Genomic DNA, 57671 nt, shown 5'->3' on the forward strand with positions numbered 1-57671 from the left:
CCAGCGGCCGTACGGGCAGGGGGCGCGCCCCGGCCGCGTCCACCGCCGCGGGCACCTCGACGACGGCGTCGTCGGGGAGGAAGGGCAGCGTGCCGTTGTTGAGCGTGTTGACCACCTGGACGGGCCCGGTGCCGGTCAGCAGCGATGACGTCAGCGCGACGGCGGCCTCCGAGTAGAACGCCCCGCCGCGCTTCGCCAGCAGCTCCGGCTTGCGGTCCAGCGCCGGGTCGGCGTACATCTCCAGCAGCGTGCGCTCCATCGCCGCGACCTCGGCCGCCCGCGAGGGCTTCGTCCGCAGCTCCTCGACGACCGCGTCGTGCTCGTAGAAGTAGCGCAGGTAGTACGAGGGGACGACGCCCAGCCGGTCCAGCAGCCGGCGCGGCATCCGCAGGTCCGCCGCGATCGCGTCGCCGTGCTCCGCGAGGAGCGTGGGCAGGACGTCCCGGCCGCCGACGCGCACCTCCCGCTCCCAGGTGAGGTGGTTCAGGCCGACGTGGTCCAGCTCGACCTCGCCGGGCGCCACCCCGAGCAGGGCGGCGAACTTCCGCTGGAAGCCGATGGCCACGTTGCACAGCCCGACCGCGCGGTGCCCGGCGGTCAGCAGGGCGCGGGTGACGATCCCGACGGGGTTGGTGAAGTCCACGATCCAGGCGGCGGGGTTGCGGCGGCGCACCCGCTCGGCGATGTCCAGCACCACCGGGACCGTCCGCAGCGCCTTGGCGAGGCCGCCCGCGCCCGTGGTCTCCTGCCCCACGCAGCCGCACTCCAGCGGCCAGGTCTCGTCCCGCTCGCGGGCCGCCTGGCCGCCCACGCGCAGCTGGAGCAGTACGGCGTCGGCGCCGTCGACGGCCGCGTCGAGGTCGTCGGTCCAGCTGACCCGGCCCGGGTGGCCCTGCGCGGCGAGGATGCGCCGCGCCAGGCCGCCGACCGGCTCCAGCCGTTCGGCCGCGGGGTCGACGAGGACGAGTTCCTCGACGGCGAGGACGTCCCACAGCCGTGCGAATCCGTCGACGAGTTCGGGGGTGTAGGTGGAGCCACCACCCACTACTGCGAGCTTCAACCCTTGACTCCTGTCAGTGTGACGCCTTCGACGAAGGCCTTCTGGGCGAAGAAGAAGACGGCGATGACCGGTGCCATGACCAGCAGGGTGGCGGCCATCGTCAGATTCCAGTTGACGCTGTGGGCGCTCTTGAAGGACTCCAGTCCGTAACTCAGCGTCCAGGCGCCCGGGTTCTGGGCGGCATAGATCTGCGGCCCGAAATAATCGTTCCAGCAGGCGAAGAACTGAAACAGCGCGACCGCCGCGATGCCCGGCTTCGCCATCGGCACGACGACGCGCAGCAACGTGCGCAGCTCGCCGCAGCCGTCGAGCCGCGCGGCCTCCAGGTACTCGCCGGGGATGGTGAGCAGGAACTGCCGCAGCAGGAAGATGGAGTACGCGTCGCCGAACGCCAGCGGCACGATCAGCGGCCACAGCGTCCCCGACAGATGCAGCTGCTGGGCCCACACCAGATACATGGGGATGACGACGACCTGCGGTGGCAGCGTCATCGTGGCGATCACGAGGCCGAGCGCGGCCCGCCGGCCCCGGAAGCGGAACCGGGCGAGCGCGTAGGCGACCGGGACGGAGGAGCACACGGTGAACAGCGTGCCGAGCCCGGCGTACAGCAACGAGTTCCGCCACCAGGTGAGGAAGCCGGGGGTGCGGAGGACCTCCGCGTAGTTGGACCAGTGCCAGGCGCGCGGCCACAGCTCGCCGCTCATGGCCTGTTCGTCGCTCATCACGGAGGTGAGGAGGACGAACACGAACGGCAGGGTGAAGAAGAGCGCCGCCGCCACGGCGGTGGTGTGCACGGCGATCCAGTGCAGGACGCGGCCTCGTCTCATGGCCGGTCCTTCGCCCCGAGCAGCCCGGCGCGGCCGCGTATCAGCAGCGAGGCGGCGGCCATGGCGATGGCGAAGAGCACCAGGGAGAGCACGCACGCGGCACCGGTGTTGAAGTTCTGGAAGCCGAGCGAGTAGACGAGCTGGGTCACGGTGAGCGTGGAGTGGTCCGGATAGCCGGGCTGGACGGTCGAGCCGGGGCCGACGCCGACTCCGGAGGCGAGCTTCCCGGCGACGAGCGCCTGCGTGTAGTACTGCATCGTCTGTACGACGCCCGTCACGACCGCGAACATCACCACCGGGGTGATCGCCGGCCAGGTGACATAGCGGAACGTCGCGAACGCACCCGCGCCGTCGAGCTTCGCGGCCTCGTACTGCTCCTTGGGCACGTCCAGCAGGGCGGCCAGGAAGACGACCATCAGGTCGCCGATGCCCCACAGCGACAGCAGCACCAGCGAGGGCTTGGCCCAGTGGGGGTCGTTGAACCAGTCGGGCGCGGGGACGCCGAGTGCCGCGAGGGCGTCGTTCACCGGGCCGGTGCCCGGGTTGAGGAGGAAGACGAAGGTGACCGTGGCGGCCACGGGCGGGGCGAGGAAGGGCAGGTAGAAGGCGGTGCGGAAGAAGCCCGCGCCCGTCTTCACCTTGGTGATCAGCAGTCCGGTGCCCAGCCCGAAGACGACGCGCAGGGTCACCATGACCACGACCAGCCACAGCGTGTTCCATAACGCCGGCCCGAACAGCGGCATCTGCGTGAACACGTAACGCCAGTTGCGCAGCCCCACGAAGGACGGGGGCCGGATCTGGTTGTAGCGCATGAACGAGAAGTAGACGGTGGCGATCAGCGGATAGCCGAAGAAGACGGTGAAGCCGATCAGCCAGGGGGAGAGGAAGCCGAGGACGCGCAGGCGTTCCCGGGTGTGCCGGCGGCGGGGGCCGGGGGCGGTGGCGAGGTGTGCCATGGCAGGGCCTTCGTCGGGTGGCGGACGGTGCGGACGTGCGGGCGGGTCAGCCGGCGGTCTGCCGGGTGTCGGCGTCGATCCGCCGGTCGAGACGGCGCAGCCCCCGGTCCAGGTCGGGGACCCGGCCCGCCTCGCTGTCGTAGGCGAAGTCCCGCAGGGCGAGGAAGTACATCCCGCCGTTGGCCGAGGGCGGCATGGAGACGCTGTGCGAGTCGGCGGCGATGTCGACGAAGGTGCGGAAGGCGGGGTCGGCGTCGAGCGCGGGCGAGGCGAGCGCGGCCTTGGTGGAGGGCAGGTTGTGGATGGCGTTCGCGAAGGCGACGACCTGATCGGTGTCGGTCGTCAGGAACCGCACCAGTTCCCAGGCCGCGTTCTGATGCCTGCTGCTGTGCGCGATGCCGACGACCGTGCCGGTGAGGAAGCCGCGCCCGTAGGCGTCGGCCTGGTCGTCGGGTACGGGCATGGGGGCCGTGCCCCAGCGGAAGCCCGCGCCGACCTCCTTGAGCATCCGGCCGCGCCACTCACCGTCGAGGTGCATGGCGACCTTTCCCGTGCGGAAGGCGTTCTGCGCGGACATCTCCGCGCCGAAGGTGGTGCGGAACCGTTCCAGCGGGGTGTAGCCGCCGAGGGCGGTGACCAGGTCCCGCTGGAAGCGGAGGAACTGTTTCGCCGCGGGCTCCCGGGCGAGCCGGGACGTCCCGTCGGCGTTGAAGTAGGTGGGAGCCCACTGGGCGAAGAGCCGGTCCGGGCTGTTCTCGTAGAACCGGAAGCCGGGCATGAAGCCCAGCTGTTCGTACGAGCCCCCGGCGGCCCGCCGGGTGAGCTTGACGGCCGCCTCCTTGAACTCCGACATCGTGCGCGGCGGCCGGGTGATGCCGGCCTCCTCGAAGGCGTCCAGGTTGTAGTAGAGCCCGTAGGCGTCGGCGAGCAGCGGGAGGGCGCACTGCCGGCCGCGGTAGGAGGTGTAGCCGAGGAGGGTCCCCGGGAAGACGGCCGTCTTGTCCAGGCCGGACTTCCGCAGGAAGGGGTCGAGGTCGGCCCACATCCCCGAGGAGCAGTACTGGCCGACGTTGTCGGTGGTGAAGGACGACACCACGTCGGGAGTGACACCGCCGCCCGCCCGCAGGGCCTGGTTGATGGCGTCGTCCGTGACGTTCCCGGTCGTCACCACCCGGATGTTGGGGTGCCGCCGCTCGAACCGGGCGATCGCGGCGTCGACGGCCGCGACCTCGTTCTTCTCCGACCAGCCGTGCCAGAACCGGAGCGTCACCGGGCGGGTCGGGTCGTCCTCGGCGCTGCCCACGGAGGGGCGGGCGCAGCCGGAGAGGAGCAATCCCGCGGTCACCAATAAGGGGACGAGCACACCGAGTGTGCGGCGGTGTCGTAAGCGCTGCATGGCGGAGCTTCCTTGGCGGCGGTGGACGGGGGGATGTCGCGCGGTGGGGGGAAGCCGGGGGAGTGGTGGAGGGGGCTCAGGCGGTGTCGAAGACGTCGTTCCGGACGTCGGCGAGGGCGGTGCGCAGGGCGCCGATGAGGATGGGCGAGCCCGCCACCTCGCTCAGCCGCAGCCGGGGCCGGGGCAGGGCGAGCCCGGTCAGCCCGGCCTCGACCACCTCGCGGAGCCGCTCGCCACCGGCCCGGCAGACCACGCCCGAGAGCACGATCAGCTCCGGGTCGACGACGGCGACGACCGCCGCGAGCCCGGTGGCGACACGCGACCCCAGCTCGGCGAGGAAGGCGTCGGCGGCCGGGCCGGGGGTGCGCGCCGCGCGCTCCAGCGCCTCGGGGCCGGTGGGGGCGTCGAAGCCGTGCTCGCGCGCCAGGGAGGCCACGGCCGGGATGCCCACGAGCATCTCGAAGCCGCCCCCGCCGTCCGGGGCCTTCCTGGCCTTCCCACGGGCGAGCGGGGCGCCGGGCAGGGGCATGTAGCCGATCTCGCCGGCGCCGCCGGTGGCCCCGCGCAACAGCCGGCCGCCGAGGACGATGGCCGCGCCGACGCCCTCGTCGATCCAGACCAGGACGTAGTCGTCGGTGTCGTGCGCGGCACCGGTGTGGCGCTCGGCGACGGCGGCGAGGTTGACGTCGTTCTCGATGACGACCGGCGTGCCGATGACCTCGGCGAGCTCGGCGCGCAGGGTGCGGGAGTGCCAGCCGGGCAGGTGGGGGGCGTAGCGCAGGGTGCCGGTGTGCGGGTCGAGGGCGCCGGGGGTGCCGATGACCGTGCGGTGGAGGGCCTCGCAGCCCAGGCCGGCGGCGGTCAGCGCGCCGTCGACCGCGGCGGCCACCAGGTGGGCGGCGCGGCCGGGCACCCCCTCGTCCGTGACGTCGGCCTCGACGCGGTGCTCGCCGAGCACGGTGCCCGCGATGTCCGCGACGGCGGCCGAGATGCCCTCCTTGTCGACGGCGAGCCCGGCCACATGGGCGACCGCCGGGTTCACCTCGTACAGCTGGGCGTTGGGTCCGGGGCGGCCGGTGACATTGCCGACGGCGCGCACCAGCCCGGCGGCCTCCAGCCGGGCGAGCAGCTGGGAGGCGGTGGGCTTGGACAGCCCGGTGAGCTCGCCGAGGCGGGTACGGGTCAGGGAACCGTGGCTGATCAGCAGGTCCAGCGCGGCGCGGTCGTTCATCGCGCGCAGGACGCGAGGCGTCCCGGGGATTCCGGTTCCGGCCATGGCGCTTGGTCCCCCGCCCTCGAGGTCGTCCCTCGACAGTCTGTAAAGAAACTTTCCTATTGGTTGCCCAGGACGTTAGGCGCAGGTCAGCCGCACCGTCAAGGAGTCCGGACCGGCGGAACCCAAAATTCCGAGGATGTTCCGAGGCAAAAATAACGCGACATCCCGCTGGTCCCGCCGGTAGGTTCCCGACGCATGGAACCACTGGGCGACAGCGAGATACGCGCCTCTTTCGTCAACTGCTCGAAGGGCGAGGCCCGCAGGATGAGCCTGCCCCGGGAGCTCGACGGGCTCCCCTGGGCCGATCTGGACTTCCTGGGCTGGCGGGACCCGGGCGCCCCGGACCGGGGCTATCTCGTGACGGAGCGCGCCGGTGAGATGGTGGGCGTCACCCTGCGGGTGCCGCAGGGTGGGCCCCGGGCCCTGACCAAGACCACCATGTGCTCGCTGTGCCTGACCGCGCACGGCGGTTCGGGCGTCTCCCTGCTGGCCGCCCGCAAGGTCGGCGCCTCCGGCCGCGACGGCAACACGGTCGGCGCCTATATGTGCGCGGACCTGGCCTGCTCGCTGTACGTACGGGGGAAGAAGACGCCGCTGATGTCCATGCGCTACAAGGAGTCCCTCTCCGTCGAGGAGCGCATGGACCGGCTGCGCGGCAACCTCGACGACTTCCTGGACAAGGTCCTCCGGGAGGGCTGACCTTCCCTGAGCAGATCAAGGGACAGACCAAGGGCCCCCTCGCCACATCGGCGGCGAGGGGGCCCTCTCATGCTCCGGGGGCTACGGCTTGCCGAGCGTCACGCCCGGCGGCACCGGCGGTATCGGCGCCGTGGCCAGTGACTGCGGGGAGGTGGGGTTGGCCATGGCGGACGGGGCGGCGACGGCCGCGGCCGGGTCCGCCCCGAGCGGCGTCGTCCGCAGCTCCGGCTCCTGCGGCTGACCGACCACGGGGATGCCCTCGGCGTCCAGGGCGCGCTTGATCCGCCAGCGAAGCTCGCGCTCCACGGAGAGCGCCTTGCCCGGCACGGTCTTGGCCGACACCCGGACGACCACCGAGTCGAGGTAGACCGCGTTCAGGCCCAGCACCTCGACGGACTCCCACAGCCGCTCGTTCCACGGCTCGGCCTTCTGCATCTCCTCGCCGGTGCGCTCGATCACCGCGCGCACCCGGTCCAGGTCCTCGTCCGAGCGCACCTGCACGTCGACGCCCGCGGTGGCCCAGCCCTGGCTGAGGTTGCCGATCCGCTTGACCTCGCCGTTGCGGACGTACCAGATCTCGCCGTCGGAGCCGCGCAGCTTGGTCACGCGCAGCCCGACCTCGATGACGGTGCCCTTGGCGACGCCCGCGTCGACCTCGTCGCCGACGCCGTACTGGTCCTCCAGGATCATGAAGACGCCCGAGAGGAAGTCGGTCACGAGATTCCGGGCGCCGAAACCGATGGCCACACCCGCGACACCGGCGCTGGCCAGCAGCGGCGCCAGGTTGATCTTGAGTACGGAGAGCACGGTCAGCGCCGCCGTACCCATGATCAGGAACGAGGCGATGCTGCGCAGCACCGAGCCGATGGCCTCCGAACGCTGGCGGCGCCGCTCGGCGTTGACCAGCAGGCTGCCCAGGGCAGTGCCGTCGACGGCCTGGGCGGTGCGGTTCATCCGCTCTATCAGCTTGGTGATGGCCCTGCGGATCAGGGAGCGCATGGCCACCGCGATCACGACGATCAGGATGATCCGCAGGCCGTTGCTCAGCCAGATGGACCAGTTCTCCTCGACCCAGCCCGCGGCGTCGCCCGCCGTGCGTTGGGCCTCGTCCAGGGACCCCGGGCGGGGCGTCGCGTCTGCGGCCAGAGCAGCGGACCGGAACACAGCAGAAATCCTTCGATAGGGGACGTGACCCGTGGCGAGGAGTGGTACGGGCCGGTCCACCACACTAACGGGGCAGACGAAATGCTCCGTTGTTGTGTTCGAGATGGGACACGTCTTGCGCGTGCGTGGCCGTGATTGTCCGGGGTGTGCCTCAAAACACCTGAGACCCGTTACCCGATGATGGTGGCGCTTGTGGCGGGGGCCAGGGGACACTTGCAGGAGATCGTCCCGGCGCGAGCCACGCGCCGCCGGCGTACAAGGAGGCACCCGTGCCGCATGTCCTGGTCCTCAACGCGTCGTACGAGCCGCTCGGCGTCGTACCGCTCCGCCGCGCGCTCATACTCGTCCTCAATGAGAAGGCGGTCAGCCTTGAGGACACCGGCGCCTTTCTGCACAGCGCGACCTGCACCATCCCCGCACCCAGCGTCGTCCGGCTGAAGCGCTTCGTGCGGGTGCCCTTTCGGGGCCCCGTCCCGCTCACCCGCCGTGCCCTCTTCGCCAGGGACGGCGGACGCTGCGCGTACTGCGGTGGCGTCGCAACCAGCGTCGACCACGTCGTCCCGCGCAGCCGCGGCGGCCAGCACAACTGGGAGAACGTGGTGGCGGCCTGCCGTCGCTGCAACCACGTCAAGGCCGACCGGCACGTGTGGGAGCTGGGCTGGCGGCTGCGCCATCAGCCCGCGCCGCCGTCCGGCCTGGCGTGGCGGATCATCGGCACGGGCCATAGGGATCCGCGCTGGTTGCCTTACCTGGAGGCATACGGCGCGGAGGACGCGATGGCCCGGATCGACGGCATTTCCGCCTGAGACGACCGGGCCTTCGTCGTTCACGGCCACGCGCGGGCGGCGCCGGGCAGGGCCCGGCGCCCCCGCTCAGGAGCCCTTGGCGGGCTCCCGCACGGCGTAGGCCTCCACCTCCCACAGCGAATACCCGAAGCGAGTGGCCCGCTTCTCGCCCTGGACGCGCACGAACCGCGCGTCCGGCGCGTCCATGCGCACCGACTCCACGCCGCCCTTGCCGTCGGTGACCAACGCCGCGTCCCGCCAGGTGCGGCCGTCCGGCGAGACCTGGACCCGGTAGCGGACGGGGTGGGCGTCCTGCCAGTGGAGCACCAGCCGGCCCAGCCGGACCGGACGGGCCAGCTCCAGCTGCCACCAGGCGGCGTCGGTGCGCGGGGACGACCAGCGGGTGCGCGGATCGCCGTCGATCGCGGCCGAGGCGGGGAAGGCGGCGGTCTCGTCGCCGGAGGACGTCGCCCGGGCGCCGCGCGCCAGGTCCGGGCCGCCGGTCGGCGGATACGCGCGGACGGTCACCGTCTTCTCCTGCCCGGCCAGCCGGACGGGCACCGTGAACGTCCGGGCGGGCGCCCCCGCCGGCACCGACAGCTCGATCCGGGCCGTGGTCACGCCCCCGCGCACGGCGGTGAGCTCGGCCGGGGCCTTGACGGTCACGCCCGCCGGCGCGGCGACGGCGAGCCGCTCCCGGATCGCCTCCGGACGCTGATTGATCATGCGGAGCTCGACGACCGCGGGCCGCCCGCCGATCTCCGCGTCCGTGTCGCCGCCGGTCAGCTCGACGTCGGCGGTGGGGCTGTCGGCGAACCACGGGGTGAGCTCGTGCACCGCGGGCGGGGTGGCACCGCCGCCCCACACCACGCGCAGCGCGTCGGCCCGTACGCCCTTGCCCGGCAGCTGGGTCCAGCCGCCGTCCGCGACCTTGCCCAGCGGCTGCCAGCCCCGGGCCGGGTCATGGGCCTCGACCACGCCGGCCGCCCCGGGCGCGGGCTGGGTGAGCAGGGTGACCACGGTCAGCGGACGCGGCCGGGGCAGCCGTACGGACAGCGGGACCCCCGGCCGGGGGGTGACGGCCGTGGCCGGGTCGCCGTCGGTGGCCGCGCCCGCCGTGCGCAGCGGCCGGTCGACGCCGGTCCAGCCGTTGGCCCGGGCCAGGGCCTGATCGAGGAACGGCAGCAGCACGCCCTTGCCCACGGTCGCCCGGCCCGTCGTGATCGCCTCGCGCAGTCGCTGGATGTCCAGCTGGGCCTGCCAGGCCGCCGCGCCGTCGCCCCGCGCCTGCGCGGTGATCATGTCCACGGCCCGCTGCCCCGCCTCGCCGTGCCGGCCCAGCTGCTCCAGCCACGGCCGCACCTCACCGCCGAGCAGCGGGGTGAGCCGGGCGGGGGCGTCGGCCATGGTGCGGAAGGCCGCCTTCAGCCGGTCGGCGGCCTCGGTTAGCCTGCCCGCGTCCGCCGTGCCCTGCGCGTCCCAGAAGGCGTCCAGCAGCGGGCGCAGATACGCCGACTCCTCACCGCCGAGTACCGAGGACGCGTCGTTCGCGGCGAGCGCCCGCAGGGCCTCCCGCGTCGCCGCGTCGCCCGACTGCCCGCCCGCGAGGTCGTCGACGGCCGCCCGCCAGGACTCGTCGGGCCGGTAGCCGCGCGGGTTCCACGCGTAGTCGGCGGCGGTGAACAGCGGGATGCGCGAAGCGATGGGCTGCGCCGCCGCGTTGGCCAGCAGCGCGACGGAGCCCGCGGCCACGGCCGGCTCGCGGCCGGTGTACGGGCCGAGGAAGATACGGTCCTGCGCGAAGTCGTTGACCGGGTAGTTGTCCATGGTCACCAGCGGATGCCCCAAGGCCGCCCGGGCGTCGGCCAGTTCACCGCCGGTGATGGTCTTCGGCACCACCCCCACCCCCGTCCAGGCCACCTCCACCCGCGGGTCCAGCGCCCCGGCCAGCGCGCGCCGGAAGGTGGTGCGCCCGTCCTGGTAGTACTCGGTCGGCAGCAGCGACAGCGGGGCCGCCTCCGGCCCCTTGGCCGCCAGATGCTTCGCCAGCTCGCCCGCGACCTTCGCCTGCGCCTTCGCCGCCGCCTCCGGCCCGGAGCCGAACGCGTCGGCGTCCGCGTCGCAGTGCCACTCGCTGTAGCTGACGTCCTGGAACTGGAGCTGGAAGGCGCGCACCCCCAGCGCCCACATCGCGTCGGCCTTGCGCTTGAGCGCCCGCATGTCCGAGGCCGACGAGAAGCACATCTCCTGCCCTGGCGCGACCGCCCAGCCCAGCGTCACATGGTTGCGGCGGGCCCGCTCGGCCAGTTCCCGGAACTCCGCGCGCCGCTCGGCCGGGTAGGGGGCGCGCCAGCGGGCCTGGCGGTAGGGGTCGTCGCCGGGCGCGTAGAGATAGCGGTTCTGCTTGGTGCGGCCCAGGAAGTCCAGCTGCGCCAGCCGCTGCTGGTGCGACCAGGGCTGTCCGTAGAAGCCCTCGGTCAGTCCGCGCACCGCCGTGCCCGGCCAGTCGCGGATCACGGCCCCCGCGAACGCGCGGCCGCCGTCGTGCGCCACGGCCAGCTGACGCAGCGTCTGTGCCGCGTGGAAGAGCCCGTCCTCGCCCACGCCCGCCAGCGCCACCACCGGCCGCCCGTCCAGTTGCCCGGCGGCCAGCCGGTAGCCGCCCGTGGGCAGGTCGTCGACCGGCTGGGCGCCCAGCGAGCGCAGCGTGTCCTCGGCGGCCTTCCCGCCCGCGTAGACGATCAGGCCGTCGGCCGGCGGGGTGCCGCCGGGCTGCGCGTCGACGACCGTCCGGGCGCCCTGGGCGCGCAGCACGTCGCGCAGCGCCTCCAGGGCGTACTGGTCGGTCCCCTGATCGGCCATCAGCGTGACCTCGTCGCCCACCCGCGCGAACGCGCCCAGGGCCCGCGCCGACTGGGGGCGCGGCCACACCGGCGGCAGGGCCCCGGCGCTCTCCCGGTCCGGCGAGCCGGCGGCGGCCGACGCGGCGTCACCCGGCAGGGGGTCGGCGACGGCGTCCCCGGCCCCGCCGAGCAGCCCGCCGAGGAGCGCGGCCGCCAGCACGGTGACCCCGGCGCGGCGCGGTCCGGGGCGTCCCAGACGTCCCGTGCCCACGGCCCGGCCGGTCCGCTTGCTTCCGTGGGGCATCGTTCTTCTCCTCCGGACGCGTTGCGGGACCAAGGTTCGGGGCGGCGCCCCGGAAAGCCGCGACGAGCCCATCACCAGCGCTGAAGCGGTGTCAACGCAGGTGACCGAACTGCCGGTAATGCCCGGCGGGATGTACGGATGTGTCGTCCGCCGCGCGGAGTGGGTAGGCAGAAGCCGTCGGCGGTGGCGACCACGGAGGCCCGGATGGACAGAGCACGCCTCGCCGAGCTGCACGGCGTCGCCACGTCCTACGAGACGGCGCCCGGCAGCGTCGTCCGGGTCCCCGAGGACACCCTCGTCGCCGTCCTCGCCGCGCTGGGCGTCGACGCCTCCACCCCCCGGACCGTCCGGGACGCCCTGGAGGCCCGCGAGCAGGCCGAGCGCGGCAGGCTGCTGCCCCCGGCCGTCGTCCTGCGGGGCCGCGTGGGCTCCCCGCCCCCGCTCCCGCTCCCCGAGGGCACGTCCCTGAGCGTCGAGACGGAGGACGGCACGACGCTCCCCTGGGGCGCGGAATCGGGCGCGGAATCGGGCGCGGGCCCCCTCCCGTACGGCGGGCACGTCCTGCGCGCCCGCACCCCCGACGGACGGTCCGCGAGCGCGCCGCTGATCGTCGCGCCCGAGCGGCTGCCCGGGCCCCCCGGGCGCGGCCACGGCTTCCTGGTCCAGCTCTACTCCCTGCTGTCCGCCCGCTCCTGGGGCATGGGCGACCTGGGCGACCTGGCCGACCTCGCCGCCTGGGCCGGCCGCTCCGCCGGCTCCGACTTCCTCCAGGTCAACCCCCTTCACGCGGCCGTCCCCGGACCGCCCACCGACCCCTCGCCCTACCGCCCCTCCTCCCGCCGCTTCCCCGACCCCGTCCATCTGCGGGTCGAGGAGATCCCCGAGTTCGCCTACCTGACCGGAGCGGCCCGCGAGGAGGCCGGGACGCTGCTCGCCCGCGCCGCCACCCTCCGTGAGGCCGTCCTGCGCCACGACGCGCTGATCGACCGCGACGCCGTCTGGGAGCTCAAGCGCCGGGCGCTGGAGCTGCTGCGGGCCGTCCCCGCGTCCCCCGGCCGCCGGGCCGCCTACGCCGCCTTCCTCGCCGAGGGCGGCCAGGCCCTCGACGACCACTCCACCTGGTGCGCCCTCGCCGAGGCCCACGGCCCCGACTGGCGGTCCTGGCCCGCCGGCCTGCGCGACCCCCGCTCGGCCCGCACCGCCCGCGCCCGCGGCGAGCTGCTGGACCGCGTCGACTTCCACTGCTGGCTCGCCTGGCTCACCGACCGGCAGCTGGCCGCCGCCCAGCGGGCCGCCCGCGACGCCGGCATGCGCGTCGGCCTCGTCCACGACCTGGCCGTCGGCGTCCACCCCTCGGGCGCGGACGCCTGGGCCCAGCAGGACGCCTTCGCCACCGGGATGTCCATCGGCGCGCCCCCCGACGCCTTCAGCCCCCACGGCCAGGACTGGGGCCTGCCGCCCTGGCGCCCCGACGCCCTCGCCGCCACCGGCTACGCCCCCTACCGCGATCTGCTGCGCGGCCTGCTGCGGCACACGGGGGCGCTGCGCATCGACCATGTGATGGGCCTGTTCCGGCTCTGGTGGGTGCCGCAGGGCTACGAGCCCCGGCGCGGCGCCTACGTGCGCTACGACGCCGAGGCGATGCTGGGCGTCCTCGCCCTGGAGGCGCACCGCGCGGGGGCCGCCGTCATCGGTGAGGACCTGGGCACCGTGGAGCCCGGCGTCCGGGAGGCCCTGGCGGAGCGCGGGGTGCTCGGTACGTCGGTGCTTTGGTTCGAGAGAGACTACGAGAACGCCGAGAACGCCGAGAACGCTGAGAACGCCGCCGGGGCCCCTGCGGAGGGCCCTGATCCGCTCCCCCCGGAGCGCTGGCGCGAGGCCTGTCTGGCCACCGCCACCACCCATGACCTGCCCAGCACCGCCGCCCGGCTCACCGGCGACCACGTGGCGCTGCGGCACCGGCTCGGGCTGCTCACCCGGCCGCTCGCCGTCGAGCAGCGCGAGGACGCGGCGGACGTCGCCCGCTGGCTGGCCGTCCTGGGACGGCTGGGCCTGCTGCCGGAGGGGCCCGGCGACGAGGAGGGGGCGGTCCTGGCCGTCCACCGCTTCCTGCTGCGCACCCCCGCCCGCCTGGTCGGCGTCTGGTTGCCGGACGCGGTCGGGGACCGCCGCCCGCAGAACCTGCCGGGCACCTGGGACCAGTACCCGAACTGGCGGCTGCCCGTGGCCGACGCCTCGGGCCGGCCGCTGTCGCTGGAGGAGCTGGTGGCCTCGCCCCGGCTCCAGGCCCTGGTGGACGAGGTGAGGGCCCTGACGGACGGGACACGGGCCCTGACGGAGGGGTACAGGCCCTGACGGGCGGGACAGGGGGCGGTCCGGGCGCCGATAGACCACCCCGGGCGCGCGGCCCCCACGCCGGTCCGATAATTTGAGGTTGTGAGCAATAAGGTCAACAAGAACGCCGTGCGCGCCGGTGCGATCTCCGCCGGCACGCTGCTGATGCTGCTGATGTCGTCCCCCGCCTTCGCGCTCACCCGCGACGACGGTGACGACCCGGGCCCCGGCCTGAGCGTGATCAACACGCTCGGCCTCTACGTGGCCGCACCGATCGTCCTCTTCCTGGTGATCGCGGGCCTGACCATGGTCCTCGCCAGGAACTCCGACAACGCCGCGACCCACACCGTCAACACCCACCACTCGCGCTGACACCAGACCGCGCGCAGCCGAAAGCCGACACCCTCCGGGTGTCGGCTTTTTTGCTGCCCGGATGACTGTAGGGGCCACCGGCTTTGGCGTTCGGGGGACGGTTAACCTACGGTGTCGTAACCTACGCCACCGTAGGTGATGATCGTTCCAGGAGATGCCCGTGACCATCGCCCCCACTTCCCACGGCCAGGCCGTCTGGAGCGACAGCCGCCTGCTGTACGCGCTCGAGGAAGTCGTCGAGACCGAGCTGAACCGCCACCTGAAGGTCGCCAAGGAATGGATGCCGCACGAGTACGTGCCGTGGAGCGACGGGCGGAATTTCGACGGCGTCATGGAGGGCGAGGCCTGGGCGCCCGAGCAGTCCAAGGTCACTGACATAGGGCGCACCGCCCTCATCGTCAACCTGCTGACCGAGGACAATCTCCCCAGCTACCACCACGAGATCGCCCAGCTCTTCGGCCGCGACGGGGCCTGGGGCACGTGGGTCCACCGCTGGACGGCGGAGGAGGGGCGGCACGGCATCGTCATGCGCGACTACCTGCTCACCTCGCGCGCCGTCGACCCGGTGGCGCTGGAGCGGTTCCGGATGCAGCACATGTCGGAGGGCTTCGAGTCCGACAACCGGCACAGCATGCTCCACTCGGTGGCCTACGTCGCCTTCCAGGAGCTGGCCACGCGGATCTCCCACCGCAACACCGGCCACCACTCCGGCGACCCGGTCTGCGACCGCATGCTCTCGCGCATCGCCACCGACGAGAACCTGCACATGGTCTTCTACCGCAACCTGCTCAAGCAGGCCTTCGTGCTGGCGCCCGACCAGACGATGAGCGCCGTGCGCGACGTCGTCACCGGCTTCCGGATGCCGGGCCACGGCATCCCGGGCTTCGAGCGGGCGGCGGCGACGATGGCGATCGGCGGGATCTACAACCTGCGGATCCACCACGACGACGTGCTCCAGCCGGTGCTGCGCTTCCTGAAGGTCCTGGAGATCGACGGCCTGGGCCCGGAGGGGCGGCAGGCCCAGGAGGAGCTGGGCCTGTTCATGGACGACCTGGACACGCAGGCCCGCAAGTTCGACGAGCGCCGCGCGGCCATCATGGCCCGCCGGGCGGCCCGCCAGGGCTAGCCAAAACGCCGGACGGGCCACTGTGCCTTGTCCGCAAACGCCGGACGGGCTGATTCCAGCCCGTCCGGCGTTTGCGGACGACGCGCGTCAGCGCGGATTACGCCGTCGCCGCCGCGTCCGCCGCCTGCGCCTTGAGCGCACGCTCGACCCCGGCACGGGACTCGGTCACCAGCCGCCGCAGGGCGGCGTTCGGCTCGGCCGAGGCCAGCCACGCGTCCGTCGCGTCCAGCGTCTCCTGGGAGACCTGGAGGGCCGGGTACAGCCCGACCGCGATCTGCTGCGCCATCTCGTGGCTGCGCTTGTCCCAGACGGCCTTGACCACCGAGAAGTACCGCTCCGCGTACGACGCGAGGAGCTCGCGCTGGTCGGCCTGCTGGAAGCCGCCGATGACCGACTCCTGGACCGCGTTGGGCAGCTTGTCGGACTCGACGACCGACGCCCAGGCCTCGGCCTTGGCCTCGGCCGTCGGGCGGGCGGCCCGGGCCCACGCGGCGTGCTCCTCGCCCGCCGACGTCCTGTCGCGCTCCAGCTCGGCGGCGATGGCCTTCTCGCCGGCGCGGCCCGTCGCGGCCAGCCGGCCGAGGAGGTCCCAGCGCAGGTCGGTGTCGACGGCCAGGCCCTCGACGGTCTCGGTGCCGTCCAGCAGCCCGGCGAGCAGGTCCAGCTGCGCGTCGGTGCGGGCGGTGGCGGCGAAGGCGCGGGCCCAGGCGAGCTGGTGGTCGCTGCCCGGCGTGGCCGCGCGCAGGTGCGTGAGCGCCGCCTCGGTCCACTTGGCCAGGCCCGTCTCGCGCCAGGCCGGGGACGCGTAGAGCTCCAGGGCGGTCTTGACCTGGCGCTGGAGGGACTGGACCACGCCGATGTCCGACTCCTTGGCGATGCCCGAGAGGACCAGGTCCAGGTAGTCGCGGGTGGCCATCTCGCCGTCGCGGGTCATGTCCCAGGCCGAGGCCCAGCACAGGGCGCGGGGGAGGGACTCGGCGAAGTCGCCCAGGTGCTGGGTGACGGTCGCCAGGGACTCGGCGTCCAGGCGCACCTTGGCGTACGACAGGTCGTCGTCGTTGAGCAGCACGACCGCCGGGCGGGCCTTGCCGACCAGCTGCGGGACGTCGGTCAGGGCGCCGTCGACGTCCAGCTCGACGCGCTCCTGACGGACGAGCTTGCCGTCCTCCAGCGCGTAGAAGCCGATCGCGATGCGGTGCGGGCGCAGCGTGGGCTCGCCCTTGGCGCCGGTGGGCAGGGCCGGGGCCTCCTGGCGGACGGCGAAGGCGGTGATGACACCGGCGGCGTCCGTGGTGATCTCGGGCCGCAGGATGTTGATGCCGGCCGTCTCCAGCCACTTCCTCGACCAGGCCGAGAGGTCGCGGCCGGAGGTCTTCTCCAGGGCGCCCAGCAGGTCGGACAGCCGGGTGTTGCCGTAGGCGTGGGCCTTGAAGTAGGCCTGCACGCCCTGGAAGAAGGCGTCCATGCCGACGTAGGCGACGAGCTGCTTGAGGACGGACGCGCCCTTGGCGTAGGTGATGCCGTCGAAGTTGACCAGGACGTCGTCCAGGTCGCGGATCTCCGCCATGATCGGGTGGGTCGAGGGCAGCTGGTCCTGCCGGTAGGCCCAGGTCTTCATGGAGTTGGCGAACGTGGTCCACGAGTGGGGCCACTTGCTGCCGGGCGCGTAGGCCTGGCAGGCGATGGAGGTGTACGTGGCGAACGACTCGTTCAGCCAGAGGTCGTTCCACCACTCCATGGTGACCAGGTCGCCGAACCACATGTGGGCCAGCTCGTGGAGGATCGTCTCGGCCCGCACCTCGTACGCGGCGTCCGTGACCTTCGAGCGGAAGACGTACTGGTCGCGGATGGTGACCGCGCCCGCGTTCTCCATGGCGCCGGCGTTGAACTCCGGCACGAAGAGCTGGTCGTACTTGGCGAAGGGGTAGGCGTAGTCGAACTTCTCCTGGAACCAGTCGAAGCCCTGCCGTGTCACCTCGAAGATCGCGTCCGCGTCCAGGAACTCGGCGAGCGAGGGGCGGCAGTAGATGCCCAGCGGGACGGTCTGGCCGTCCTTCTCGTAGGTGCTGTGCACCGAGTGGTACGGGCCGGCGATCAGCGCGGTGATGTACGTCGAGATGCGCGGGGTCGGCTCGAAGCGCCAGACGTTGTCCGCGGGGCTCTCGGGGGTGGGGGAGTTCGAGATGACCGTCCAGCCCTCGGGGGCCTTCACGGTGAACCGGAACGTCGCCTTCAGGTCGGGCTGCTCGAAGGAGGCGAAGACCCGGCGGGCGTCCGGCACCTCGAACTGGGTGTACAGATAGGCCTGCTGGTCGACCGGGTCCACGAAGCGGTGGAGGCCCTCGCCGGTGTTGGTGTACGCGCAGTCGGCGACGACCTTCAGCTCGTTGCGCCCGGCGGCGAGGCCCGGCAGTGCGATGCGGCTGTCCTTGAAGACGTCGGCCGCGGCCAGCGCGGTGCCGTTCAGGACGACCTCGTGCACCGTGGGGGCGACCAGGTCGATGAAGGACTCCGCGCCCGCCCCGGCGGAGTCGAAGCGCACGGTCGTCACGGACCGGTAGGTGCCGCCGTCCTGGGCACCGGAGAGGTCGAGCTCGACCTCGTACGAGTCCACGCTGAGCAGCCGCGCCCGCTCCTGTGCCTCTTCGCGGGTCAGATTCGTACCGGGCACCTGGACATCTCCTTCACATCGCGATTTTCCGGCCATCCTTCCACGCCGTGCCCGGGACGTCGCGGTCCGTACGCTGACGGCGGATGAACGAAGGGGCGGGCCGTGACGGCCCGCCCCTTCGTCCCGCGTACGCCCGGCGTCAGCCGCGCAGCTCCTCGGCGACCAGCTCCGCGATCTGGACGGCGTTCAGCGCGGCGCCCTTGCGGAGGTTGTCGTTGGAGAGGAACAGCGCCAGGCCGTGCTCGACGGTCTCGTCGACGCGGATGCGGCCGACGTAGGAGGCGTCCTTGCCGGCCGCCTGGAGCGGGGTCGGGATCTCGGACAGCTCGACGCCCGGGGCGGCCCCCAGCAGCTCGTAGGCGCGCTCGACGCCGATCGGCCGCTCGAAGCGGGCGTTGACCTGGAGGGAGTGGCCGGAGAAGACCGGGACGCGGACGCAGGTGCCGGACACCTTGAGCTCCGGGATGCCCAGGATCTTGCGGGACTCGTGACGGAGCTTCTGCTCCTCGTCGGTCTCGAAGCTGCCGTCGTCGACGATCGCGCCGGCCAGGGGCAGCACGTTGAAGGCGATGGTGCGCTTGTAGACGCCCGGGGCGGGGAAGTCCACGGCCTCGCCGTCGTGGGCTAGCTCGGTCGCCTTGCCGGCGGCCGCGCGCACCTGCCCGTCGAGCTCGGCCACACCGGCCACGCCGGAGCCGGAGACCGCCTGGTAGGTGGTGGCGATCAGGGCGGTCAGCCCCGCCTCCTCGTGCAGCGGCTTGAGGACCGGCATGGCGGCCATCGTGGTGCAGTTCGGGTTGGCGATGATGCCCTTGGGGCGGTTCGCGATCGCCTCCGGGTTGACCTCGGAGACGACCAGCGGCACCTCGGGGTCACGACGCCACGCGGAGGAGTTGTCGATCACGACGGCGCCCTGCGCGGCGACCTTCTCGGCCAGCGCCCTGGAGGTGGCGCCACCGGCGGAGAAGAGCACGATGTCCAGACCGGAGTAGTCGGCCGTGGCCGCGTCCTCGACGGTGATCTCCGTGCCCTCCCAGGGCAGGGTCGTACCGGCGGAGCGGGCCGAGGCGAACAGCCGCAGCGTGTGGACCGGGAATTTACGATCGGCGAGGATCTTGCGCATGACTCCGCCGACCTGGCCGGTCGCTCCGACGATTCCGATCCTCACGAGGACTCCCTACTCGCATTCAGCACGTGCGTTCTACGACGGCTGGCGTGGTTCGTACGGTTCCCATCATGCGGTGCCACCCGCCCCATAAGTCCAATCGATTGTCCGAGGGGCGGGATGATCAGGTGGACCGTGTGATGTGGGACTCGGCCATGACCTCGGTCATGGCCGAGTCCAAAAGGCCCGCGATCTCCAAAGCGGCGGCGCGTGCTTCTTCGTACGTGGCCGCACGGGCGGAATCTCTCTCGAGTTCATCGAGGCGGGCGGCTCGGTCCGGGCAGCGTCGCAACGCCGCCCGGACCGCCGCGCGGAACTCGTCAGGGCACACCGGTGGCCGCCTTCCCATCCTCTGGCCGATCAGAGCTCCAGGACGGATCGCACCATGCGCTCGACGCGCGCCAGTGCGTCCGGGGGAACCTCGCCCAGCAGCTTGCCGGTCTCGAACCGGTGCGCGGCGAACTGGCTGAGGTTCACCGGCACAGCCACCGCCTCCACGGGGTCGGAGATGGGGACGGACATGAGGGTGTCGGGATAGATGCCTGCCGGATGGAGGAGCAGGCACACCGCCGCCTGATAGGTGGCATTGGCCTCATCGATCGAGAGCACCAGGACGGTACACGTGCGGTTGGCCCGTGAGAGTTCCCAGACGGATCCGCGCTTCAAAGGATGTCCTCCGCAGGGTCGGCGTCCTCATCGATGTCAACGAGGAGAACGCCGCCGATGGCCATCTGGGCCTCTGCCGCTTCCTTGATCATCTGACGCTGGAGAGTGCGCACCATGTAGGCGTTGAGGGACAGCCCTGAGTCGGCTGCGGCCTTGCGCACTTCGACGTCGAGCTCATCTGGTATACGCACCGTGAATACGCTCATGCCATCACGATAGTCGTCGGGTCTGGCGATGCACGGGCTTGCGGTCCACGTCACTCGAACGGGGCGGGCGCCCCCGTGGACGCCCGCCCCGTCTGCCATGGATCCCCGAAGGGTATGGATCCCCGAAGGGTTACGGCAGAACCTTCTCGATCTTCACGCTGCCGGTCCCCGCGACCGACCCGGCCGCGTTGACCAGCTGGACGTCGCCGAAGAAGGAGCGGCCCTCGGGAGCCGCGCCGGCGACCACGACCTGGGCCGTGAGCTGGGCGGACCGGCCCGCGTCGAGCTTGACCGGGTCCGCGGTGGTCTTGATCTCGCCCAGGGACGGGGCGAAGTAGACGTCGCGGTAGTCGTAGGCGGTGCTGCCCGCCGGGACGGAGTAGCCGCTGACCTCGACCGTGTACTCGCCGGCGGCGGGCTTGGCCAGGGTGACCAGCTCGTTCGAGCCGCCGCTGGTGGAGGAGCCGACGACCTTGCCGTCCTTGAGGACGGTCAGGTCCAGGTCGGCCTTGGGGTCGGCGGTGCCGCCGATCGCGGCCTCGAAGCGGGTGACGCCCTCGCCGAGGGTGACCGTGGTGGTCTGCTTCTCACCCTGCTTGATCACCGGACGGGTGATCTTCGAGGAGCCCAGCCGGCCGCCCTTGAGGCTGCCGTCCAGGGCCGCGAAGCCGTTGGTGGCCTTCCAGGAGACGGTGACCGGCGTGCCGACCTTGGCCTCGGGGACGGTCTGGACCGCCGGCTCGAAGGTGGTGCCGAGCGCCGAGGCAGTCAGGGTGTAGGGGTTGTCCAGCAGCGGGGAGGTGCGGCGGGACTCGACCTCGATCTCCCAGACGCCGGGCAGCGGGTTGGCGTAGGTCCGCAGGTCCGGGCGGCAGGTGTTGGCCGGGTTCTTGTAGTTCGGGTAGCAGTTGACCGTGGAGGAGGGGTCGACCGGTACGCCGGAGGAGTCGATCGCGATGAACCGGGTCTGGCTGCCGGCGGCCAGGCCGCCCATCGCCACCTCAAGGGTCTTGGCGCCCTTGGGCACGGTCACGAAGTACGACGTGGACGCGTTGCGCGTGGCGGTGGCCGTCTTCTTCACCACGTACGACGGCCGGTCGAGCGGCTCGGCGACCACGACGGTCGTCATGATCTGCTTGTCGACGCCCTCGGTGCGGTCGTCGTTCACGTTGAGGATCGCGCTGTGGATGCCCGCGGTCTTCGCCTTGGCCCGGACCTTGACGGTGACCGGCTTGTTCAGCGGCAGCTTGACCTCGTCGTCACCGACCAGCGAGAACGTGCCGTCGTTGGTCTTCCACTCCAGCTCGTGCCACACGGGCTTGTCCGGGCCGGAGGTACGGGTGACGGTGATGTCGTACGTGCGGCTCTCGCCGGCCTTGAGGCCGCCCTCGCGGTCGTAGAGGCCGGTGCCGAAGCCGGGGGTCTTCAGCGCGCCGGAGAGCACGGTGGAGACGGGGGCCTTGACCGTGTAGTCATGGGCGGTCGCGCCCTCGCGGATCGCCTCCCACGCCTCGACGATGTCGATGAGGCCGGAGCCCTGCTCATAGGCCTGGGCGCCCTTGATCTTCTTCGCGGTGCTGGTGAGCGCCGTGCGCAGATCGGCCGGGGTGAGCTTCGTCTTCTTCTGCTTAGCGGCGGAGATCAGCAGCGCCGAGGCACCCGCGGCCTGCGGGGAGGCCATCGAGGTGCCCTGGAGCATGCCGTAGCCGGGCGGCAGGTCGTAGCCGGACTCGGCGACGGGGGCGCCGGGCTCCCAGGTCGGGGTGGTGTTGATGGAGGCGCCCGGGGCGGTGATCGTCGGGGTGAAGCCGCCGTCCTCGCGCGGGCCGCGCGAGGAGAAGGGCATCATCGCGTACGGGGTCTTCACCTCGGAGCCGTAGTTGGCGGCCCAGGTCTCCTTGGAGACGGACGCGCCGACGCTGATGACCTTGTCGGCCAGACCGGGGTCGCCGATGGTGTTGGCGCCGGGGCCGCTGTTGCCCGCGGAGATCACCAGCTGGACGCCATAGGTGTCGATGAGCCGGGTGTAGAGCTCGGAGCGGGCGTTGTTGCCGTCGTTGAGCGCCGGCAGACCGCCGATCGACATGTTGACGATGTCCACGCCGCGGTTGACGACGAGGTCGATCATGCCCTCGGTGAGCGCCACGTTGGTGCAGCCGCCCGACCAGGTGCAGGCCCGGGAGGAGACGAGCTTGGCGCCGGGCGCCGCGCCGTTCATCTTCCCGCCGAAGAGGCCGTTGGCGGCCGTGATGCCCGCGACGTGGGTGCCGTGCTCGGACTCGATGAGGCCGATGCTGACGAAGTCGGCCTTCTTGCCGGCCCAGTCGCCGCCCTTCGGGTCCATCGGCACGTCCTTGCGGATCTGCACGACGAAGGGGATGCGCTCGGCGATCGGGGTGGCGGGGTCGTCCTTGCCGAAGTACCCGACCTGGAAGCCGTCCTTGTACGGCTTCATCTCCTCGTCGTTCCCGAAGTTGCCGTCGTCGTCGAGGTCGACCCGGACGGTGCCCTTGTCCTTGTCGTAGAGGACCGCCCAGGAGTCGGTGGTGTCGCCGTCCCGGTTGAGGTCGCCCTTCATGTCGCCGCCGGCGGTGACGCTCTCCTTGAAGAGGGCCACCTGGTACGTGCCCGTGCCGGGCGCGGTGTAGGTGCGGCCGCCTACGGAGAAGCTCGGGCCCGAGACGTCCTGGGTCATCGGCAGCCAGGTGCCGTCGGCGTCCGTCAGGGGGTCGGTCGAGGTGACCCAGTCGACGATCTTGCGCTCGCCGGTGCTGGTCCGCTGGAGCGCCGGGTGCCCGAGGTCGATGCCGGAGTCCAGGATGCCGATGGTCACGCCCCGGCCGTCGGCCTTGGGGTGGTCCTTGACGAAGTCGACGGCACCGGTCTCGAAGGCAGGCTGGTACGGGTTCTTCGCCGGGGTGTCCTTGCCGGGGGCCGGGTACTTCTTGCCCCCGGCGAGCTTCGGCGCCCCCTGCGCGACATCGCCGCGCGGGGTGGGGTCCGGGAGGGGGATCTCCTGCTTGAGGTCGATGCCGTGCACCGAGGCCAGCTTCTTGGCCTCGTCGATGGCGGCGTCGGCCTTGGCGGTGGGGACGGTCGCCCGGACGTAGCCGAGCTTGTCGTACGCCTGGCCCACCGAGGCGCCCTTGATCGCGTCCAGCTTCGCGGCGACCTGCCCGGTCTGGCCGGGCGCCGTGGCGATCATCATGGTGACGGTCTTGTCGCCCTCGGCCTTGGCCTTGGCGAGCAGGCCCGCGTCGTGCGAACCGAGCTTGTCCGAAGCGGACTTCGCCGGGCCCGGGGCCGGCTTCGGGTCGTCCGCGAAGGCGGGCGCGGCACCCGCGGCGGTGAGGGCGGCCACGAGGGAGGCCGCGAGGGCTATTCGGGCCGCGCGTCTCGCGCCGCCCGGCGCGATCGGGGCGTCGGGGGTGGGGGTGGTCATGGGCATCCCTGGAATGGAAGTGATGAGGCGACAGCAAAATGAACGGAGAGTGCACAACGCTGGGCACCACGACGCGGCGTCCGAAAATCGGAGCCGGATGAGCGATCACTTTTATGGAAGTGATGCGGGTTTGGGGAGAGTTGCCAGGGCAGGAATATAAAGATGGCGTAAACCCGCCACATGCCATGTGGGATGAAGCGGGACGGAGGGCCATGAAGCGGTCGGCGCCCTTCCTCGACTCGGCGCCTGTAGGACAAACGGACTAAAAGACTGCGGCCAAGGGCGGCTCAAGGGTTCCCACGCGGGTGAACGCTGAGTGAGCGTCAGTACGCCAGGGGACGAGTGGTGTATGTCAGTTCGCAGTAGCCAAGATCCATGCGATGTGACCGGCGGCGACCGTTGCGGCCCTGTTCACGCCCAGGTCATCCGGGCTGCCAACGATCCTTGACGACGGGGACCGCAGCCCGCACGCCAGACCGCTCGCCTTCGCGTTCGCACCCGGGGAGACCGCCATGCACCGCAGATCCCGCAGAACCGCAGAGTCGCAGTTCGACCGCCGTGCCTTCCTGGCCGCCGCGGGCGCCGTCACCACGGCCGCCGGACTGGGGCTGGGGACGGGCGACAGTCACGCGGCGGCCGATCCCCCACCCGAACCGGCCGCCCGGGCGACCGCCACCGCGAGTGCGACCGCCCAGGCCGGCACCCCCACGACGGAGCCCGCCGCCGCCCCCACCGGGGCCGGCACCACGCTGGTCACCGTCGCCGCGCCACGCGGCACCGGCGGCTACCGGCGCCTGGGCGACGGGCCCGGCTGGCCCCGGCAGGTACGGGCCGAGCTGGCCGCACCGCAGGGCGGCCGCGAGGACCGGCGCACCACCCTCGCCTCCTTCGTGCAGTTCACCGACCTGCATCTGACGGACGTACAGCACCCGCTGCGCTACGAGTTCTTCCGCTCCGGCGAGCCCGGCGCCTGGCGTCCGCACGAGGCGCTCACCCTGCCGGGCGTGGTCTCCCTCGTCGAGCGGGTCAACAAGGTGCGCCGGGGCCCGGTGACCGGCACCCCGTTCGCGTTCGTGATCACCACGGGGGACAACGGGGACGAGAACGCCAGGATCGAGGCGGAGTGGTTCCTCACCGCCCTCAGCGGCGGCCGGCTGGACCCCAACACCGGCGACCCCCGGCACTACGAGGGCGTCCAGAACAGCGGCCTCAAGCTCTACTGGCACCCCGAGGGCGACCTGCGCGACCAGGACAAACAGGCCGGCTACCCGAGGATCGACGGCTACCTCGACGCCGTCACCCGACGGGTCACGAGCCCCGGGCTGAACGTCCCCTGGTACTCCACCTTCGGCAACCACGACCTGCTCTCCGGCGGCTGCTACCCGGCGGCTGGCTCCTTCATCGCCGACGTCTGCGTCGGCGACCGCAAGCTCCAGTACGTCCCGCCCGACGAGGCCAAATACCTGATGCAGGGCGAGGCGGGCGGCTCCGACCCCAAGGGCAAGCGCATAGAGGCCATGCTCAAGGCGCACCGGAAGGAGATGCGCAGGATCACCCCCGACCCGCGCCGGGCGCCGCTCACCCCCCGGCAGTACATCGCGGCGCACCTCGACCCCCAGCACGCCGGCCGGGGGCCCGTCGGCCACGGCTACACCAAGGCCAACCTCGACGCCGGCACCCTCTACTACTCCTTCAAGATCTCCGAGAAGGTCATCGGTGTCAGCGTCGACTCCACCGACCCCGGCGGCCACTACCAGGGCTCCCTGGGCACCGACCAACTGAACTGGCTCGACCGGACCCTGACGGAACATCGGGACCAGTACGCGCTGATCTTCAGCCATCACCCGAGCTGGAGCATGACCAACACCGTCCCCGACCCCGGCCGGCCCCGCGACAAACGGCACGGCGGCGACGAGGTGATCGCCCTGCTCCAGCGCCACAACAACGTCCTGGCCTGGATCAACGGCCACAGCCACCGCAATCGCATCCGCCCCCGGGGCACCTTCTGGGAGATCGCGACGGCCTCCCACGTCGACTACCCCCAGCTCGCCCGCATCGTCGAGATCACCGACAACCACGACGGGACGATCTCCCTGTTCACCACGCTCATCGAGTCGGACGCCCCCTACCGCACCGACTTCCAGGACCTCTCGCAATCGGGCCTGGCCTCCCTCTACCGCGAGCTGGCCTTCAACGCCCCCGGCTCGGACACCTCCCTCGCCGGGACGCCCACCGACCGCAACACCGAGCTGGTCCTCTCCACCCGGTGAGCCGCCGCCCCGCCGACCCCGCGGTGACGCGCCGGCCACCGGCCCGGCACGTCACCGCGGCAGCACCACCACGTACGCGGTGGGCCCGTGGTCGGCCGACGCCACCAGGGCGGTGCGCACGACCGCGGCCTGCTGCTCCAGCGCAGCGTCGTCGCGCAGCTTCCTCGGCGTCAGCCGGATCAGCGTGATGCCCAGCCGGTCCAGGTGCTCGCGCTTGCGGGACGGCTCCGACCACGGCACCTCGCCCTCCTGCCGCGGGGCCCGTACGTCGATCTCCAGCGCCACCCCGTGGTCCGGCCAGTAGGCGTCCACGCCCCCCAGGCACGGCCCGCCGGGCAGCCGCAGGTCGACGTTCCACAGCGGGGCCGGCAGCGCGTGCTCGCGCACCATCTCGTACAGCCGGCCCTCCGCGAACGACCGGCCCTCGGCCAGCAGCGCGTCGACGGCGTCCACCACGTGCGGCCGGCTCAGCAGCCGCGCCCGCGACAGCTCCCGGACGAGCGCCGAGGGCTCGCAGTGCCCGCCGCGCACCGCCTCCGCCAGCAGCCGCCGGACGGCCTGCGGGTCGGTCAGCCGCGCCACGGTGTCGGCCACCGCCCGGGCGGCCGGGGCGACGGGCACGCCCGTCAGCAGCTTCGGCCGGGGCACGGTGTGCGCCCGGACCAGCCGGACGAAGCCCGTCGCCCGCAGCCGGCGGGTGCGCGGCACGAGGACGTCGATGTGCTCCAGGGAGAGCAGCGAGGGCACGGAGGTGAAGCGGTGGAGCGCCAGCGCGGCCGGTCCGGTGATCATGGCCTGGCCGTAGGGGGCGGGCGCGGCGTCGCGGTCCGTGGCCGGGCCGGGCTGCCGGGGCACCCGGTCGCGCGGCACGGTGTACATCAGGGCGGCGTGCAGCCGCTCCTCGCTGGTGGCGGGGCCCGTGTGGAGCAGGAAGACCCCCGGCAGCAGCTGCTGCCAGGGGCCGCCGGGGCGGCACCGCTCGGCGGTGACGGACCCGGTGACGCCGTGCTCCCGCAGCTGACGTGTGCTCAGGACGCGGTGGCGGACGTCGGAGAGGTGGTGGAGGGGGCGCGGGGAGAGGGGGGTGTTGGGGTTCATGACCCGGCCATTCCCGCTCCCCGGCCGCCCCCTAACCGCTGTTACCGGCCCGTCGTCACTTCATGACAACGTGCCCGGCGGGCCGGTGGTGTTGGGTCGAAACTGCGTCGGATCAGGCCGTAACCGCGTTCGCGTCGCACTCCTGGGCGCGCAGGGCCCGCGCCAGGTCGTCCCGCGCCTCCAGCACCAGCCGCCGCAGCGCCGGGGCCGCGTCCGGGTGCGCCGTCAGCCAGGCGTCGGTGGCGGCCAGGGTCTCCGGGCGGTCCTGGAGCGCCGGGAACAGCCCGCGCACCACGGCCATGGCGATCTCGATGGACCGCTCCCGCCACACGCGCTCGATCACCTCGAAGTAGCGCGGCGCGAACGGCGCCAGCAGTTCCCGCTGCCCCGGCCGGTCGAAGCCCGAGATGGTGGCCTCGGCCAGGGCGTTGGAGAGCGTGTCGGAGTCCACGACCGCCCGCCACGCCGCCTCCTTGACCTCCGCGGACGGCCGGGAGGCCAGCGCCCGCACCTGGTGGCGCTTGCCGGAGGCGGTGTTGTCCCGGGCCAGCTCGGCCGCGAGCGCGGACTCGTCGGCCGCGCCCCGGGAGGTCAGCGCCGCCTGGAACGTCCAGCGCAGCTCCTGGTCGACGTCCAGCCCGTCGATCCTGGCGGTGCCGTCCAGCAGACCGCGCAGCATCAGCATGTCGCCGTCCTCGGCCGCGTGGGCGGCGAAGAACCGCGCCCAGGCCAGCTGGTGGCCGCTGCCCGGCTCGGCCAGCCGCAGCTCGCGCAGCGCGCTGCCCGCGAGCTCCCGCCCGGCGCCCTCGCGCCGGGCCGGGACCGAGTAGTGGGTGAGCGCCCCGGTGGCCCACGTCTGCACCATCTGGAGCACACCGATGTCGGTCTCGGCGCCCGCGAAGCGCTGGACCAGCTCCAGGTAGTCACGGGCGGGCAGCAGCCCGTCGCGGGTGAGGTTCCACAGCGCCGACCAGCACAGGGCCCGCGCCAGCGGGTCGGTGAGGTCGCCCAGGTGCTCGCGCAGGGTGGCCAGCGAGCCCTCGTCGAAGCGGATCTTGCAGTAGGTGAGGTCGTCGTCGTTGACGAGGATCAGCTCGGGCCGCTCGGCGCCCGCCAGCTCGGTCACGACCGTACGGGGGCCGGTGACGTCGACCTCGGCGCGGGCGTAGCGCAGCAGCGGGCCGCCCGGCTCCTCGCGGCGGTAGAGGCCGACGGCGAGGCGGTGGGGGCGGAGCTCGGGGTGGGAGTCCTTGGCCTCCTGGAGGACTGCCAGCTCGGTGATCCGCCCGGTGGAGTCATGGGTGACCTGCGGGGTCAGAACATTGACGCCGGCCGTCTCCAGCCAGGACCGCGACCAGGCGGCCAGGTCCCGGCCCGAGGTCTCCTCCAGCACCTGGAGGAGGTCGGTCAGACGGGTGTTGCCGTAGGCGTGCCGCTTGAAGTAGCGCCGGGCGCCCTCCAGGAAGGCGTCGCGGCCCACATAGGCGACGAGCTGCTTGAGGACCGAGGCGCCCTTGGCGTAGGTGATCCCGTCGAAGTTGAGCTTGGCGTCCTCCAGGTCGTGGATGTCCGCCGTGACCGGGTGGGTGGAGGGCAGCTGGTCGGCGCGGTAGGCCCAGGCCTTGCGCTGGTTGGCGAAGGACACCCAGCCGTTCTCGAAGCGGGTGGCCTCGACGAGCGAGAAGGAGCCCATGAAGTCGGCGAACGACTCCTTGAGCCACAGGTCGTCCCACCACTCCATGGTGACCAGGTCGCCGAACCACATGTGCGCCATCTCGTGGAGGATGACGTTCGCCCGGCGCTCGTAGGCCGACTGCGTCACCTTGCCCCGGAAGACGAACTCCTCACGGAAGGTCACACAGCCCGGGTTCTCCATCGCGCCGATGTTGTACTCGGGGACGAACGCCTGGTCGTACTTCCCGAAGGGGTACGGGTAGTCGAAGTGGTCGTGGAAGAAGTCCAGGCCCTGCTTGGTGACGGTGAAGATCTCGTCGGGGTCGAAGTGCGGGGCGAGCCCCTTGCGGCACAGCGCGCCCAGCGGGATGTCGAGGACGGTCCCGTCGGCGAGGGTGCGGCTGTAGTGGTCGCGGACGACGTGGTACGGGCCGGCGACGACGGCCGTGATGTAGGTGGAGATCGGCTCCGTGGGGACGAACCGCCAGGTGGCCGAGGAGTCGTCCACGCGCTCGGCCTCGCCGTCCTGCGCGCCGTTGCTCAGCACGGTCCAGCCTGCGGGCGCGGTCACCGAGAAGGTGAAGGGTGCCTTGAGGTCGGGCTGCTCGAAGTTCGCGAAGACCCGGCGGGCGTCGGCGGGCTCGTACTGGGTGTAGAGGTAGACCTCGCCGTCCTCGGGGTCGACGAAGCGGTGCAGCCCCTCACCGGTCCGGCTGTACGCGCAGAGCGCGTCCACGACCAGCACGTTCTCCTCGGCCAGGTCCGTGAGCTCGACGCGGGCGCCGTCGAAGACCTCCTTGGGGTCCAGCTCCCGGCCGTTGAGGGTGACGGCGGTCACCGCGGGCGCGACCAGGTCCGCGAAGCTCGCGGCGCCCGGCTCGGCGCAGCGGAAGCGGATCGTGGCGACGGAGCGGAAGGTCCGCGGCTCGCCGCCGCCCGGGCCGGTCGCGGAGCGCAGGTCCAGCGCCACGTCATAGGCGTCCACGGTCAGCAGCCGGGCGCGGACGCGGGCTTCCTCACGGGTCAGGTTCTCACCGGGCACGACGCGGCTCCCTCGGCTTTGTCTCGTCACTCGTCCCATTTATCGAACACCAGGAATCATGGCACGCGGCTCCTTGTTGAATCACTGACCAACCGGCTGCCGACCAACCGGCTTCAGAGGAGACCCGCGTGACTGTGGAGAGAGTGACCGCCGACTTCTGGTTCGACCCCATCTGCCCGTGGGCCTGGATGACCTCGCGATGGATGCTCGAGGTGGAGAAGGTCCGGCCCGTGGACGTGCGCTGGCACGTGATGAGCCTGGGCGTGCTCAACGAGGACAGGCTGGACGAGCTCCCGGAGGAGTTCCGCGACGCGATGCGCCCCGGCGGCTGGGCCTGGGCGCCCGTGCGGGTGTGCGTCGCTGCCGAGCAGCAGTTCGGCCCCGAGGCCGTGGGCCGCCTCTACACCGCGCTGGGCACCCGCTTCCACAACCAGGACCAGCCGCGCACGCGCGAGACGATAGTCGCCGCCCTGGAGGACGCGGGCCTGCCCGCCACGCTCGCGGACGCGGCGGACACGGACGAGTACGACAAGCTGCTGCGCGCCTCCCACAAGGAGGGCATCGACAAGGTCGGCCAGGACGTCGGCACGCCGATCATCTCCGTACCCGGCCCGGACGGCGCCGAGGTCGCCTTCTTCGGCCCGGTCGTGACGCCCGCGCCGAAGGGCGAGGCGGCGGCGAAGCTCTGGGACGGCACGCTCCTGGTGGCGTCGACACCGGGCTTCTACGAGATCAAGCGGACCCGGACGGTCGGCCCGATCTTCGACTGACGGACCGGCGGGGCGGGCCGGGGGCTGATCAACGCGCACCCCGGCCCAGGCTCCATTAATGTCCCCCTATGGGCCAGACCGACCTCACCCGGCCCCTCGGCCGCACCGGCGGCTGGGCCGACCCCGAGCCCCCCTGCGGCAACGCCGCCCACGCCACGCTGTCCGTACGCCCCTACGACCTGCTCACCCTGCTGGCGTGCCACGCCCTCGCCGCCCTGTGGCGGCTGCTGGGCCTGCGCAACGCGGCGGGCATGCTGCGCCACTACCTCCGCGGCACCGGCGCCCCGCACCGCGTCGACGCCGAGCGGCTGCTCGCCCTGCCCGCCGTGCGGGCCGCGACGGAGGCCCAGCTGACGCGGTGGCGCGCCGAGGCCCTGAAGCGCTGGGCGGCGTCGGGGGACCGCGCCCCCGCCGCCTACCCGGCCGACAGCGGCTGGCGCGATGTACTGATCACCCGCGGCGTCAGCCCCGACTGGTGGCTGGCGCTGCGATACGTGGAATTCCGGCTGACGGGCACGGTCCGGGTCGCCGTGGACGGCACCACCGTCGTGGACTACCGCTGCGCCGTGCACAAGGCGTGGAACTTCGACCGCGGGGGACGGGAGCTGGGCGTACCCTTCACTCCGTTCGCCCGGTTGCACGAGACAGGCCTGGCGAAGGAGTTCGCCGTGACCGGCGAGGCGTTCGGGCACCACGCCTGAACAATGGGGAGAGGCCCCCGCGCGATGCGACCGCGCGGGGGCCTCCACCGTGCCTGCCACGTGAAGGGTGAGAAGACGATCACGAGCAGGCGGTCATGGGGGGCGAGGCTCAGGGCGCCAGGATGATGGAGCTGCCCTTTTCCTTCGCCGCGAGGTAGCGCGCGTTGACGTCCTGCCAGTTGACGACGGCCCACATGGCGTCGATGAAGTCCACCTTCTGGTTCTTGTACTGAAGGTAGAAGGCGTGCTCCCAGGCGTCGAAGACCAGGATCGGCACGGAGCCCTGGCCCACGTTGCCCTGGTGGTCGTAGACCTGCTCGACGATCAGACGGCCGCTGATGGGCTCGTAGGCGAGCACGCCCCAGCCGGAGCCCTGCGTGGTGGCCGAGGCCTTGGTCAGCTGGGCCTTGAACTTGGCGAAGGAGCCGAAGGACTCGGCGATGGCGTCGGCGAGCTCGCCCACGCCGTCCTTGTCGAGCGGCTCGCCGCCGCCGTCGCCGGTCATGTTCTGCCAGTAGATGCTGTGCAGGATGTGGCCGGAGAGGTGGAAGGCCAGGCTCTTCTCGAGGCCGTTGATGGAGCCCCACGCGTCCTTGTCGCGGGCCTCGGCGAGCTGCTCGAGGGTGTCGTTCGCGCCCTTGACGTACGCCGCGTGGTGCTTGTCGTGGTGCAGCTCAATGATCTCGGGGCTGATGACCGGGGCCAGCGCCGAGTAGTCATAAGGAAGTTCAGGAAGTGTGTAGATGGCCATGCCGAGCCCTCCGCGACTGCTTATTGCAATTTACTTGCAGGTAGACGCTATCAGTAAGTATGTGTCAGGAGCGGTAACGGGGGAGGGCTTCAGTCGAAAGACGGAGGCGGGGTAGGTCCTGAAGATCAGGACCTACCCCGCCTCGATGACGGAAGGGACGGCGGCGCGTCAGCGCTTCGCGGCCACCGCCCGCTGCCGCAGGTATCCGATCAGCGCGAGCACGATCGTGAGACCGCCCGTGAAGTACAGCTGGATGCGGGTGTCCTCTTCGCGGAGCATCAGGCCCAGTACGCAGAGGATGCCGAAGATGGCCGCCCAGGTGAGGTAGGGGAAGAGCCACATCTTCACGAGGAGCTGGTCCTTCGGGGTGCGCTTGCGGCCGCGCAGCTGGGAGACGGCGATGAAGCACCAGACCACCAGCGTGGCCGCGCCGACCATGTTGAGCAGCCACTTGAAGATGGTGTCCGGCCACCAGTAGCTGAGCAGCACGGCGACGTAGCCGAAGGCGGCGGAGGCGATGACCGCGTAGCGCGGCACCCCGCCGGTGACCTTGCCCAGCCGGCGGGGGCCCTGGCCCCGGGAGACCAGCGAGAAGGCGATGCGCGAGGAGCCGTAGATATTGGCGTTCATCGCCGAGAGCAGGGCGATGAACACGACCACGTTCATGATCTGACCGGCGCCGGGGATGTCCAGGTGGTTGAGGACGGCGACGTAGGGGCCGCTCTTGGCCACCGAGGGGTCGTTCCAGGGGATCAGGGTGACCACGACCAGCAGCGAGCCCACGTAGAACAGGGCGATGCGCCACATCGCGGTGCGGACCGCGCTCGCCACGCCCTTGCGCGGGTGCTCGGACTCGGCGGCGGCGATGGTCACCGTCTCCAGGCCGCCGTAGGCGAACACGGAGGCGAGCAGGCCGACGACGAGGCCGTTGCCGCCCATGGGGAAGAAGCCGCCCTGCCCGGTGAGGTTGGACGTGCCGGGGGCGTGGGTGCCGGGGAGGACGCCCGCGATGGCGAGGATGCCCAGAACCAGGAAGACCGCGATCGCGGCGACCTTGAGGGTGGCGAACCAGAACTCGAACTCGCCGAAATTGCTCACCGCCGCGAGATTGCTGCCGGTGAAGACGACCATGAACAGGGCGACCCACATCCAGGAGGACGTGCCGGGGAACCAGTTCGTCATGATGGCCGCCGCGCCGATGCCCTCGGCGGCGACGGCGACGCACAGCAGGGTCCAGAACACCCAGCCGGCGGTGAAGCCGGCCCAGGGGCCGATCATCCGCTCGGCGTGGACCGAGAAGCTGCCCGAGGCGGGGTTGGCCGCGGACATCTCACCGAGCATGCGCATCACGAGCATCACGAGAATGCCGGAGGCCGCATACGCGAGCACGATCGACGGTCCGGCCGCGGCGATGCCCGCGCCGGATCCCACGAAGAGCCCGGCGCCGATGACGCCGCCGAGCGCGATCATCGAAAGATGGCGCTGCTTGAGTCCGTGCGACAGCGAGGGGCCCGGTGGGGTGTCCGGGATCGCGTCGGCGGGGCCGGTCGCCGGCGGGGAGGGTATACCAGTCATGATCGTAAAAGCCCCGTTGGGTGTGAGCGGAAATTTGCCTCAGTGTGGAGGTCAGGTTGGCCGAGGACAACACCCTTCACACATCTGTCCGGTATTCAGACAGACATGTGACCTTCCGCGACTGACATTTCGGCAGAAACGAAATTCCTCAGCGGCGGGCGGCCGCCGAGGACCGCTGCCGGAGGTCGCGCAGCAGGGCCACCACGACCACCGCGGCCGTCGCGCCCGCCGACCACAGCAGCTGCGGACGCGCCGTGTCGTCGGTCAGCATCAGCACCAGCACGGCGGCTATCGCGGCCAGCGCGACCCAGGTCAGATAGGGGAAGCACCACATCCGCAGGGTCAGCCGCTCGGGCGTCTCGCGCTCGATCCGCCGGCGCAGCCGAAGCTGGGAAACGGCGATAAGGCCCCAGACGAAAAGCAGAACCGAGCCGACGGCGTTCAGCAGATACTGGAAGATCGAATCCGGCCACTTCAGATTGAGAATCACCGAGGCGAAGCCGAACGCGACCGAGGCGAGCACCGCCCGTCGGGGCACTCCGCCCGTCGAGACCTTCAGCAGCGCGCGGGGGGCCTCCTTCCGCTCGGCGAGCGAGAAGACCATCCGGGACGAGCCGTAGAGGTTGGCGTTCAGGGCCGACAGCAGCGCCACGAAGACCACGACGTTCATGATCTGCCCGGCCGCCGGCACCCCGATGCGGTCCAGCACCGCCACGTAGGGGCTCTCCCCGGGCTTCAGCGACGACCAGGGCAGAAGGGTGACGATGACGAGCATCGAGCCCACATAGAAGAAGAGGATGCGCCACATCGCGCTGCGCACCGCCCGGCCCACCGCGCGCGCCGGGTCGTCGGACTCGGCGGCCGCGATCGTGAGGACCTCCATGCCGCCGAAGGCGAAGACGACGGCCAGCACACCGGAGACCACACCGCCCCAGCCGTGCGGCAGCAGCCCGCCCTGGCCGGTGAGGTTCGTCATGCCGACGGCGTCGGTGTCGGGAAGAACGCCGAAGATCGCAAGAAGGCCCAGGGCGAGGAAGAGCACGATCGCGCCGACCTTGAGGGCGGCGAACCAGAACTCGAACTCACCGAAGTTCTTCACGGCCGCGAGGTTGGCAGCAGTGAAGACGACCATGAACAGCAGCACCCAGCCCCACTGCGGCACCCCCGGGGCCCAGCCATGGGCGATCCGGGCGGCCGCCGAGGCCTCCACGGCGAGCACGACCACCAGCAGGAACCAGTAGAGCCAGCCCACCGAGAACCCGGCCCAGCGGCCCAGCGCCCGCTCCGCGTGCACCGAGAAGGCGCCCGACGCGGGCATCGCCGACGACAGCTCGCCCAGCATGCGCATGACCAGCATCGCAAGCCCGCCGGCCAGTAGATAGGACAGGATGATCCCGGGCCCGGCGACCGCGATCCCGGCGCCCGAGCCCACGAAGAGCCCGGCGCCGATCACCCCGCCCAGCCCGAGCATCGTCAGATGGCGCTGCTTCAGACCCGCCGCAAGCGGTTCCTTCTCGCCGGCGAGTGGCTCGACGACGGGCGGTGCATCGTGCATGGAGCTCGTTCTTTCGGGTCTTGCGAAGTTGTGCGCATCTGCAAGAACGCAAATTCGCGCAAAGGATAGGGACCAGAGTCTCCCGGGCGGGGGTCACTGGCCAAGCTCCACTCGCACTCCGTGACGAGCATCACGTTTCCCGGTGAAACCGCCACCAACTGTGCGTACTCCGCCCTCCACGCGCTCGGAACCCGCCAAGACCGGCCCGCAGCCTTTGTCACCGCCGCCCGGTGCCCAGAGCCTTACGCTCGGCTAACGTCGGCGTGTCCTACTCGTCCCTCAACACTCGCGGAGTACCGATGGCCACCGTCGCCACCCTTCCCCGGACCGGTACGGTCCTCGCCGACCTGCTCCCCGCTTCGACGGCCGGCCGGGCCCGCGTCCGCGACGCCGCCCTGATCGTCGGCGGCGCCGCGCTGACCGGCCTCACCGCCCAGATCGCCGTGCCCGTCCCCGGCTCCCCGGTCCCGGTCAGCGGCCAGACCTTCGCCGTCCTGCTGGTGGGCACCGCGCTCGGCGCCCGCCGCGGCTTCCTCTCCCTCGCCCTGTACGCCGTGGCCGGCGTCGTGGGCATGCCGTGGTTCGCCGAGGCCCGCTCCGGCGCCGCCTTCCCGTCCTTCGGCTATGTGCTGGGCATGCTGCTCGCCGCGACCGTCGTGGGCGCCCTGGCCCGCCGCGGCGCCGACCGCTCCGTACTGCGCACCGCCGGCACCATGGCCCTGGGCTCCGCGATCATCTACGCGGTCGGCGTCCCCTACCTGGCGCTGGCCACCCACATGTCGTTCGCCCAGGCCGTCGCGGCGGGCCTGACGCCCTTCCTGATCGGTGACGTCCTCAAGGCCGCCCTGGCGATGGGCGCGCTCCCGGCGGCGTGGAAGCTGCTGGGCCGCCGCGGCTGAGTGCGCCGAGTGCGCCGAGTGCGCTGATTCCGCGCACGCGCCACGTATATATACGTACGGGCCGGGCCCGCACCCCGAGGAGGGGGTGCGGGCCCGGCCCGTATCCGTACCGCTGGATTACTCCGCGGCCCGGACGGCCTTGCGCCGCTTGTCCAGGACCAGGCCGATGGCCAGGACCAGGACGCCCACGAGGGTGGAGAGCAGGACCTGCTCCCGGTTGTCGCCGCCGTCCACGACCATGTAGCCGAGCACGAAGACGATCATGCCGATGGTGGCCCAGGTCAGATACGGGAAGAGCCACATCCGGACGACGAGCTTCTCCGGCATCTCGCGCAGGATGACCCCGCGCATCTTCAGCTGCGTGATGCAGATGACCAGCCAGACGAAGAGCGCGACCGCGCCCGAGGAGTTCAGCAGGAACTTGAAGACGGTGTCGGGCCACATGTAGTTGAAGCCGACCGAGATGAAGCCGAAGACGACCGAGCCCAGGATCGCCGCCTGCGGGACGCCACGGGAGTTGACCTTGGCGAAGGCCTTCGGGGCGTCGCCGCGCTGGCCGAGGGAGAAGGCCATGCGGGAGGCGGTGTAGAGGCCCGAGTTCAGGCAGGACAGCACGGCGGTCAGCACGATCACGTTCATGATCTGGCCGGCGTGCGGGATGCCGATCGAGTCGAGGGCCGCGACGTAGCTGCCCTTGTCGGCGATCTCCTTGGAGTCCCAGGGGAGCAGGGAGACCACGACGAGGATCGAGCCCAGGTAGAAGACGCCGATGCGCCAGATCACGCTGTTGGTGGCCTTGGTCACCGCGCGCTGCGGGTCCTCGGACTCACCGGCGGCCAGGGTGACGATCTCGCTGCCCATGAAGGAGAAGACGACCATCAGCACACCGGTGAGGATCGCCCCGGGGCCGTGCGGCAGGAAGCCGCCGTGCGAGGTGAGGAAGTCGAAGCCGTTGCCGGGGTTGTCGGAGCCGGGCAGCACGCCGAAGACGGCGAGCAGACCGATGACGACGAACGCGGCGATCGCCACGACCTTGATGCCGGCGAACCAGAACTCGAACTCGCCGTAGGAGCTGACCGAGGCCAGGTTGGTGGCCGTGAGGACGAGCATCACTATCAGGGCCCAGCCCCACTGCGGCACGCCCGGGACCCAGCCGTGGAGGATCTTGGCGCCGGCGGTCGCCTCGACCGCCAGCACGACGACCCAGAAGAACCAGTACAGCCAGCCGATGGTGAAACCGGCCCAGCGGCCCAGCGCCTTGTCCGCGTAGGCGGAGAAGGAACCGGAAGTGGGGTTGGCGGCGGCCATCTCGCCGAGCATCCGCATCACGAAGACGACCATCGCGCCCACGAGGGCGTACGAGATCAGGATGCCGGGGCCGGCGGCGGCGATGCCGGACGCGGAACCCACGAAGAGGCCCGCGCCGATGACACCACCGATGGCGATCATGGACAGGTGGCGGTTCTTGAGTCCGGCCTTGAGGCCATCCCCGCCCGGCGCCGGGGCGTTACCGGGATCGCCGGTCGTCGACCCCTTCGTCATGGTCGGCGGTGTCGCGCTCATCTGCACGTTCCTTCGGGTCGTTCCTTTGGTTCTCGGGTTGCGAGCCACCGCATTAGAACTTTTTAAAGGCGTCTTTAGGAAGACCCGAATCCATTTCGTTGTGTTCACCCAGAGTCACCATGGGCGCCGCCGCCCCCTGCTGATCGATCCACCTCCGCGTTCGTGCCACACTCGGACGCATGCGCGTGTACCTCGGTTCCGACCATGCCGGCTACGAACTCAAGAACCACCTCGTCGAGTGGCTCAAGGCCCAGGGCCATGAGGCCGTCGACTGCGGTCCCCACATCTACGACGCCCAGGACGACTACCCGCCCTTCTGTCTCCGCGCGGCCGAGAAGACCGCCGCGGACGCCGATGCCCTCGGCATCGTGATCGGCGGTTCGGGCAACGGCGAGGCGATCGCCGCGAACAAGGTCCAGGGTGTCCGGGCCGCCCTGGCCTGGAGCGAGCAGACGGCCTCCCTCGGCCGCGAGCACAACAACGCCAACGTCATCAGCGTCGGCGCCCGGATGCACTCGCAGGAGGAGGCGACGAAGTTCGTCGAGATCTTCCTGGCCACGCCGTACTCCGGTGACGAGCGTCACACGCGCCGCATCGAGATGCTGAGCCGCTACGAGAGCACCGGCGAACTCCCGGCCATCCCGGCACACCACCCGCAGCAGGACTGACGACGGAGGTCTCTGCCTCACCTTCTCGCTGCCGGGTGATCGGGCTGGGGGCACCTCCCAGCGGTAGCTGGGGGAGGGTGGGGCAGGCCCCCGCCGCGAAGCGGCGGAAAATCAGCCGCCCGCGGCCGAAAGGACAGCAGCCCCATGCCCGAAGGGCATACGATCCACCGCCTGGCGGCGGACCACCGCAAGGCGTTCGCGGACCGCCCGGTCCGCGCGACCAGCCCCCAGGGCAAGTTCTCCGACAGCGCGGCGCTGATAGACGGCCAGGTCCTGGAGACCGCCGAGGCCCACGGCAAACACCTCTTCCTCGGCTTCGCCGCCACCGGCTGGGTCCACATCCACCTGGGCCTCTTCGGCAAGTACACCTGGGGCGAGGGCGCGACCCTCCCGCCCCCCACGGACACGGTCCGCCTCCGCCTCGCGACGACGAACGCCGGCGCGAGCGCGTACGCGGACTTGCGCGGCCCGACAACCTGCACGCTGATCACCGACGGCGAGAAGCAGGCGATACACGACCGCCTGGGCCCCGACCCCCTCCGCCCCGAGGACGACGGCGGGCGCGCCTACGCCCGGGTCTCCCGCAGCCGGACGAGCGTCGCCGCCCTCCTCATGGACCAGAAGGTCGTCGCGGGCGTCGGCAACGTCTACCGGGCCGAGGTCCTCTTCCGGCACGGCATCGACCCGTACCGCGCCGGCCGCGACGTGACCCGCCGCGAGTGGGACGCGATCTGGGCGGACCTCGTGGACCTCATGCGCGAGGGCGTGCGCAACAACCGCATCGACACCGTGCGTCCCGAGCACACCCCGGAGGCCATGGGCCGCCCGCCGCGCGTGGACGACCACGGCGGCGAGGTCTACGTCTACCGCAGCGCGGACCGGCCGTGCCTCGTCTGCGACGGCGAGATCCGCACCGCCGACCTGGCCGCCCGCAACCTCTTCTGGTGCCCGTCCTGCCAACAGACATAAGGGTGGTGACCCGGCGTGCGTAATCTCCTCGCGCGCGGGTGCGCGCGTCATCGGGCGCCGACAAGCGGATCCGTACACCATCCGTTGCGTATGAGACGTCTGTGACTGACGGGTCTTCCGGTACAACAAGCCACACATGTGAGGTGCCGACCCACGCGTGAATTCCGTGTGTCGCGATTCCCCGCCCGTGCCGGTTCAAAGGCGCCGCACCATTGATCCCGGTCGGCCGGGCGCTGTACCCATAGATCCGTCGTCATAACCCATGCCTAGCGACGCAATCCCGCTCAAGCGAACGAATCTCGCATATGGTTGCTCTCTGGGTGCTGACCCGGCGCTCCGAAGGCAGCCGTGTCGGCGCGGCGTGAATCGACGCACCGCCGAATGGGTGGATAAGGTCCCGATGCAATGACTGGCGGTGCGGAGACCCCGACGGCCCGGATGCGCAAAGCACTGCACCGGGCCCGCACGAGCATGCGCAAAACCGGTGTCGACTACTTCCGGGGCGACGGCTCCGACTCGGTCGCCCTCACCGCCCTGCTGCTGGCCGTCCCCGCCCTCGCCTGGGGCACCGTCGCCCAGCCCGAGTGGTGCGCCCCGGCCGCGCTCGTCCTCCCCATCGTCGCGGGCGGCCTGCTGCTGCGCCCCGCGAGCCTGCTGGGCCTCTACGCCGCGTCGGCCGCCGCCCTCATCATGGAGTCGGCGCTGCTCGACGCCCCCTCCCACCACGGCGCGGACCGGGTCACCCCCGGCACCATCCTCGTCGTGGCGGCGGTCGGTTTCTTCGGGCTGCTGATCGCACAGTTCCGCAGCCGGGTCGGGGTCCCCTGGAGACGTGGCGGAACGATGCTCTTCGACCTCCGCGAACGCATCCGCGTCCAGAGCAAGCTCCCCAAGCTGCCCCGGGGCTGGCACCGCGAGATGGCGCTGCGCCCGGCCGGCGGCCAGTCCTTCTCCGGCGACTTCGTCGTGGCCGCGCGCACCAACGGCGGCCGCACCCTGGAGGTCGTCCTGACGGACGTCTCCGGCAAGGGCATGGACGCCGCGTCGCGGGCCCTGCTGCTCTCCGGCGCCTTCGGCGGCCTCCTCGGCTCCCTCCCGCCCCACGCCTTCCTCCCGGCCGCCAACGGCTACCTCCTGCGCCAGGACTGGGACGAGGGGTTCGCCACCTCCGTCCATCTCGTCCTCGACCTGGAGACGGGCGACTACGAGCTCCTCTCCGCCGGCCACCTCCCGGGCCTCCAGCTCAGCGCCGGCACGGGCCGCTGGGAGGAGAAGGCCGCCGAGGGCCCCCTGCTGGGCGTCTACGACGGCGCCCAGTTCGACCCCGTGAAGGGCACTCTGCGCCCCGGCGACGTCCTGATGCTCTTCACGGACGGACTGGTGGAGACGAACGAGCGCGAGCTGACGGAGGGCATGGACCGCCTCACGGGCGAGGCCGACCGTTACGTCACCTCGGGCTTCCACGGCGCGGCCTGGCACCTGATCGAGGCGGTGGCCAAGGACGTCAACGACGACCGCGCCCTGCTGCTCATCTGCCGCGAGACGGGCGCGGTGCCGGCGAGCCGGAAGCCGCCGTTCACCGAAAAACAAACCGTCCGTCCGGCAAGGTGACACTCTAAGCATCAGATAAGCAAGATTCCGGCCACTTGCGCCTACCCTCGGGGCCAGCCCAGGAGAAGAAGGTGCGTCGTGAGGTTCAGACTGATCGGCCCGTTCGAGATCGTGACCGAGGACGGAAAGGTCCGCCGGGCGGGGACGCCCAAGGTCTCGCAGACGCTGGCCCTCCTGCTGATACGGGCGAACGAGATCGTGACGACCGAGTCCCTCATCCGTGAGCTGTGGCAGGGCGACGCCCCGCGCAGCGCCCTGAACACCGTGCAGACCTACATCCACCACGCCCGCAAACTGCTGGCGCAGGAGGGCCGCCCCGCCGGCTGTGACCCGCTGCTGACGCTGCGGCCCGGCGGGTACACGATGCGGGTGGACCCCGAGGCCGTCGACATCAAGGTGTTCGAGGGGCTGGTGGCACAGGCCAGGGACGACGTCCGGGCGTGCCGCCACGAGAGCGCGGAGGCCGCGCTCGACCGGGCGCTCGACATCTGGCGGGGGCCGCTGCTGGTGAACGTGCCCACGGGCGACGTGCTGTCGAGCCGCATCGCCCGCCTTGAGGAGATCCGGGTCCGGGCCCTGGAGCTGCGCATCGAGGTGTGGGCCGCGCTCGGCCGGCAGCGCGACGCCATCGCCGAACTACGGGTGCTGGTCCACGACTACCCGCTCAACGAGTCCTTCCACGGCCAGCTGATCGCGGCCCTCCACCAGGCCGGGCGCCGGGCCGAGGCGCTCCAGGCGTACCGGCAGATGCACCGCATCCTCTGGGACGAGCTGGGCCTGGACCCCTCCTGGGAGATCCAGAGGTTGCACCAGGAGATGCTCGCCGCGCCCCCGGTGCCCCCGGCGTCTCCGCAGGGCGCCGGCGGACCGGCGCGGCGGGCGGCCGCCGGGGCGTCGCGCCGGCCGCCGCAGCGCACCGCCTCCCTGGGCGGCCCGCCGCCCGCGGGCCTCGCCTGGCGCCGGCCCTGCCGGCCCGAGCTCGCGCCCTGACCGTCGCCCAGGGCTTCACCGGGACATTCCGGGGAGCGTCTCAGCGCTGCGTTTCGTCTGTCCAAATCCTGCTGGTCAAATCCGTACCGCGCAGTACTTGTACCCGCCAAGGGTCTATGCGCAGAACGTGGTACTGGGGGTCGGTGGGACCCTCGCGCCAGAAATTGCGCGGGTTGTAGCCGACACCGGCCGGGCTGCCCTTCCGGTAGAGATCCCAGGCGTACTCCCGCGTCTCCGGGTCCGTCGCCCAGGTGGAGACGCTGTCGATGAACACCGCGTTCTGGCGCGGGTTCCAGTACGAGTACGTGGTGTGCGGGTTGTTCGCCAGGTGCGCGGCCTTGACCGGCGTCTTGTAGGCGGCGAGCCAGCCGACCGGCCGGCCGTCGACCACCTCCCATATGGGCAGCAGCACCCGTGCGCGGGGCCGTCCCTTCCGGTCGACGGTGATCATTGTGCAGTAGACGATGTCCCGGATGTATTCGAAGAACTTGTCCTCGATTTCGGAGAACGTCGCAACTTTGGTGGCCACAGCGGATCCTCGGCAGTCGTCATGAGTCATTGTGAAGCATCGTGGATCGAGACGGTGTGCACGTCCTGTCCGTCGTCAGCATGCATGGCCCGAACCCGCTGCGGAAGGAGGCACTTTCACCTCACCCACGCACTGCCGGGGTACCGCGCGCACGGCACCGGCGGACGGCCCGAACGTCAAGAGAACTTCAAGAGACTGCTGCCACCATGACCGCCCAATAGCACTCTCCACCGGGCATGTGGCGGCCGGTGCCGACCGTCCACGCCCGGTCAGATGACGTCCTTTTTGGGTTGGGGGATCCATGGAGTTCGGATTGCTGGGGCCGTTGGAAGTCCTTTCGGACGGCGTGCCAGTGGTACTGGGCGGGACGAAACAACGGGCCACTCTGGGCTCGCTTCTGCTTCAGGCCAACCGTGTCGTTCCGACCAGTGAACTCGTCGGTTCACTGTGGGACGGTGACGGAGCGCCGGCGACGGCGCGCAAGATTCTTCAGAACGCGGTGTGGGCCCTGCGCGGCCTGCTGACCGCCGCCGGTACCCGCGTCCACACCGCGGAGCTGATCACCAAGGCGCCCGGCTACATGCTCAAGGTCGACCCCGCGCGCGTCGACCTGTTCGTCTTCCGGCAGCGGATGGCGGACGGCCGTGCCGCACTGGCCGCGCAGGCCCCCGAGGCCGCCGCGGTCCTGCTGCGCGAGGCGCTGGACCTGTGGCGCGGGCCCGTCCTCGCCGACCTCGTGGAGACCGGCATCGCCTGGCCGGAACTGACCGCCGCCGAGAAGGCGCGACTGGACGCTTTGGAGGACTTCTTCGAGGCGGAACTCGCCTGCGGGCGCCACCACATGATCCTGGGGCGGCTGGAGGCGATGGTCGAGGGCCAGCCCCACCGGGAGCGGTCGTCGGCACAGCTGATGCTCGCGCTCTACCGCTGCGGACGACAGGCCGACGCGCTCAACCTCTACGACCGGGTACGTGCCGCCCTGGGCGAGGGCCTCGGCCTGGAGCCCGGACAAGGACTGCGGATGCTCCAGCACGCGATCCTTCAGCACGACCCGTCCCTGCTGACGCCCGGTGCTCCCGGGCGCGTACCGCACAGGCCGCCGGGCCCGGCCCCGGCGACACCGTCGGCCTGGCCGGCCCCGGCGGCCGCAGGGTCCGGCGGGGCCCCGGTGACGTCCGGTGCGGTGGGGCGTCGGGTGCCCGGCCTGATGTACGGCCAGTTGCCCGGTCCGGTGTCCGGCGTGACGCCGGGCGTGTCATCCGGCGTGATGCCCGGCTCCGCGTCCGGCCTGATGCCCGGCTCTGCGTCCGACGTGCCGCCCGGCTCTGCGTCCGGCGTGATGTCCGGCCTGTCGCCCGGCTCCGCGTCCGGCCTGGCGCCCGGCCTGTCGTCCGGCCCGGTGGCCCCAGTGGCGTACCTGGGCATCCCGGCCGCCGGCCCGGCGTCCGGCTCGGGGACGCCGATGGCGCTCCCGGGCACCCCGCCCGCCGCCCCGGTGTCATCCGCTCCGCCGCCAGGCGCTGTCGCGCCCGAACGCATGACGGTCAGCGCCCTCCTGCTGTGTGCCCGCCCCGTGGGCTGGCGTACAGCGAACCCCGGCACCGCCGATTCCGCGCTCGAAGGGCTCGGCAGCCTGATCCGCGAGGAGGTCGAGCGCTGCGGCGGCACGTTCGTGACGAACATCGGCTCCATCGCCCTCGCGCTGTTCGGCATCCACGACCCGCGCGGCGCGGCCGAGCGGGCCGTCCGCGCGGCGCTGGCCGTACGGGTCAGGTGCGGCGCCGACGGCGGCGCGGCGGTGATCGCCGCCGTGACCTCGGGCCCCGCGCTCGTACGGCTGCCGGGCGGCGACGGCGCCGTGGGCGTCGACGGGGCGCCGCCCACGGTCGTCGGGACCCTGCTCGACGAGGGCCGGGCCCTCCTCGCGCGGGTGCCGGACGACCGGGTGTGGGTGTGCGGGACCACCCGCCGCGACCTCTCCGGCGCCCTCGACCTGCGCAGGGCCTCCGGCCGGCCGGACGCGTGGGAGGTCCTGGGCGTGCGGGGCGAGCCCGGCGCGCTGCGGGCGTACGCGCGCCTCGCGGCCGTCGGCGACCACGACCACGAACTCGACCTGGTGGCCGGGCTGCTGGAGTGGTCGCGGCTGCGCGGCCTGTCCCATCTGGTGACCGTGCTCGGCGAGCCCGGATCGGGCAAGACCCGTTTCCTGGCCGACTTCGAACGCCGGGCCCTGGAGGCCGCCCGCGCGCCGGTGCGGATCATCACCGCCTTTCCGCCGGAGGACGACGACCCGGGCCCCCTGGCGCTGCCGGCCCTCGTCCTGGCCGAGTGCTGCGACATCCTGCCGGGCGACTCCATCGACACCGCCCACGACAAGCTGACCGCCGCCCTGCGGCGTCAGACGGCCGACGCCGGTGAACAGCGCAGGCTGTACGAGCGGCTGCTGCCGCTGCTGTCGCCCGTGGGCGCCGCCCTGCGCCGCCCGGAGGTCGGCGACGTCCTCGACGCGTGGCGGGAGTTCACGGTCGCGGCGGCCCGCGTCGAGCCGCTGGTGGTGGCCGTGGATGACATGCACCTGGCCGGGGACGAGCTGCTCGGCTGCGTCGAGTCGCTCGCCGACACCGGGGCGGACGACTCGGCGGCGCTCCTCGTCGTCGTCACCGCCCGGCCCGAACTGCTGCGCCACCACCCGTGCTGGGCCGGCAGCATGCGGCGCGCGGTCACCATCACGCTGACGCCCCCGGCCGGCGCGCGCCCCGAACCGCCCGTGGCCGGGCGGCGCGCGCCCTGCGAGGGGCAGCGGATCGCCGTATGACACGCGCCGTATGACACGCGCCGTATGGCACAAAGGCGGTGGCCTCCCCCGACCGCAAGGGGGAGGCCACCGCCTCGTTCAGCCGTTCCAGGCCCCATTGGCGGCGGCCCGCGCCACGAACTCCGAGAAGTCGCGCGGCGGCCGTCCCAGCACCCGCTGGACGGTGTCCGTAGGCGTGGCGTTCCTGCCGTCCCGGATCGTGGCGACGAGGTCGGCCACGAAGACGGCGTAGTCCTCCGCGACGCCGTACGAGACGAGCTCGGCGACGTAGTCCTCGTGGGAGACGGGGGTGTAGCGCACGGTGCGGCCGGTGGCCCGGGCGATCTCGTCGACGGCCTCCTCGAAGCCCAGGGCGCGCGGCCCGCTCAGCTCGTGGACCTGTCCGCCGTGGCCGTCCTCCAGGAGCGCGGTCACCGCGACGGCGGCGATGTCCTCGGCGTCCACGAACGGCTCACGGCCGCTGCCCGCGGGCAGCGCCAGCTCACCGGCGAGGACGCCGTCCAGCAGTACGCCCTCGTCGAAGTTCTGGGCGAACCAGTTGGGGCGCAGCAGGGTCCACTCGGCGCCGGACTCCCGGACCGCGCGTTCACCGGCGACCAGGGACTTGCCGCCCACGGTGTCGGTGACGCGGGCCTGGAGGACCACCAGCCGCCGGACGCCGAGGTGGACGGCGTGCTTCGTCAGGTCGCGGATCTGGGCCTCCGCGTCCCAGTGGCCCGGCTTGTCCTGGCGGTCGACGAGGTAGGCGGCGTCAGCGCCGGCGAGGGCGGGCTCCCAGGTGCCCATGTCGTCCCAGTCGAAGCGGACCTCGCCGGAGCGGCTCGCCGCGCGGACCTTCGCGCCGCGTTCCCGCAGCCCGCTCACCACGCGGCGGCCGGTCTTGCCGGTACCGCCCAGCACCACGATCTTTCTGTCCGTCATGGTGACAACTGCCTTTCCGTCGGGGCGGACCCGGTCAGAGGAAGAGGGTGTCGGGGGCGAGGCCCAGCAGGGAGCGGCCGTGCACCTCCTGGTTGGTGCGGTAGGCGAACAGCGCGTGCAGCGCCAGGCCCCGCATGTCGCGGTGGAACCGCTGGAAGGCCACGTCCCGCATGATCACGGAGGCGCCGGCGGCCTCGAAGAGCTCGTCCACGGCCTGCTTGGCGAGCTCGATGGCGAACGCCGCCTTGCCGCGCGCGGCGGCCCGCTCCGGGGCGGTCGGCAGCGTACCGGCGTCCGCGTGCTCCTGGAGCGCGCGCAGCCAGGCCTCCTGGAGGGCCTCGGCGGCCGCGATCTTGTTCTCCGCCTGGGCCACCTGGATCTGGGTGACCGGCGACTGGCTCTGGTCGGTCCAGGAGGTGTAGGTGATGCCGCGTCCGGGCAGCCGCTCCAGGAAGAGCTCGTACGCGCCCCTGGCGAGCCCGAGGTAGGCGGAGGCGCCCAGGGCCATGAAGAACGGGATGAACGCGTAGTTGCGGCCGGTGGCGCCGGTGTTGGCGCGGTCGCCGGTGGTGCCGGCGAGCACGTCCAGGAGGCTGATGACGCGGTGGGCGGGCACCGGCACCGCGTCGGCGGTGACGGTGGAGCTGCCGGTGCCCGCGGCGGCGGAGGCGTGCCAGTCGTCGGCGATGGACAGCGTGGACACGGGCACCAGGGCGGCGGCCGGTGCGGGCGTGCCGTCCGGGCCGGGCAGCAGGGCCGCGAGCAGCGCCCAGTCGGTGCCCCGGCAACCGGAGATCCACTTCCAGCTGCCGCTGAGGGTGTAGCCGCCGTCCTCGGTGGCGGTGAGGGTGCCGGTGGGCGTGAAGCCCGTGGAGACGCGGACGGAGCCGCCCGCGTACACCTCCTCCTGGGCCTTGTCCGGGAAGAGGCTCGGCACCCACGCGCTGGACACCCAGATCATCGACACCCAGCCGGTGGCGGTCTCGGCGCGCGAGATCTCGGACACGATCCGGGTCACGTCGGCGACCGAAGCCTCAAGACCGCCGAAGCGGCGGGGGACGCTCAGCCGGAACACGCCCGCCTTGTCGAGCAGTTCGATGCTCTCGTCCGGAACCCAGCGCCGCTCCTCGGCCTCGGCGCCGCCGGCACGGAGCGTGGCGGCCAGGGCCGTCACCTCCTCGAAAACGGCGGTGACGGCGCTGTCGGTGGTGGACATCATGCCTCCAGAAAGTTATCGGCTTTTCCGTGATCCGATTCTTTCGAGGGGGAGTCATGTGCTGGTAACAGCAGTTCCTCGGGGGAGGAATGAGGCGGCAATCGCGGCGCGGGAGCGGATGGGGCGGGGGCAATGGATCGGTAATGGGAGTGGTAATCCGAGTGGTAATCGGATGGGTAATCGGGTCTGTGTGAAAAAGCGGAAGGACATGGAAAAGCGCCCTGCCCCGGGCATCGAGTGCGGCCGGGGCAGGGCGCCGTGGGAGGCCGGCCCCGGGGGGAGAGCCGGCGTGGTTCGGATGGGTCAGGCGTCGACGGGCTCGCGGACGGGGTCGGCGCCGGCCGGGGCGGCGTCCTCTATGCCGGAGCGGTTGCCCAGGTCGAACGCGCTGATGACGGCGGCGATCAGCGCGGCGGCGAGCGGCACGATCAGCGCGGCCCGGTAGCCGTCGAGCTGCGCGGCGGGCGACGTGCCGTGCGTGGCCCCGATGGAGACCGCGGTCACCGAGGACAGGCCCAGGGCGGCGCCGAACTGGAAGGAGGTGTAGAGCAGACCGCCGGCCACGCCCTGCTCCTCCTCGTCGATGCCCTCCGTCGCCACGATGGTCAGCGGACCGTAGGCCAGCGAGAAGGCGAGGCCGAGGATGATCAGGCTCGGGAACATCGCCAGGTACGTCCAGTCCATGCCGACCGGCAGGAAGAGGGCGTAGGACAGCGAGGCCAGCAGCAGACCGCCGAAGATCACCCGGGCGTTGCCGAACTTCGCGACCAGCTTGGGCGTGAGCGTCGGGGAGAGGATGGAGTCGATGCCGATGACGATCAGGGCGAAGCTCGTCTGGAGCGTCGACCAGCCGCGCAGCTCCTGGAGGTAGAGCACCGCGACGAACTGGAATCCGAAGAATCCGGCGGCGAAGAGCAGCCCCGTCAGATTGCCGCGGATGAGGGTGCCGTTGCGGAAGAGGCCCAGCCGGATCAGCGGATTGGCGGACCTGCGCTCGATGAGGACGAAGGCGAGGAAGAACACCAGGCCGGCCGCGACCGTACCGGCCGTCACGGCGGCGGAGACGTGCGTGGCCCGCTCGACGGCGAAGACCAGGAGCAGGATGCCGGCGGTCACGCTGATCGCACCGCCCAGGTCGACGCCCTGCCCGGACCGCTCGGGCCGGGGCGACTTGGGGATGAGGACCACCGCGGTGATGAGGATGAGGAGAGAGAGGATGACCGGGGCGAAGAACACCCAGCGCCAGCTGACCGACGCCAGCAGCCCGCCGACGACCAGGCCGATGGAGAAGCCGCCGGCGGCGGTACCGGAGTAGACCAGCAGCGCCTTGTTGCGCTGCGGGCCCTCGTCGAAGCTCGTGGTGATGATCGACAGGCCGGCCGGGGTCATGAAGGCAGCCGCGACACCCGTCACGAAGCGGGCCACGATGAGCATCCAGCCCTCGGTGGCGAATCCGCCCAGGCCGGAGAAGAGCAGAAAGACGACGAGCCAGAACACGAACATCTGACGGCGCCCGAAGAGGTCGGCCGCCCGGCCGCCGAGCAGCATGAAGCCGCCGTAGCCGAGGACGTAGGCGCTCATGACCCACTGGAGCATGCCGGTGGACATGTCCAGGTCGGCGCGGATGGACGGCAACGCCACATTGAGCATCGCCACGTCGATGCCCTCCAGGAAGATCGCACCGCACAGCACGAACAGCACGCCCCAGGCGCGCCCGCTCATGCGGTCGGTGCCGCTGTCCGATGAGGTCTGCGGTGTGGACACGGAAAGGCTCCTTGTGGGGACGGAAAAAGGGAAGGGGGAGGCAGGGAAGGGGCGAGCGGAGACGACGTCACTCTTGAGGGACGCTTGAAAGTGACGTGGAATGAGGCGAGTTGAGCCGGAGAACCCGCGGTTCCCTCTTGTAACCACTCGAATCATCGGGCAGTGTGAATCGCCATGGAAGAAGGCACTTTGAAGTCACCGACTCACTGCACGGGTACCGAGGCCGAGTACGAGATCCGGCAATGGGACGCCCGCGAGGGCTGCGAGGTGCGCCAGATCCTCGACCGCGTCGCCGACAAGTGGTCCCTGCTCGTCATCGCCCTCCTGGACCGCCGCAGCCTCCGCTTCTCCGAGCTGCGCCGGGAGATCGACGGCATCAGCCAGCGGATGCTCACGGTCACCCTCCGGCAGCTGGAGCGCGACGGGCTCGTCCTGCGCACGGTCCACCCCGTCGTCCCGCCGCGCGTCGACTACGAACTCACCCCGCTCGGCGTGACCCTCCACGACACGATCCGCGCCCTGGTCGTCTGGACCGAGGAGCACCAGACCGAGGTCGCCGCCGCGCGCGCCTCGTACGACACCCGCGTCACGGAGGAGGCGCAGCTACAGGCGCAGGCGTCGTAACGGCGGTCGGGGCGGTTGCTAGGTTGGCCGGATGACCGTGCCGCCCGTGATCCTCCTGCTGTCCGGCAGCCTGCGCGCCGCCTCCTCCAACGAGACCGCGCTGCGCACGACCGAGGCCGTGGCCGCGTCGGCGGGCGTATGCACGGTCCGCTACGAGGGGCTCGCGGACCTGCCGCACTTCAACCCCGACGACGACCACGACCCCCTCCCCGGCCCGGTGACGGACCTGCGCGCCGCGATCGCGGCGGCGACGGCCGTACTGATCTGCGCACCCGAGTACGCGGGCACGCTGCCCGGCTCCTTCAAGAACCTGCTGGACTGGACGGTCGGCGGCACGGAGATCTGCGACAGGCCGGTGGCCTGGGTGAACGTGGCGTCGCCGGGGCGCGGCGGGGGAGCGGAGGCCACGCTGCGGACGGTGCTGAGCTATACGGGAGCCACGATCGTGGAGCCCGCGTGCGTGAGGATTCCGCTGACACAGGGGATGGCCGGCCCGGACGGGGTCGTCGCGGACGAGGGCGTACGGGGGGAGCTCCGGCGGGTGCTGGGGCTCTTGACCGGCGCGGAGTAGCGGAGTAGCAGATCGGCGACGTACTCGCGTCAGAACGTCGGAAACCCCCTGGAGTGGGCAGGGCGTGGGTATCGTCTTCCTCGAAGCCGCCCGTCGCCACGAGGAAGGTACGTGTCCCGTGGAACTGCCCGATATTCCCCGCACCATCGGTGATATCGCAGCTGCCCTGCGTCCGGAACTCCAGGCGAGGTTCTGGGACGACGTGCGCCGGATCGACAATCCCGACGCCGCGCGTCTCCTCCTCGACGACTGGTGGCGGCAGGCCGTCGTGGATACCGCCGGGGACGACGAGGCGGCTCGCTCGGCGCTCGAGGACGCCGCCGACCTCCATCTGATCGAGGTGGCTCGCGAGGAATCCGACGGCCGCACGATGACGCACGACGAGGTCATGGCCATGCTCGACAGGGCAAAGGCCTCATGAGGCACACCCTGATCTGGGCCAACAACACCGCCCGCTCGATGCGCGCCTTGCGCGAGCGTGACGGGGACGCGGTCAAACCGTTCGCCGACGCGATCAACGCCCTTGCCCGCAATCCGCGTCCGTACGACGCTGTGCAGCTCGGAGGTACGGACACATGGCGGCTGCGCGTCGGGAGGTACAGGGCGATGTACGAGATCGACGGCACTCGTGTTTCTGTCACGCTCCTGTTGATCGGGAGCGCGCCGGTCTCGTGATCTGGGAGGTCGGCGCCGGATGACCGTGCCGTCCGTGATCCTCCTGTTGTCCGGCAGCTTGCGTGCCGCTTCCTCCAACGAGACCGCGCTGCGTACGGCCGAGGCTTGACCGTGGGTCAGGAGCCGTCCCGTGCCCGCCTGGCGCGCTGGGCTGCGCCGGACGGGTCGCGCCCTGCTCCTCCCTTCCCCCGATGCTCCCTGCCCGCCTTCCAGTAGTCCGGGAGACCGGTTTCCATCTGCACCCGCCCGGGCGCATGGGAGATCGGAGTGCGCACGACGCACTCGGTCGCGGCCCCGTTGGCGATGGTCGCCAGCGTCCGCCGTGCCGACTGGCCTTCGCCGACCCCGTCGGTTACCCGGCCCTGGAGCTGGACGATGTTGACGCCTGCCAGGCGTAGGACGGAAGAGGAGTCGTAGGCGATGACGGAGGTCCGGCCGTCGGCGTAGCGGACGACTTCACGGCCGGTCGGGTTGTCCACGGCGACGCACGATGCCGACGGGGAGATCCCCTCGAAGCGGCCGGTGGCGGCCACCGCCTCGCCGGGCCTGGTGGTGCAGGTGTACCGGGCGCGGGCCTCGATCCGGGTCGGCTTCGGCAGCAGGCCCAGGCTGGGGACCGCGTAGCCGTCCTCGTGTCCCGTGCAGACGATGGGCGTGATGGGCCCCCGCGCGGGGGCCGCCGCGGCCGGGGAGCCGGCTGAGACGGCCGACGCGGCCAGGGTCACAGAGCACAGCGCCACCACGGCATCGCGCCTGCTGAACATACGCGTTCCTCCAGGAACCCTCTGCTCGCCGGGAGACTCCCGGCGCCGCTTCCGGCCCGTTCCTACCCCGTGCTCACGGGCGCCCACGCTGTCGCACCTGGCTGCGGCAGCAGGGCGGTAGCGTGGGCGCCCCGGCGTGCGCTCCCTGGCGTGCGGCTAGTCGGCGACGAGACCGGTGATGAACTTGCGGCAGCGGCCCCGGACGACGGGGGCGATGCCGTGGATGAGCTGGGCGCCGTAGACGACGGCGGTGCCCGCGCCGGCCGGGGTGGTCCACGGGACGCCGGACACCTTGTGGATCCAGGCGACGTCCGGCTCGTCGCGGGAGATCCTGTCGTGCGGGGCGATGCGGGTGAAGCGCATGCCGTGGGCGTAGCCGGGGGCGGCCAGGCCGTCGCGGTGGGTGTCCCACAGGTCGTCGCTGGATGTGGTCTCGAAGAAGAACTCGCCCCCGGCCTCCGCGTCCTGGACCGTGACGCCGATGCGCGCCACGTGGCGGGGCGAGGCCAGCGGGTCCGGGCCGATGCCGTCGAGGTGACGGACGGCGCCCTCCCCGGAGTCGAACTGGATCAGCTGCCACGGTGAGCAACCGACGGCGGACGGGAACGTGCGCTGGATCTCGGGCAGATGGCGCAGCACGGCCGCCTGGAGGCTCGCTTGCACCTCGTCGGGCAACTCGGTCAGCTCCTGCCCGACGTAGGCCGGCCGCCAGCCGGTTTCCGTGATGCGGATGTCGACCAGGCGGGCGAGGCGTGCGACGTCCTCCCGGGTCAGGAAGTCGTCCACGGTGTCCACGGCGAGTGTCTCGGTGAGAGTGATCACGGCTTGCGCCTCCTCGATCACGCGGCGATCCCCCGTGTGCCCCTGTGGGGCCTCCTGCGGGCATCATCGGATCGGCGGCCTGACAGGGCAAGAGCGATATGGGTCCGGCAGGCAGCGTTGTCCTTCATGGAAACGGCCCCAAAACGGGCATTGGGTCGGGGATTTGGCTGCCCTGTGACTCCGAGGCGGCTCGGCCGTCCGCGAACCATGGTGCCGAGGGCGGCGTGCGGCGTTAGCTTCGGCGCATGGGTGATCACCGCACGGTCGAGGTCGGAGGCGTCCGGCTGGCCTACCGGGCCTTGGGCCCGGAGGGAGCCCCGCCGCTCGTGCTGTTGCACGGGCTGGGCGAGGGAGCCGCCGACTGGGACGGCGTGGCACCGGCCTTCGTACGGGACTGGCGGGTGTACGCGCTCGACCTGCGCGGCCACGGCCTGAGCGACTGGCCCGGCGCGTACTCGTTCGAACTCATGCGGGACGACGTGCTCGGTTTCCTCGACGCCCTCGGCCTGGAGCGTGTGGACGTGATCGGGCACTCGATGGGTGGCATCGTCGCCTACCTGCTGGCCGCGGCGCAGCCGCAGCGAGTGGGACGGCTTGTACTGGAGGACGCACCGGCGCCCGTCCCCCGCGAGCCCACGCCCCGCGTCAGGCCGGAGGGGGAACTCGGCTTCGACTGGGACGTGGTCGGGGCCATCAGAGGCCAGATCGACCGGCCCGAAGCGACGTGGCTGGCGGACCTGGGCAGGATCGAGGCGAGGACCCTGGTCCTGGGCGGCGGTCCGCTCAGCCACGTTCCCCAGGACAACGTCGCCGAGTTGGCCAGGCGCGTGCCCGACGGGAGCTTCGGGACGATCCCGGTCGGGCACCTGATCCACGCTGCGGCGCCGGAGGCGTTCGCCGAGGCGGCGTTGCGTTTTCTGCGGGCTTAGTGGGAATCGGGCTACGCCAGGTCTTTCGAGACGAACGAGCCCATACCGGGCTCGGTGTAGATGAGGCCCTCGGCGCGGAGGGCGCGGTGCACCTTGTGGGCCGTCATGCTGGCGATTCCGAACTCTTCCGTGAGCTGAAGGACGGATGGCACTCGCGTCCGAGGCGGATACGTACCGTCCTTTATGCGTTGTCGAATCACTTCGGCCACCTGGCGCCAGCGCGGGATGTCGGGAACGAATTCGATCACGTCAGCACGCTACGGGTGCTGCAAGTGTTCGTACAAGGCGTAGGTTGCTTCGGTTTATTTGGAATACAGCAACTCGCAGGAGTTCTATAGGGCTCTACTGCTAGCGTCCTGAGCGCAAAGGAGACCCCGGCGGCCGTGGTAGCGGCCCCGGGGCATGGCCAACGCTGCTCTAGGAGCGTCGACATGCGAAACCTTATCCGTCGCCTCACCGCCTGGGCGAGGCCCCCTCGTCATCCCCGCACTCCCCACACGCCCTGCCCTTCGCGACCCCAGACCCACGGCTACGCCGTGGTCATCACCGCACACGGCATCAACTTCGTGCCGCGTCAGCCGAGCGCGGAGGAGGTGGCCCGGTGAAGGGGGACCGTTACACCCTGACCGCGCCCACCGCGCCGTCCACCGCCCGGCTGGCCCGGGAGTTCGTCACGGCCACGCTGGTGGCCACCGATCGGTGGCCGCTCATCGAGGCGGCCCGGATCTGCGTCTCCGACACCGTCGCGAACGTGGTGCGCCACGCCCGCGTCCCGGAGCTGACCGTGGAGATGATGGTCCGTCCCGGGAACGTGGTCGTCGCGGTCCGCGACGACGACCCGGGGCGGCTCCCGTGGCCGCGCCAAGCGGGAGCCGGCGAGGGCAGCGGCGACGGCCGGGGCCTGGCGCTCGTACGCCGTCTGTCGCACGCGTCCGGCGTGACGTGGGTGTGGGACGGGCTCGACCTCGTCGGGAAGCAGGTGTGGTTCGAGCTACGGGAGCGTGCCGCGCTGACCGTGTGATGTGAGGTGCCGATGGGGCCACTGACGATTGTCAGTGGCCCCTGGCATGGTGTCTGCAACGGCGGGGAAACGAGCTCCACACGTTCGTAACAGAGTGCTCGTCAGCCCCGGAAGCGCTTTGTGATCACGTTGACGATGTTGATAGACATGTTCGAGTCGCCAGTGACGCATGAGATACGACGGGGGTGAGCTCGTGAAGTTCGACATGGGACAGACGACGCTGTCCGGCCTGATTTCCCGGACGCGTGGGTCCAGTGACGATCTGGGCGGCCTGATCCGCCAGCTGATCGTCGCCGCGCAGCCGCTGGAGGGCAAGTTCAACGGCGCCGGTAAGTCCGCCTTCGACCAGTTCAAGTCGCACTCGGACGAGGTGACGGCCGCGCTGAACAGCTCGCTGAGTGCGATTCTGGGCGGCCAGTCCGGCATGGACTCCTCGTTCGGCCAGGGTGACCAGGAATCGGCGGACAACGCGCGCCAGCAGATGGCGGCGGCGAACTTCGACGCGGCCCGCTTCTCGGGCCGCTAGGACAACAGGGGGTATTGGTCATGGCTGGTGCGGGTGCGGACCGTCGTAGTTACGACACGGGTGCGTCGAGCGAGGTGCAGGGATCGCTCGCGGGCATCATCTCCCGGCTGGAGACGGTGCTGAGCGAGCGTGACGGTGCGGTGAAGGCGGCGATGGCCGAATTCCAGGCCGACGGCGTCTCGGATCAGTACCACGGCAAGGAGCAGCGCTGGAACCAGGCGGCCACCGAGGTCCGCCAGATCATCCACCTGCTGCGCTCCACGATGGAGAAGAACGACGGCACGGCGCAGTCCACGCTGTCCAAGGCGAAGGCCGCCGTCGACGCCATCGGCTGACGCCATCGGCTGACGCCATCGGCTGACGCCATCGGCTGACGCCGGGCGAGAACAAGCAGCGTTGGGTAGAACGGGGGGAGAAGTCGTGACAAGTTGGGATATTCAGCCGGACGGTGTCCGTACGGTGCTGAATAACACCGGCGAGGTCGCCGGCAAGTTCGGGGAAGAGTTCACGGCCTACAGCGACGGCCTGGTCGCTTCCGCGACGGCGGCGGGCACGATGATCCTTGGCGGGACCAAGGCGCCCGAAGGGGGCGCCTTCGGTCCCGTCGCCCAGGCGCTGCAGGAGTTCCAGCAGAACACGGAGAACGACCTGAAGTTCCTGCCCGTCCGGACGGGCAAGTCCATCAAGGGCGCGCGGGAGGCCACGGAGGCCTATCTCCAGGGTGACCTGACGATGGCCCAGAACAAGCAGCACCTGGCCGCGCAGGCGCCGACTCCGGAGGAGTTCAAGGCGGCCGCCGAGAAGGGCGCCAAGCCGTGATCGACCCCGGCAAGATACCCACCTTCACGGGCAATCTGGAGAACCTGGAAACGCAGGCGACGTCGCTGAAGACGACGGCCGGCAACATCCGGACCACCGGCAAGGACGTGCACAACGCCTTCCAGGCGCTGGACCCGGTCTACGACGCTCCCGAGCAGAACGAGCTGCTCAACTCGACCATCCCGGTCCGGGACAAGGCCGACGACTTCGCGAAGAAGCTGGAGTCCGTCGGCGGCGCGCTCCAGGGCTTCGCGACGGCCGCGAAGCCGCTGGTCGACAAGATGGACCGGCTGCGCAAGGAAGCCCAGGACTTCGTCGCCGCGAACAAGGACGACAAGGACTGGCAGAAAGACCAGAAGAAGGTCGACCAGAACGCACGGATGGTCAGCGAGGTCGGCACGACCTGGGTGGCGTTCCAGGGGGTCGAGCGCGACGCGGCCAGCAAGATCACCGCGCTCGTGGGCGGCACGAAGTTCGTCGTCGACGACGGCTCGCACCAGGCCGGCATGTACGGCTTCAAGGAAAGCGACGTCAAGGACGCGAAGGAAACGCCCTGGGGCACGGTCGACAAGCGTGAGTACACCGGCTGGCGGGCCGCGTGGGAGTGGACGAAGGACAACGTCGGCGGCGCGCTGAAGGGCTTCTTCGTCGACGGCGTCTGGGGCACCATCAAGGGCCTCGGCAGCATGGTCAACGTATTCGACTGGGACAACTTCAAGAAGACGTGGTCGGGCATCGGCGACGTCTTCGGTGGTGTCAGCGCGTACCTCATGACGCCGTACGACTGGGCCATGGACAAGATGTTCGGCCCGGTCGACCACAGCGACACCGACAAGCAGAAGGCGGCCCTGCGCAACTTCGGCAAGTCGCTGGTCGCCTGGGACGAATGGGGCAAGGACCCGGCGCGCGCGTTCGGGACGGTGCTGTTCAACGGCGTCACCATCGGCTCCGGCAGTCTGCTCAAGCTCGGCAAGGCCGGCGAGATGGGCCAGGCGGGCAAGCTGGGCGCGGGCGCGAAGGTCGCGGGTGCACTGGGCAAGGCGGGCGCGCTCGTCGACCCGATGACGTACCTCGGCAAGGCGACGAACATCACCAAGATCAAGGTCGGCGACTTCATGGAGGGCCTGAAGGCCGGCCGTGCGGGCGTCGACGACCTGGGCAAGAACCTGCCCACGGGGACGGGGGCCCACCCGGTCGAGCCGTCGGCGAGGCAGCCCGTGCCCGCCGGGCCCGGCCACCCCACGCCTGAGGGCACCCCGGCGTCCTCCAGCGCCGCCTCGGCGCACCCCAGCGGCACGCCGTCGCACCCGAGCGGTCCCACGCATGCCTCCGGTGGTGCTTCGGCGCCGCACCCCGACGGCACGCCGAGCGGCCCCGTGCACGCTTCCGGTGGTGATTCGGCGCCGCACCCCGACGGCACGCCCTCGCACCCGGGCGGCCCCAAGCAGGACGGCGGCCTCCCCTACACCGACAGCAAGGGCAACCACCGAGTCGTCCACGGCGACGGCACCATCCGGGACGAGCACGGCAACATCGCGCCCGACACGAAGCCGGTCAAGGAGCCGCACAAGTCGGACCTGCCCAACATCTCGCACGATCACGCGAACGAGCACCAGGCCGTTCCCGCGAAGGAGCCGGCGAAGGTCCTCGAAGGCGCGGGCGGCCCCAGCCACGTGGAGAACGCGGGCGGTCACCCGACCTCCTCGCACCCCACCTCCACCCAGCCGGCCAACATGCACTCCGGCGACGGCGCCCACCCGACGGGCGGCGGCACCGGCGGCGCGAACACCACGCCCCACACGGGAGGTCACGCGGCGGACCACCCGACGGGTGGCGGATCGGGCTCTCACGGTCCGTCCAGCGGTGGCTCGCACACGCCGAGCGGTGGCGGCGGCACTGGTTCGCACGGGCCGTCGGGCGACGGTTCGGGCTCGCACGCCCCCTCCGGCGGCGGCCACGACACGCCGGGTACGGGCGGCTCGTCGGCTCACGGCCACGAGAACGCCCCGCACCACGGGGATGACGCGGCCCATGGTCACGGTGACCACGACGCGCCCTCCGAGCACGGTCATGAGGGTGAAGGGCACGGTCACGACGCGGACGGGCACGGTCACGACGCGGACGGTGACTCGGAGCACGCGGGCTCGGGTGACGGGAGCGACGGCGGCGGTACACCGCCTCCCCACAACTCCGGTGGTTCCGGTGGGAACGGTCCGCACGGTGTGCCCCTCGATCCCCAGCCGAATT

49 protein-coding genes (2 of these 49 cut by a window edge) are annotated in these 57671 nt (G+C 71.5%); 24 read left to right on the forward strand and 25 right to left on the reverse strand.

What is annotated here, in order from left to right; translation table 11 throughout:
• From AB0E98_RS24455 to AB0E98_RS24475, 5 genes are all read right to left on the reverse strand, one after another.
• Positions 1 to 1060 carry the 5' portion of a 6-phospho-beta-glucosidase gene (locus AB0E98_RS24455; protein WP_361706222.1) on the reverse strand. The gene continues 194 nt to the left of window position 1, outside the view, so 1060 of the gene's 1254 nt are visible here — the first part of the coding sequence; its start codon is at positions 1058 to 1060; its stop codon lies beyond the left edge, outside the window.
• Positions 1057 to 1887, reverse strand: a complete 831-nt coding sequence (locus AB0E98_RS24460) for a carbohydrate ABC transporter permease (RefSeq protein ID WP_361706225.1) — start codon at positions 1885 to 1887, stop codon at positions 1057 to 1059. Before AB0E98_RS24460 ends, AB0E98_RS24455 begins: the two co-directional genes overlap by 4 nt.
• Positions 1884 to 2843, reverse strand: a complete 960-nt coding sequence (locus tag AB0E98_RS24465; protein ID WP_361706228.1) for a sugar ABC transporter permease — start codon at positions 2841 to 2843, stop codon at positions 1884 to 1886. The genes AB0E98_RS24460 and AB0E98_RS24465 overlap by 4 nt, the downstream gene beginning before the upstream one ends.
• A gap of 46 nt (positions 2844 to 2889) precedes the next feature.
• Positions 2890 to 4239, reverse strand: a complete 1350-nt coding sequence (locus AB0E98_RS24470) for an ABC transporter substrate-binding protein (protein WP_361706230.1) — start codon at positions 4237 to 4239, stop codon at positions 2890 to 2892.
• A gap of 76 nt (positions 4240 to 4315) precedes the next feature.
• On the reverse strand, positions 4316 to 5515 hold the full coding sequence (locus AB0E98_RS24475) for an ROK family transcriptional regulator (RefSeq protein WP_361706232.1): 1200 nt from the start codon (positions 5513 to 5515) through the stop codon (positions 4316 to 4318).
• A 195-nt stretch (positions 5516 to 5710) separates the two neighbouring features.
• Between AB0E98_RS24475 and AB0E98_RS24480 the strand changes: the two genes are divergently transcribed.
• Positions 5711 to 6214 carry an FBP domain-containing protein gene (locus AB0E98_RS24480; RefSeq protein ID WP_361706234.1) on the forward strand — a complete coding sequence of 168 codons (504 nt, stop codon included), beginning with the start codon at positions 5711 to 5713 and terminating at the stop codon, positions 6212 to 6214.
• A gap of 81 nt (positions 6215 to 6295) precedes the next feature.
• On the opposite strand, the gene AB0E98_RS24485 is transcribed toward AB0E98_RS24480, so the two are convergent.
• Positions 6296 to 7378, reverse strand: a complete 1083-nt coding sequence (locus AB0E98_RS24485) for a mechanosensitive ion channel family protein (RefSeq protein WP_361706237.1) — start codon at positions 7376 to 7378, stop codon at positions 6296 to 6298.
• A 269-nt stretch (positions 7379 to 7647) separates the two neighbouring features.
• Between AB0E98_RS24485 and AB0E98_RS24490 the strand changes: the two genes are divergently transcribed.
• Positions 7648 to 8184, forward strand: coding sequence for an HNH endonuclease (locus AB0E98_RS24490; protein ID WP_126914175.1), 537 nt, complete (start codon positions 7648 to 7650; stop codon positions 8182 to 8184).
• Positions 8185 to 8250: 66 nt separating this feature from the next.
• On the opposite strand, the gene AB0E98_RS24495 is transcribed toward AB0E98_RS24490, so the two are convergent.
• Positions 8251 to 11310, reverse strand: a complete 3060-nt coding sequence (locus AB0E98_RS24495) for a beta-N-acetylglucosaminidase domain-containing protein (protein WP_361706240.1) — start codon at positions 11308 to 11310, stop codon at positions 8251 to 8253.
• Between the two features lie 204 nt (positions 11311 to 11514).
• Here AB0E98_RS24495 and malQ point away from each other — a divergent pair, with 204 nt between their 5' ends.
• The 3 genes from malQ (at position 11515) to AB0E98_RS24510 (ending at position 15142) form a co-directional block, all read left to right on the forward strand.
• Positions 11515 to 13665, forward strand: a complete 2151-nt coding sequence (gene malQ / locus AB0E98_RS24500; protein ID WP_361706243.1) for a 4-alpha-glucanotransferase — start codon at positions 11515 to 11517, stop codon at positions 13663 to 13665.
• An 81-nt stretch (positions 13666 to 13746) separates the two neighbouring features.
• Positions 13747 to 14016, forward strand: a complete 270-nt coding sequence (locus AB0E98_RS24505; RefSeq protein ID WP_229357981.1) for a hypothetical protein — start codon at positions 13747 to 13749, stop codon at positions 14014 to 14016.
• Between the two features lie 160 nt (positions 14017 to 14176).
• Positions 14177 to 15142 carry an acyl-ACP desaturase gene (locus AB0E98_RS24510; protein WP_361706246.1) on the forward strand — a complete coding sequence of 322 codons (966 nt, stop codon included), beginning with the start codon at positions 14177 to 14179 and terminating at the stop codon, positions 15140 to 15142.
• A 97-nt stretch (positions 15143 to 15239) separates the two neighbouring features.
• On the opposite strand, the gene pepN (AB0E98_RS24515) is transcribed toward AB0E98_RS24510, so the two are convergent.
• From pepN (AB0E98_RS24515) to AB0E98_RS24535, 5 genes are all read right to left on the reverse strand, one after another.
• Positions 15240 to 17813, reverse strand: coding sequence for an aminopeptidase N (gene pepN / locus AB0E98_RS24515; protein WP_361706248.1), 2574 nt, complete (start codon positions 17811 to 17813; stop codon positions 15240 to 15242).
• A 139-nt stretch (positions 17814 to 17952) separates the two neighbouring features.
• On the reverse strand, positions 17953 to 18981 hold the full coding sequence (locus tag AB0E98_RS24520) for an aspartate-semialdehyde dehydrogenase (protein ID WP_361706250.1): 1029 nt from the start codon (positions 18979 to 18981) through the stop codon (positions 17953 to 17955).
• 357 nt (positions 18982 to 19338) lie between these two features.
• Positions 19339 to 19587 (reverse strand): hypothetical protein, encoded by a 249-nt coding sequence (locus tag AB0E98_RS24525; RefSeq protein WP_361706253.1) that lies wholly within the window; start codon positions 19585 to 19587, stop codon positions 19339 to 19341.
• Between the two features lie 53 nt (positions 19588 to 19640).
• Positions 19641 to 19850 (reverse strand): toxin-antitoxin system HicB family antitoxin, encoded by a 210-nt coding sequence (locus tag AB0E98_RS24530; protein ID WP_361706254.1) that lies wholly within the window; start codon positions 19848 to 19850, stop codon positions 19641 to 19643.
• A 130-nt stretch (positions 19851 to 19980) separates the two neighbouring features.
• Positions 19981 to 23292 carry a S8 family serine peptidase gene (locus AB0E98_RS24535; protein ID WP_361706255.1) on the reverse strand — a complete coding sequence of 1104 codons (3312 nt, stop codon included), beginning with the start codon at positions 23290 to 23292 and terminating at the stop codon, positions 19981 to 19983.
• A 512-nt stretch (positions 23293 to 23804) separates the two neighbouring features.
• On the opposite strand from AB0E98_RS24535, the gene AB0E98_RS24540 reads away from it, so the two are divergent.
• Complete coding sequence (locus AB0E98_RS24540; RefSeq protein ID WP_361706258.1) at positions 23805 to 25562, forward strand: TIGR03767 family metallophosphoesterase; 1758 nt, start codon at positions 23805 to 23807, stop codon at positions 25560 to 25562.
• A gap of 51 nt (positions 25563 to 25613) precedes the next feature.
• On the opposite strand, the gene AB0E98_RS24545 is transcribed toward AB0E98_RS24540, so the two are convergent.
• A complete protein-coding gene (locus AB0E98_RS24545; RefSeq protein ID WP_361706260.1) occupies positions 25614 to 26660 on the reverse strand; it encodes a hypothetical protein in 1047 nt (348 codons plus the stop codon).
• Positions 26661 to 26772: 112 nt separating this feature from the next.
• Positions 26773 to 29376: an aminopeptidase N gene (gene pepN, locus AB0E98_RS24550; protein WP_361706263.1), complete on the reverse strand. Its 2604-nt coding sequence runs from the start codon at positions 29374 to 29376 to the stop codon at positions 26773 to 26775.
• A 128-nt stretch (positions 29377 to 29504) separates the two neighbouring features.
• Between pepN (AB0E98_RS24550) and AB0E98_RS24555 the strand changes: the two genes are divergently transcribed.
• Positions 29505 to 30146 carry a DsbA family protein gene (locus AB0E98_RS24555; protein WP_361706266.1) on the forward strand — a complete coding sequence of 214 codons (642 nt, stop codon included), beginning with the start codon at positions 29505 to 29507 and terminating at the stop codon, positions 30144 to 30146.
• Positions 30147 to 30214: 68 nt separating this feature from the next.
• Positions 30215 to 30847, forward strand: a complete 633-nt coding sequence (locus tag AB0E98_RS24560) for a hypothetical protein (protein ID WP_361706268.1) — start codon at positions 30215 to 30217, stop codon at positions 30845 to 30847.
• A gap of 109 nt (positions 30848 to 30956) precedes the next feature.
• Here the strand turns inward: AB0E98_RS24560 and AB0E98_RS24565 are convergent, their stop codons facing one another.
• The 3 genes from AB0E98_RS24565 to AB0E98_RS24575 form a co-directional block, all read right to left on the reverse strand.
• Positions 30957 to 31598: a superoxide dismutase gene (locus tag AB0E98_RS24565; protein ID WP_361706270.1), complete on the reverse strand. Its 642-nt coding sequence runs from the start codon at positions 31596 to 31598 to the stop codon at positions 30957 to 30959.
• Positions 31599 to 31766: 168 nt separating this feature from the next.
• Positions 31767 to 33068: an amino acid permease gene (locus AB0E98_RS24570; RefSeq protein WP_361706460.1), complete on the reverse strand. Its 1302-nt coding sequence runs from the start codon at positions 33066 to 33068 to the stop codon at positions 31767 to 31769.
• 253 nt (positions 33069 to 33321) lie between these two features.
• Entirely contained in the window at positions 33322 to 34728 is a 1407-nt protein-coding gene (locus AB0E98_RS24575; protein WP_361706273.1) for an amino acid permease, read from the reverse strand.
• Positions 34729 to 35027: 299 nt separating this feature from the next.
• On the opposite strand from AB0E98_RS24575, the gene AB0E98_RS24580 reads away from it, so the two are divergent.
• Positions 35028 to 35627 (forward strand): biotin transporter BioY, encoded by a 600-nt coding sequence (locus AB0E98_RS24580; RefSeq protein ID WP_361706275.1) that lies wholly within the window; start codon positions 35028 to 35030, stop codon positions 35625 to 35627.
• Between the two features lie 117 nt (positions 35628 to 35744).
• On the opposite strand, the gene AB0E98_RS24585 is transcribed toward AB0E98_RS24580, so the two are convergent.
• On the reverse strand, positions 35745 to 37169 hold the full coding sequence (locus tag AB0E98_RS24585; RefSeq protein WP_361706463.1) for an amino acid permease: 1425 nt from the start codon (positions 37167 to 37169) through the stop codon (positions 35745 to 35747).
• A gap of 200 nt (positions 37170 to 37369) precedes the next feature.
• On the opposite strand from AB0E98_RS24585, the gene AB0E98_RS24590 reads away from it, so the two are divergent.
• The 4 genes from AB0E98_RS24590 (at position 37370) to AB0E98_RS24605 (ending at position 41428) form a co-directional block, all read left to right on the forward strand.
• Positions 37370 to 37858, forward strand: a complete 489-nt coding sequence (locus tag AB0E98_RS24590) for a ribose-5-phosphate isomerase (protein WP_361706277.1) — start codon at positions 37370 to 37372, stop codon at positions 37856 to 37858.
• A 144-nt stretch (positions 37859 to 38002) separates the two neighbouring features.
• Complete coding sequence (locus AB0E98_RS24595) at positions 38003 to 38827, forward strand: DNA-formamidopyrimidine glycosylase family protein (protein ID WP_361706280.1); 825 nt, start codon at positions 38003 to 38005, stop codon at positions 38825 to 38827.
• A 405-nt stretch (positions 38828 to 39232) separates the two neighbouring features.
• Entirely contained in the window at positions 39233 to 40438 is a 1206-nt protein-coding gene (locus tag AB0E98_RS24600; protein ID WP_361706281.1) for a PP2C family protein-serine/threonine phosphatase, read from the forward strand.
• A gap of 78 nt (positions 40439 to 40516) precedes the next feature.
• Positions 40517 to 41428 (forward strand): AfsR/SARP family transcriptional regulator, encoded by a 912-nt coding sequence (locus AB0E98_RS24605; protein ID WP_361706283.1) that lies wholly within the window; start codon positions 40517 to 40519, stop codon positions 41426 to 41428.
• A 40-nt stretch (positions 41429 to 41468) separates the two neighbouring features.
• Here the strand turns inward: AB0E98_RS24605 and AB0E98_RS24610 are convergent, their stop codons facing one another.
• Positions 41469 to 41957, reverse strand: a complete 489-nt coding sequence (locus AB0E98_RS24610) for a pyridoxamine 5'-phosphate oxidase family protein (protein ID WP_361706286.1) — start codon at positions 41955 to 41957, stop codon at positions 41469 to 41471.
• A 346-nt stretch (positions 41958 to 42303) separates the two neighbouring features.
• On the opposite strand from AB0E98_RS24610, the gene AB0E98_RS24615 reads away from it, so the two are divergent.
• Entirely contained in the window at positions 42304 to 44772 is a 2469-nt protein-coding gene (locus AB0E98_RS24615; protein ID WP_361706287.1) for a BTAD domain-containing putative transcriptional regulator, read from the forward strand.
• A 78-nt stretch (positions 44773 to 44850) separates the two neighbouring features.
• Here the strand turns inward: AB0E98_RS24615 and AB0E98_RS24620 are convergent, their stop codons facing one another.
• From AB0E98_RS24620 to AB0E98_RS24630, 3 genes are all read right to left on the reverse strand, one after another.
• Positions 44851 to 45693: an NAD(P)H-binding protein gene (locus tag AB0E98_RS24620; RefSeq protein ID WP_361706289.1), complete on the reverse strand. Its 843-nt coding sequence runs from the start codon at positions 45691 to 45693 to the stop codon at positions 44851 to 44853.
• Positions 45694 to 45727: 34 nt separating this feature from the next.
• Positions 45728 to 46909 (reverse strand): acyl-CoA dehydrogenase family protein, encoded by a 1182-nt coding sequence (locus AB0E98_RS24625; protein ID WP_361706292.1) that lies wholly within the window; start codon positions 46907 to 46909, stop codon positions 45728 to 45730.
• Positions 46910 to 47212: 303 nt separating this feature from the next.
• Entirely contained in the window at positions 47213 to 48631 is a 1419-nt protein-coding gene (locus AB0E98_RS24630; protein ID WP_361706465.1) for an MFS transporter, read from the reverse strand.
• A gap of 216 nt (positions 48632 to 48847) precedes the next feature.
• Here AB0E98_RS24630 and AB0E98_RS24635 point away from each other — a divergent pair, with 216 nt between their 5' ends.
• From AB0E98_RS24635 to AB0E98_RS24650, 4 genes are all read left to right on the forward strand, one after another.
• Complete coding sequence (locus AB0E98_RS24635) at positions 48848 to 49297, forward strand: helix-turn-helix domain-containing protein (RefSeq protein WP_361706294.1); 450 nt, start codon at positions 48848 to 48850, stop codon at positions 49295 to 49297.
• A 31-nt stretch (positions 49298 to 49328) separates the two neighbouring features.
• On the forward strand, positions 49329 to 49868 hold the full coding sequence (locus tag AB0E98_RS24640; RefSeq protein WP_361706297.1) for an NADPH-dependent FMN reductase: 540 nt from the start codon (positions 49329 to 49331) through the stop codon (positions 49866 to 49868).
• Between the two features lie 118 nt (positions 49869 to 49986).
• Entirely contained in the window at positions 49987 to 50289 is a 303-nt protein-coding gene (locus AB0E98_RS24645) for a hypothetical protein (protein WP_361706298.1), read from the forward strand.
• On the forward strand, positions 50286 to 50543 hold the full coding sequence (locus tag AB0E98_RS24650) for a type II toxin-antitoxin system RelE/ParE family toxin (protein ID WP_361706299.1): 258 nt from the start codon (positions 50286 to 50288) through the stop codon (positions 50541 to 50543). Before AB0E98_RS24645 ends, AB0E98_RS24650 begins: the two co-directional genes overlap by 4 nt.
• A 116-nt stretch (positions 50544 to 50659) precedes the next feature.
• Here AB0E98_RS24650 and AB0E98_RS24655 read toward each other — a convergent pair whose 3' ends face one another.
• Both AB0E98_RS24655 and AB0E98_RS24660 read right to left on the reverse strand, forming a co-directional pair.
• Positions 50660 to 51307 (reverse strand): hypothetical protein, encoded by a 648-nt coding sequence (locus tag AB0E98_RS24655; protein WP_361706301.1) that lies wholly within the window; start codon positions 51305 to 51307, stop codon positions 50660 to 50662.
• Between the two features lie 156 nt (positions 51308 to 51463).
• The gene (locus AB0E98_RS24660) at positions 51464 to 52129 is read right to left on the reverse strand and encodes a hypothetical protein (protein ID WP_361706304.1); all 666 of its coding nucleotides are present in this window, start codon (positions 52127 to 52129) and stop codon (positions 51464 to 51466) included.
• A gap of 245 nt (positions 52130 to 52374) precedes the next feature.
• Between AB0E98_RS24660 and AB0E98_RS24665 the strand changes: the two genes are divergently transcribed.
• Positions 52375 to 53058, forward strand: a complete 684-nt coding sequence (locus tag AB0E98_RS24665) for an alpha/beta fold hydrolase (RefSeq protein WP_361706306.1) — start codon at positions 52375 to 52377, stop codon at positions 53056 to 53058.
• A gap of 11 nt (positions 53059 to 53069) precedes the next feature.
• On the opposite strand, the gene AB0E98_RS24670 is transcribed toward AB0E98_RS24665, so the two are convergent.
• On the reverse strand, positions 53070 to 53306 hold the full coding sequence (locus AB0E98_RS24670) for a winged helix-turn-helix domain-containing protein (protein WP_361706308.1): 237 nt from the start codon (positions 53304 to 53306) through the stop codon (positions 53070 to 53072).
• A gap of 353 nt (positions 53307 to 53659) precedes the next feature.
• Here AB0E98_RS24670 and AB0E98_RS24675 point away from each other — a divergent pair, with 353 nt between their 5' ends.
• The 5 genes from AB0E98_RS24675 to AB0E98_RS24695 form a co-directional block, all read left to right on the forward strand.
• A complete protein-coding gene (locus AB0E98_RS24675) occupies positions 53660 to 54079 on the forward strand; it encodes an ATP-binding protein (RefSeq protein WP_361706310.1) in 420 nt (139 codons plus the stop codon).
• A gap of 193 nt (positions 54080 to 54272) precedes the next feature.
• Positions 54273 to 54605: a hypothetical protein gene (locus AB0E98_RS24680; protein WP_311616283.1), complete on the forward strand. Its 333-nt coding sequence runs from the start codon at positions 54273 to 54275 to the stop codon at positions 54603 to 54605.
• Between the two features lie 20 nt (positions 54606 to 54625).
• Positions 54626 to 54940, forward strand: a complete 315-nt coding sequence (locus AB0E98_RS24685) for a pore-forming ESAT-6 family protein (protein ID WP_361706313.1) — start codon at positions 54626 to 54628, stop codon at positions 54938 to 54940.
• A gap of 85 nt (positions 54941 to 55025) precedes the next feature.
• Positions 55026 to 55424, forward strand: a complete 399-nt coding sequence (locus AB0E98_RS24690) for a DUF6507 family protein (RefSeq protein WP_361706315.1) — start codon at positions 55026 to 55028, stop codon at positions 55422 to 55424.
• A protein-coding gene (locus AB0E98_RS24695; RefSeq protein ID WP_361706317.1) for a YwqJ-related putative deaminase crosses the window boundary here: on the forward strand, positions 55421 to 57671 show its 5' portion. It continues 605 nt past the right edge of the window; the window shows 2251 of its 2856 coding nt (coding positions 1–2251); the start codon lies at positions 55421 to 55423; the stop codon falls past the right edge of the window. The genes AB0E98_RS24690 and AB0E98_RS24695 overlap by 4 nt, the downstream gene beginning before the upstream one ends.

This window comes from Streptomyces sp. NPDC037389 (assembly GCF_040636475.1).
In the GTDB taxonomy this organism is placed as follows: Bacteria; Actinomycetota; Actinomycetes; order Streptomycetales; family Streptomycetaceae; genus Streptomyces; species Streptomyces hesseae.

What these genes read in the sequence shown, in the direction of transcription:
- AB0E98_RS24530 (WP_361706254.1), bottom strand. Translation starts at nt 19,850, where the DNA reads ATGAGCGTATTCACGGTGCGTATACCAGATGAGCTCGACGTCGAAGTG.
- AB0E98_RS24460 (WP_361706225.1), bottom strand. Translation starts at nt 1,887, where the DNA reads ATGAGACGAGGCCGCGTCCTGCACTGGATCGCCGTGCACACCACCGCC.
- AB0E98_RS24620 (WP_361706289.1), bottom strand. Translation starts at nt 45,693, where the DNA reads ATGACGGACAGAAAGATCGTGGTGCTGGGCGGTACCGGCAAGACCGGC.
- AB0E98_RS24535 (WP_361706255.1), bottom strand. Translation starts at nt 23,292, where the DNA reads ATGACCACCCCCACCCCCGACGCCCCGATCGCGCCGGGCGGCGCGAGA.
- AB0E98_RS24475 (WP_361706232.1), bottom strand. Translation starts at nt 5,515, where the DNA reads ATGGCCGGAACCGGAATCCCCGGGACGCCTCGCGTCCTGCGCGCGATG.
- AB0E98_RS24545 (WP_361706260.1), bottom strand. Translation starts at nt 26,660, where the DNA reads ATGAACCCCAACACCCCCCTCTCCCCGCGCCCCCTCCACCACCTCTCC.
- AB0E98_RS24665 (WP_361706306.1), top strand. Translation starts at nt 52,375, where the DNA reads ATGGGTGATCACCGCACGGTCGAGGTCGGAGGCGTCCGGCTGGCCTAC.
- AB0E98_RS24570 (WP_361706460.1), bottom strand. Translation starts at nt 33,068, where the DNA reads ATGATCGCGCTCGGCGGCGTCATCGGCGCCGGGCTCTTCGTGGGATCC.
- AB0E98_RS24465 (WP_361706228.1), bottom strand. Translation starts at nt 2,843, where the DNA reads ATGGCACACCTCGCCACCGCCCCCGGCCCCCGCCGCCGGCACACCCGG.
- AB0E98_RS24655 (WP_361706301.1), bottom strand. Translation starts at nt 51,307, where the DNA reads ATGTTCAGCAGGCGCGATGCCGTGGTGGCGCTGTGCTCTGTGACCCTG.
- AB0E98_RS24470 (WP_361706230.1), bottom strand. Translation starts at nt 4,239, where the DNA reads ATGCAGCGCTTACGACACCGCCGCACACTCGGTGTGCTCGTCCCCTTA.
- AB0E98_RS24685 (WP_361706313.1), top strand. Translation starts at nt 54,626, where the DNA reads ATGGCTGGTGCGGGTGCGGACCGTCGTAGTTACGACACGGGTGCGTCG.
- AB0E98_RS24600 (WP_361706281.1), top strand. Translation starts at nt 39,233, where the DNA reads ATGACTGGCGGTGCGGAGACCCCGACGGCCCGGATGCGCAAAGCACTG.
- AB0E98_RS24565 (WP_361706270.1), bottom strand. Translation starts at nt 31,598, where the DNA reads ATGGCCATCTACACACTTCCTGAACTTCCTTATGACTACTCGGCGCTG.
- AB0E98_RS24560 (WP_361706268.1), top strand. Translation starts at nt 30,215, where the DNA reads ATGGGCCAGACCGACCTCACCCGGCCCCTCGGCCGCACCGGCGGCTGG.
- AB0E98_RS24540 (WP_361706258.1), top strand. Translation starts at nt 23,805, where the DNA reads ATGCACCGCAGATCCCGCAGAACCGCAGAGTCGCAGTTCGACCGCCGT.
- AB0E98_RS24635 (WP_361706294.1), top strand. Translation starts at nt 48,848, where the DNA reads ATGGAAGAAGGCACTTTGAAGTCACCGACTCACTGCACGGGTACCGAG.
- AB0E98_RS24590 (WP_361706277.1), top strand. Translation starts at nt 37,370, where the DNA reads ATGCGCGTGTACCTCGGTTCCGACCATGCCGGCTACGAACTCAAGAAC.
- AB0E98_RS24480 (WP_361706234.1), top strand. Translation starts at nt 5,711, where the DNA reads ATGGAACCACTGGGCGACAGCGAGATACGCGCCTCTTTCGTCAACTGC.
- AB0E98_RS24585 (WP_361706463.1), bottom strand. Translation starts at nt 37,169, where the DNA reads ATGACGAAGGGGTCGACGACCGGCGATCCCGGTAACGCCCCGGCGCCG.
- AB0E98_RS24495 (WP_361706240.1), bottom strand. Translation starts at nt 11,310, where the DNA reads ATGCCCCACGGAAGCAAGCGGACCGGCCGGGCCGTGGGCACGGGACGT.
- AB0E98_RS24580 (WP_361706275.1), top strand. Translation starts at nt 35,028, where the DNA reads ATGGCCACCGTCGCCACCCTTCCCCGGACCGGTACGGTCCTCGCCGAC.
- malQ (WP_361706243.1), top strand. Translation starts at nt 11,515, where the DNA reads ATGGACAGAGCACGCCTCGCCGAGCTGCACGGCGTCGCCACGTCCTAC.
- AB0E98_RS24640 (WP_361706297.1), top strand. Translation starts at nt 49,329, where the DNA reads ATGACCGTGCCGCCCGTGATCCTCCTGCTGTCCGGCAGCCTGCGCGCC.
- AB0E98_RS24575 (WP_361706273.1), bottom strand. Translation starts at nt 34,728, where the DNA reads ATGCACGATGCACCGCCCGTCGTCGAGCCACTCGCCGGCGAGAAGGAA.
- AB0E98_RS24595 (WP_361706280.1), top strand. Translation starts at nt 38,003, where the DNA reads ATGCCCGAAGGGCATACGATCCACCGCCTGGCGGCGGACCACCGCAAG.
- AB0E98_RS24650 (WP_361706299.1), top strand. Translation starts at nt 50,286, where the DNA reads ATGAGGCACACCCTGATCTGGGCCAACAACACCGCCCGCTCGATGCGC.
- AB0E98_RS24625 (WP_361706292.1), bottom strand. Translation starts at nt 46,909, where the DNA reads ATGTCCACCACCGACAGCGCCGTCACCGCCGTTTTCGAGGAGGTGACG.
- AB0E98_RS24630 (WP_361706465.1), bottom strand. Translation starts at nt 48,631, where the DNA reads ATGAGCGGGCGCGCCTGGGGCGTGCTGTTCGTGCTGTGCGGTGCGATC.